This window comes from Mycolicibacterium sphagni (assembly GCF_002250655.1).
In the GTDB taxonomy this organism is placed as follows: Bacteria; Actinomycetota; Actinomycetes; order Mycobacteriales; family Mycobacteriaceae; genus Mycobacterium; species Mycobacterium sphagni.
In genome coordinates, this window is the sequence record NZ_NOZR01000031.1 from 1 (window position 1) to 56,993 (window position 56,993).

At 65.1% G+C, this 56,993-nt stretch carries 51 protein-coding genes, 2 tRNA genes and 1 pseudogene (1 of these 54 running past the window's edge); 24 read left to right on the forward strand and 30 right to left on the reverse strand.

Annotation, left to right across the window (positions count from 1 at the left end):
- Positions 1–126: 126 nt before the first annotated feature.
- The 6 genes from CG716_RS26040 to CG716_RS26065 all read right to left on the reverse strand — a co-directional run bounded on the left by CG716_RS26040 (position 127) and on the right by CG716_RS26065 (position 7,159).
- On the reverse strand, positions 127–462 hold the full coding sequence (locus CG716_RS26040) for a transglycosylase family protein (RefSeq protein ID WP_234818041.1): 336 nt from the start codon (positions 460–462) through the stop codon (positions 127–129).
- 840 nt (positions 463–1,302) lie between these two features.
- The gene (gene mobA / locus CG716_RS26045; protein WP_094484036.1) at positions 1,303–1,881 is read right to left on the reverse strand and encodes a molybdenum cofactor guanylyltransferase; all 579 of its coding nucleotides are present in this window, start codon (positions 1,879–1,881) and stop codon (positions 1,303–1,305) included.
- Between the two features lie 18 nt (positions 1,882–1,899).
- Positions 1,900–2,976 carry a 2-oxoacid:ferredoxin oxidoreductase subunit beta gene (locus CG716_RS26050; protein ID WP_094484037.1) on the reverse strand — a complete coding sequence of 359 codons (1,077 nt, stop codon included), beginning with the start codon at positions 2,974–2,976 and terminating at the stop codon, positions 1,900–1,902.
- Entirely contained in the window at positions 2,973–4,916 is a 1,944-nt protein-coding gene (locus tag CG716_RS26055; protein ID WP_094484038.1) for a 2-oxoacid:acceptor oxidoreductase subunit alpha, read from the reverse strand. Before CG716_RS26055 ends, CG716_RS26050 begins: the two co-directional genes overlap by 4 nt.
- A 283-nt stretch (positions 4,917–5,199) precedes the next feature.
- Positions 5,200–6,015 (reverse strand): PfkB family carbohydrate kinase, encoded by an 816-nt coding sequence (locus CG716_RS26060; protein ID WP_094484084.1) that lies wholly within the window; start codon positions 6,013–6,015, stop codon positions 5,200–5,202.
- 139 nt (positions 6,016–6,154) lie between these two features.
- The gene (locus tag CG716_RS26065) at positions 6,155–7,159 is read right to left on the reverse strand and encodes a LacI family DNA-binding transcriptional regulator (protein WP_094484039.1); all 1,005 of its coding nucleotides are present in this window, start codon (positions 7,157–7,159) and stop codon (positions 6,155–6,157) included.
- Between the two features lie 82 nt (positions 7,160–7,241).
- On the opposite strand from CG716_RS26065, the gene CG716_RS26070 reads away from it, so the two are divergent.
- Genes CG716_RS26070 through CG716_RS26090 form a run of 5 tightly spaced genes read left to right on the forward strand, consistent with a single transcriptional unit; the run spans position 7,242 to position 11,795 of the window.
- Entirely contained in the window at positions 7,242–8,402 is a 1,161-nt protein-coding gene (locus CG716_RS26070; RefSeq protein ID WP_094484040.1) for a phytanoyl-CoA dioxygenase family protein, read from the forward strand.
- The gene (locus CG716_RS26075) at positions 8,399–9,403 is read left to right on the forward strand and encodes a Gfo/Idh/MocA family protein (protein WP_094484041.1); all 1,005 of its coding nucleotides are present in this window, start codon (positions 8,399–8,401) and stop codon (positions 9,401–9,403) included. Before CG716_RS26070 ends, CG716_RS26075 begins: the two co-directional genes overlap by 4 nt.
- Positions 9,400–10,272, forward strand: coding sequence for a sugar phosphate isomerase/epimerase family protein (locus CG716_RS26080; protein ID WP_094484042.1), 873 nt, complete (start codon positions 9,400–9,402; stop codon positions 10,270–10,272). Before CG716_RS26075 ends, CG716_RS26080 begins: the two co-directional genes overlap by 4 nt.
- Positions 10,269–11,246, forward strand: coding sequence for a Gfo/Idh/MocA family protein (locus CG716_RS26085; protein ID WP_094484043.1), 978 nt, complete (start codon positions 10,269–10,271; stop codon positions 11,244–11,246). The genes CG716_RS26080 and CG716_RS26085 overlap by 4 nt, the downstream gene beginning before the upstream one ends.
- 33 nt (positions 11,247–11,279) lie before the next feature.
- Positions 11,280–11,795, forward strand: a complete 516-nt coding sequence (locus CG716_RS26090; protein WP_094484044.1) for a nitroreductase family deazaflavin-dependent oxidoreductase — start codon at positions 11,280–11,282, stop codon at positions 11,793–11,795.
- 1 nt (position 11,796) lies between these two features.
- Here CG716_RS26090 and CG716_RS26095 read toward each other — a convergent pair whose 3' ends face one another.
- The 3 genes from CG716_RS26095 to CG716_RS26105 are packed head-to-tail and all read right to left on the reverse strand — an operon-like array spanning position 11,797 to position 14,686.
- Positions 11,797–12,600, reverse strand: a complete 804-nt coding sequence (locus CG716_RS26095) for an ATP-binding cassette domain-containing protein (protein ID WP_275987953.1) — start codon at positions 12,598–12,600, stop codon at positions 11,797–11,799.
- 19 nt (positions 12,601–12,619) lie between these two features.
- Positions 12,620–13,678 carry an ABC transporter permease gene (locus CG716_RS26100; RefSeq protein WP_094484046.1) on the reverse strand — a complete coding sequence of 353 codons (1,059 nt, stop codon included), beginning with the start codon at positions 13,676–13,678 and terminating at the stop codon, positions 12,620–12,622.
- A gap of 18 nt (positions 13,679–13,696) precedes the next feature.
- The gene (locus CG716_RS26105) at positions 13,697–14,686 is read right to left on the reverse strand and encodes a substrate-binding domain-containing protein (RefSeq protein WP_094484047.1); all 990 of its coding nucleotides are present in this window, start codon (positions 14,684–14,686) and stop codon (positions 13,697–13,699) included.
- A 124-nt stretch (positions 14,687–14,810) separates the two neighbouring features.
- Here CG716_RS26105 and CG716_RS26110 point away from each other — a divergent pair.
- Positions 14,811–15,621, forward strand: a pseudogene (locus CG716_RS26110) (TIM barrel protein).
- On the opposite strand, the gene CG716_RS26115 reads toward CG716_RS26110, so the two are convergent.
- On the reverse strand, positions 15,591–16,322 hold the full coding sequence (locus tag CG716_RS26115; protein ID WP_094484085.1) for a GntR family transcriptional regulator: 732 nt from the start codon (positions 16,320–16,322) through the stop codon (positions 15,591–15,593). The pseudogene CG716_RS26110 and the gene CG716_RS26115 overlap by 31 nt on opposite strands.
- 154 nt (positions 16,323–16,476) lie before the next feature.
- Here CG716_RS26115 and iolC point away from each other — a divergent pair, with 154 nt between their 5' ends.
- The 9 genes from iolC to CG716_RS26160 are packed head-to-tail and all read left to right on the forward strand — an operon-like array spanning position 16,477 to position 25,628.
- On the forward strand, positions 16,477–17,481 hold the full coding sequence (iolC, locus tag CG716_RS26120) for a 5-dehydro-2-deoxygluconokinase (protein WP_094484049.1): 1,005 nt from the start codon (positions 16,477–16,479) through the stop codon (positions 17,479–17,481).
- A complete protein-coding gene (locus tag CG716_RS26125; protein ID WP_094484050.1) occupies positions 17,474–18,352 on the forward strand; it encodes a Cgl0159 family (beta/alpha)8-fold protein in 879 nt (292 codons plus the stop codon). The genes iolC and CG716_RS26125 overlap by 8 nt, the downstream gene beginning before the upstream one ends.
- Positions 18,352–19,233 (forward strand): 5-deoxy-glucuronate isomerase, encoded by an 882-nt coding sequence (gene iolB / locus CG716_RS26130; protein WP_094484051.1) that lies wholly within the window; start codon positions 18,352–18,354, stop codon positions 19,231–19,233. The genes CG716_RS26125 and iolB overlap by 1 nt, the downstream gene beginning before the upstream one ends.
- Positions 19,234–19,235: 2 nt before the next feature.
- Positions 19,236–21,185 (forward strand): 3D-(3,5/4)-trihydroxycyclohexane-1,2-dione acylhydrolase (decyclizing), encoded by a 1,950-nt coding sequence (gene iolD, locus CG716_RS26135; RefSeq protein ID WP_094484052.1) that lies wholly within the window; start codon positions 19,236–19,238, stop codon positions 21,183–21,185.
- Positions 21,186–21,196: 11 nt separating this feature from the next.
- The gene (locus tag CG716_RS26140; protein WP_094484053.1) at positions 21,197–22,099 is read left to right on the forward strand and encodes a sugar phosphate isomerase/epimerase family protein; all 903 of its coding nucleotides are present in this window, start codon (positions 21,197–21,199) and stop codon (positions 22,097–22,099) included.
- Positions 22,100–22,116: 17 nt separating this feature from the next.
- Positions 22,117–23,148, forward strand: a complete 1,032-nt coding sequence (locus tag CG716_RS26145; RefSeq protein ID WP_094484054.1) for a Gfo/Idh/MocA family protein — start codon at positions 22,117–22,119, stop codon at positions 23,146–23,148.
- Positions 23,148–24,041 carry a sugar phosphate isomerase/epimerase family protein gene (locus tag CG716_RS26150; RefSeq protein WP_094484055.1) on the forward strand — a complete coding sequence of 298 codons (894 nt, stop codon included), beginning with the start codon at positions 23,148–23,150 and terminating at the stop codon, positions 24,039–24,041. The genes CG716_RS26145 and CG716_RS26150 overlap by 1 nt, the downstream gene beginning before the upstream one ends.
- A 57-nt stretch (positions 24,042–24,098) precedes the next feature.
- A complete protein-coding gene (locus CG716_RS26155; protein WP_094484056.1) occupies positions 24,099–24,866 on the forward strand; it encodes an SDR family oxidoreductase in 768 nt (255 codons plus the stop codon).
- Between the two features lie 54 nt (positions 24,867–24,920).
- On the forward strand, positions 24,921–25,628 hold the full coding sequence (locus CG716_RS26160) for a dienelactone hydrolase family protein (protein WP_094484057.1): 708 nt from the start codon (positions 24,921–24,923) through the stop codon (positions 25,626–25,628).
- 102 nt (positions 25,629–25,730) lie between these two features.
- Here the strand turns inward: CG716_RS26160 and CG716_RS26165 are convergent, their stop codons facing one another.
- Entirely contained in the window at positions 25,731–27,905 is a 2,175-nt protein-coding gene (locus tag CG716_RS26165; RefSeq protein WP_094484058.1) for a glutamine synthetase III family protein, read from the reverse strand.
- Positions 27,906–28,140: 235 nt separating this feature from the next.
- On the opposite strand from CG716_RS26165, the gene CG716_RS26170 reads away from it, so the two are divergent.
- Positions 28,141–28,911 (forward strand): hypothetical protein, encoded by a 771-nt coding sequence (locus CG716_RS26170; RefSeq protein WP_094484059.1) that lies wholly within the window; start codon positions 28,141–28,143, stop codon positions 28,909–28,911.
- On the opposite strand, the gene CG716_RS26175 is transcribed toward CG716_RS26170, so the two are convergent.
- Positions 28,899–29,837 carry a LysR family transcriptional regulator gene (locus tag CG716_RS26175; RefSeq protein ID WP_094484086.1) on the reverse strand — a complete coding sequence of 313 codons (939 nt, stop codon included), beginning with the start codon at positions 29,835–29,837 and terminating at the stop codon, positions 28,899–28,901. The two genes, CG716_RS26170 and CG716_RS26175, sit on opposite strands and share 13 nt — an antisense overlap.
- Positions 29,838–29,938: 101 nt before the next feature.
- On the opposite strand from CG716_RS26175, the gene CG716_RS26180 reads away from it, so the two are divergent.
- Positions 29,939–32,275 (forward strand): FdhF/YdeP family oxidoreductase, encoded by a 2,337-nt coding sequence (locus CG716_RS26180; protein WP_094484060.1) that lies wholly within the window; start codon positions 29,939–29,941, stop codon positions 32,273–32,275.
- Entirely contained in the window at positions 32,263–33,090 is an 828-nt protein-coding gene (gene fdhD / locus CG716_RS26185; RefSeq protein WP_094484061.1) for a formate dehydrogenase accessory sulfurtransferase FdhD, read from the forward strand. Before CG716_RS26180 ends, fdhD begins: the two co-directional genes overlap by 13 nt.
- Here the strand turns inward: fdhD and CG716_RS26190 are convergent.
- The 4 genes from CG716_RS26190 to CG716_RS26205 form a co-directional block, all read right to left on the reverse strand.
- Positions 33,080–33,751, reverse strand: coding sequence for a 3-oxoacid CoA-transferase subunit B (locus tag CG716_RS26190; protein WP_094484087.1), 672 nt, complete (start codon positions 33,749–33,751; stop codon positions 33,080–33,082). The two genes, fdhD and CG716_RS26190, sit on opposite strands and share 11 nt — an antisense overlap.
- 62 nt (positions 33,752–33,813) lie before the next feature.
- Positions 33,814–34,503, reverse strand: a complete 690-nt coding sequence (locus CG716_RS26195; protein WP_094484088.1) for a 3-oxoacid CoA-transferase subunit A — start codon at positions 34,501–34,503, stop codon at positions 33,814–33,816.
- 16 nt (positions 34,504–34,519) lie between these two features.
- On the reverse strand, positions 34,520–36,058 hold the full coding sequence (locus CG716_RS26200) for an APC family permease (protein WP_165774309.1): 1,539 nt from the start codon (positions 36,056–36,058) through the stop codon (positions 34,520–34,522).
- 179 nt (positions 36,059–36,237) lie between these two features.
- A complete protein-coding gene (locus CG716_RS26205) occupies positions 36,238–37,056 on the reverse strand; it encodes an IclR family transcriptional regulator domain-containing protein (protein ID WP_094484063.1) in 819 nt (272 codons plus the stop codon).
- 270 nt (positions 37,057–37,326) lie between these two features.
- Between CG716_RS26205 and CG716_RS26210 the strand changes: the two genes are divergently transcribed.
- Both CG716_RS26210 and CG716_RS26215 read left to right on the forward strand, forming a co-directional pair.
- Positions 37,327–38,316: a VOC family protein gene (locus tag CG716_RS26210; RefSeq protein WP_323805830.1), complete on the forward strand. Its 990-nt coding sequence runs from the start codon at positions 37,327–37,329 to the stop codon at positions 38,314–38,316.
- Positions 38,313–39,074, forward strand: coding sequence for an SDR family oxidoreductase (locus CG716_RS26215; RefSeq protein WP_094484065.1), 762 nt, complete (start codon positions 38,313–38,315; stop codon positions 39,072–39,074). Before CG716_RS26210 ends, CG716_RS26215 begins: the two co-directional genes overlap by 4 nt.
- A gap of 3 nt (positions 39,075–39,077) precedes the next feature.
- Here CG716_RS26215 and CG716_RS26220 read toward each other — a convergent pair whose 3' ends face one another.
- The 5 genes from CG716_RS26220 to CG716_RS26240 are packed head-to-tail and all read right to left on the reverse strand — an operon-like array spanning position 39,078 to position 45,467.
- On the reverse strand, positions 39,078–40,109 hold the full coding sequence (locus CG716_RS26220) for a 3-hydroxyacyl-CoA dehydrogenase (RefSeq protein ID WP_308210403.1): 1,032 nt from the start codon (positions 40,107–40,109) through the stop codon (positions 39,078–39,080).
- Positions 40,045–41,583 carry an aminomethyl-transferring glycine dehydrogenase subunit GcvPB gene (gcvPB, locus tag CG716_RS26225; RefSeq protein ID WP_234818043.1) on the reverse strand — a complete coding sequence of 513 codons (1,539 nt, stop codon included), beginning with the start codon at positions 41,581–41,583 and terminating at the stop codon, positions 40,045–40,047. The genes CG716_RS26220 and gcvPB overlap by 65 nt, the downstream gene beginning before the upstream one ends.
- The gene (gene gcvPA, locus CG716_RS26230; protein WP_207760785.1) at positions 41,580–42,968 is read right to left on the reverse strand and encodes an aminomethyl-transferring glycine dehydrogenase subunit GcvPA; all 1,389 of its coding nucleotides are present in this window, start codon (positions 42,966–42,968) and stop codon (positions 41,580–41,582) included. Before gcvPA ends, gcvPB begins: the two co-directional genes overlap by 4 nt.
- Positions 42,969–42,987: 19 nt before the next feature.
- Complete coding sequence (locus tag CG716_RS26235; protein WP_094484067.1) at positions 42,988–44,100, reverse strand: ATP-NAD kinase family protein; 1,113 nt, start codon at positions 44,098–44,100, stop codon at positions 42,988–42,990.
- Positions 44,097–45,467, reverse strand: a complete 1,371-nt coding sequence (locus CG716_RS26240; RefSeq protein ID WP_207760786.1) for an aminotransferase — start codon at positions 45,465–45,467, stop codon at positions 44,097–44,099. The genes CG716_RS26235 and CG716_RS26240 overlap by 4 nt, the downstream gene beginning before the upstream one ends.
- 126 nt (positions 45,468–45,593) lie before the next feature.
- On the opposite strand from CG716_RS26240, the gene CG716_RS26245 reads away from it, so the two are divergent.
- Positions 45,594–47,069 (forward strand): NAD-dependent succinate-semialdehyde dehydrogenase, encoded by a 1,476-nt coding sequence (locus CG716_RS26245; RefSeq protein WP_094484091.1) that lies wholly within the window; start codon positions 45,594–45,596, stop codon positions 47,067–47,069.
- Positions 47,070–47,141: 72 nt separating this feature from the next.
- On the opposite strand, the gene CG716_RS26250 is transcribed toward CG716_RS26245, so the two are convergent.
- Both CG716_RS26250 and clpX read right to left on the reverse strand, forming a co-directional pair.
- Entirely contained in the window at positions 47,142–47,396 is a 255-nt protein-coding gene (locus tag CG716_RS26250) for a hypothetical protein (protein WP_094484069.1), read from the reverse strand.
- 54 nt (positions 47,397–47,450) lie between these two features.
- Positions 47,451–48,731: an ATP-dependent Clp protease ATP-binding subunit ClpX gene (gene clpX, locus CG716_RS26255; protein ID WP_094484070.1), complete on the reverse strand. Its 1,281-nt coding sequence runs from the start codon at positions 48,729–48,731 to the stop codon at positions 47,451–47,453.
- A gap of 287 nt (positions 48,732–49,018) precedes the next feature.
- Between clpX and mmuM the strand changes: the two genes are divergently transcribed.
- Positions 49,019–49,903 carry a homocysteine S-methyltransferase gene (gene mmuM / locus CG716_RS26260; RefSeq protein ID WP_234818045.1) on the forward strand — a complete coding sequence of 295 codons (885 nt, stop codon included), beginning with the start codon at positions 49,019–49,021 and terminating at the stop codon, positions 49,901–49,903.
- Here the strand turns inward: mmuM and CG716_RS26265 are convergent.
- From CG716_RS26265 to CG716_RS26280, 4 genes are all read right to left on the reverse strand, one after another.
- Positions 49,854–50,501 (reverse strand): ATP-dependent Clp protease proteolytic subunit, encoded by a 648-nt coding sequence (locus tag CG716_RS26265; RefSeq protein ID WP_094484072.1) that lies wholly within the window; start codon positions 50,499–50,501, stop codon positions 49,854–49,856. The two genes, mmuM and CG716_RS26265, sit on opposite strands and share 50 nt — an antisense overlap.
- A 4-nt stretch (positions 50,502–50,505) precedes the next feature.
- Positions 50,506–51,093, reverse strand: coding sequence for an ATP-dependent Clp protease proteolytic subunit (locus tag CG716_RS26270; protein ID WP_207760788.1), 588 nt, complete (start codon positions 51,091–51,093; stop codon positions 50,506–50,508).
- Positions 51,094–51,198: 105 nt separating this feature from the next.
- A complete protein-coding gene (gene tig / locus CG716_RS26275) occupies positions 51,199–52,632 on the reverse strand; it encodes a trigger factor (RefSeq protein WP_165774310.1) in 1,434 nt (477 codons plus the stop codon).
- 52 nt (positions 52,633–52,684) lie between these two features.
- Positions 52,685–52,758, reverse strand: a tRNA-Pro gene (locus CG716_RS26280).
- A 134-nt stretch (positions 52,759–52,892) separates the two neighbouring features.
- Between CG716_RS26280 and CG716_RS26285 the strand changes: the two genes are divergently transcribed.
- Positions 52,893–52,963: transfer RNA gene (locus tag CG716_RS26285), tRNA-Gly, on the forward strand.
- A 906-nt stretch (positions 52,964–53,869) separates the two neighbouring features.
- On the forward strand, positions 53,870–54,406 hold the full coding sequence (locus tag CG716_RS26295; protein ID WP_133067025.1) for a hypothetical protein: 537 nt from the start codon (positions 53,870–53,872) through the stop codon (positions 54,404–54,406).
- On the opposite strand, the gene CG716_RS26300 is transcribed toward CG716_RS26295, so the two are convergent.
- The 3 genes in view from CG716_RS26300 to CG716_RS26310 are tightly spaced (at most 46 nt apart) and all read right to left on the reverse strand, a layout consistent with a single transcriptional unit that may run on beyond the window.
- Complete coding sequence (locus tag CG716_RS26300; protein WP_094484093.1) at positions 54,403–54,759, reverse strand: DoxX family protein; 357 nt, start codon at positions 54,757–54,759, stop codon at positions 54,403–54,405. The two genes, CG716_RS26295 and CG716_RS26300, sit on opposite strands and share 4 nt — an antisense overlap.
- A gap of 46 nt (positions 54,760–54,805) precedes the next feature.
- Positions 54,806–56,593: an ABC transporter ATP-binding protein gene (locus CG716_RS26305; RefSeq protein WP_094484076.1), complete on the reverse strand. Its 1,788-nt coding sequence runs from the start codon at positions 56,591–56,593 to the stop codon at positions 54,806–54,808.
- Positions 56,593–56,993: the 3' portion of an MBOE_33420 family protein gene (locus tag CG716_RS26310; protein WP_094484094.1), read on the reverse strand. Its footprint extends 124 nt past the window's final position; the window shows 401 of its 525 coding nt (coding positions 125–525); its start codon lies off the right edge, out of view; the stop codon is at positions 56,593–56,595. Before CG716_RS26310 ends, CG716_RS26305 begins: the two co-directional genes overlap by 1 nt.

A 56,993-nucleotide genomic window follows, 5' to 3' on the forward strand; every position in this document is an offset into this window, starting at 1 on the left:
CCCCCCCCCCCCCCCCCCCCCCCCCCCCCCCCCCCCCCCCCCCCCCCCCCCCCCCCCCCCCCCCCCCCCCCCCCCGCGCCCCCCCCCCCCCCCCCCCCCCCCCCGCCACTCTGTTAAAGCGTTATCTCAGCCGCGGCGACCGCACACCGGCCACGCACCTCGGCCCTGGCTGTGCAGAACGTTCTCGGCCACACGGATCTGCTCATCGCGTGACGCCAGGTGTGGCGAGCCCTCGCCACCATTGGCACGCCAGGTGCCCATGGTGAACTGCAAGCCGCCGTAATAGCCGTTTCCGGTGTTGATCGCCCAGTTGCCTCCGGACTCGCACTGCGCGACCGCGTCCCAGTTCATGTCATCAGCTGAGGCGGTACCGGTGCCGACGACCAAGGGAGCCACTACTGCGGCGCCACCGATCGCGGCCATTCCAACGGAGCGTGCGAGCGTCTTTCGGAGTTTGTACAACAGTTTTCCTTTCGCCGTGCGCGCGCCGAATGTCATCCCGTAATCGGGGAAAGGGTTCCGCCTTGCCGGGGCCGCGGATTCGGGTCATGCCGTCTCGGTCAGGCACGACAGCGGGAGCCGGCCGGCATCACCGGCGCCGGCCGGTGATCCGCAGAAGGTCCGTCCCGGACCTCCCGGCCCCGCACACACGCAGGGTTCGAATTTGTGGAGTTATAGGTGGAGATGTTTGCTCCCAAAGGGAACGGGTAGGAACCTACGGAGCCGATCAAGTGAAGTCACATCAGCGACACGCTTATCTCGGTTCAATAACGGGATGGTTACGAGAGAAAACTATGAGTTGTCTATGCAGGTCAGACCGCTGTTTGACAGCCAGGCATTACATTGACTTGCACGTCAATTTTGTGATTTAAATCACGCACTATTTGTGGCCTGGGACACAGGTTTTTGATAACGCAAGAGACCGAATTTCGCGAGTTAGGCACATTCTCAACAGACAAACCAGCCTCAATCGCCCCACTGGTCCCGCAATCAGGTTGCCCGCGAACACTTTTGCGCATGACGCACGCATCATGGGCGAATCACTTCGGACCCCGCTCGGGTGGGTCTCACACTGTTCGCTCTGTCCCACGGACGGCCGCTTGACACGCTCGCCGCACCATTCTCAGCCTGCAACGCACCGAATCGAAATCCCTGCATGTCGCCACCAACCCCCGAATGCGGCCAGCGAAACATGTTGTAGCGCAGTGGATCTTGCGGTGCTCGACGCGTGAATTGGCCGCCACAGAGATCTCAGCTAAATCGGATTGCCTAATTCACTCGGAATTGCGCGCAAATGACGATTTAGCCGGCGATTTGCTGCTGAAGGTCGGCCGGAGAATTGACGTTCGCCAGCGCCGGCCCGGCCGGTACCACGATTCGCTGGGTGACGACGGTCTCGGCCAGCGCCCGCATGCTGCGTTCGCCCGCGGCGACCAAGGCATCGATGTGGTCGGCGAGGTCGGTGCGGTAGATGCCGGCGAGGTAGTGATCCCGGCCGTCCCAGGGCAACACGATGTCGACACCGTCGTGGCGGCTCAGCTCGTCGAGGACGTCGGTGCTCAGGAATGGCATGTCGACCGCACTGACGAACGCCCGCTGCAGGCCGGCCGCCGCGGCGGCCCGCAGCCCACGGCCGGTGGCCAGCAGCGGCCCCACGCCGCGAGCCTCGTCGCGCAAGACTTGAGCGCTCAGCGCCGGAAGCGCCTGCCCGGGAGCCGCGATCACGAACACGGGTGCACAGCGGGAACTGACGACATCGACGGTGTACTCCACCATCGTGACGCCGCCGTCGGGATGCGCGAGCGTGGCCTTGTCCCGGCCCATTCGGCGCGACGCCCCACCAGCCAGCACAACGGCGGCCAGCGGGGCGGGCGTGCTCACGATTCGGTCTAGGCTCGGCTAGTCAACGGTCCAGGTGTCGCGACCGCGCAGTAGCGACTGCAGCGCGTTCCGATCATGGGGCGTGGCTTCGCGTGCCATCCGGACCTGGTCGCGGGCGGCGTCGTCATAGGTGGGCCGGCTGACCTGGCGGAAGACACCCATCACGGTGTGCTCCAGGTTCTGCTCGGACAACCGCGACAGCGCGAAGGCGTAGGCCGAGTCGGCGATGGTCGCGTCGTGCACCACGATGTCGCTGGCCGCGACGTCGGCGGTCTTGGCGACATCCAACCCGAACCCGGTCTTGACCACGCAGTACTCGCCGTTTGCGCCGAACGTGACCGGCTCACCCTGGCGGACGTTGATGATCCGCTCCTCAGCGCCCTCCTTGCGGAGCAGGTCGAAGGAGCCGTCGTTGAAGATCGGGCAGTCCTGCATGATCTCGACCAGCGCGGCACCGCGGTGCTCGGCGGCAGCTTTGAGCACCTCCGAGAGACCCTTGCGGTCGGAGTCCAGCGCCCGGCCGACGAACGTCGCCTCGGCACCGAGAGCCAGCGACACCGGGTTGAACGGATAGTCCAGCGAGCCCATCGGGGTGGACTTGGTGACCTTGCCGACCTCAGAGGTCGGGGAGTACTGCCCCTTGGTCAGACCGTAGATCCGGTTGTTGAACAGCAGGATCGTGATGTTGACGTTGCGGCGAAGCGCGTGGATCAGGTGGTTGCCACCGATCGACAAGGCGTCGCCGTCACCGGTGACCACCCAGACCGAGAGGTCCGGGCGGGCCAACGCCAAGCCGGTGGCGATGGTCGGAGCCCGACCGTGGATCGAGTGGAAGCCGTAGGTCTCCAGGTAGTACGGGAAGCGACTCGAGCAACCGATGCCGCTGACGAACGCGATGTTCTCCCGGCGCAGCCCCAGATCCGGCAGGAAGTTGCGGATCGTGTTGAGGATGACGTAGTCACCGCAGCCCGGGCACCAGCGCACCTCCTGGTCGGTGGTGAAGTCCTTGGCTTTCTGCGGCTCGTCGGTGGTCGGCACCCATGCCGTCTTGGACACACCAGGTGCCAGCAGATCCGAGCCGATCAGGTCAGTCATCCATTCACTCCTGCGCCAACTGTGCCGGTACTCACGGTAGCTGCCGCAAGTCTGGCAAATTTCGCTTTGTCGCTTTCCTTTTCGGCCAACGTCCCGTCCAAGGCGGCATCGATGATGCCCTCCAGTTCATCGGCCAGGAACGCCATGCCCTCTACCTTGGTCACCGATTGCACGTCGACCAGGTACGTACCGCGTAGCAGCAGCGCCAGCTGGCCGAGGTTCATCTCGGGAAGGACCACCTTCGGGTACTTGCGCAGCACCTCACCGAGGTTGGCCGGCATCGGATTGAGGTGGCGCAGGTGAGCCTGGGCAACCTTGATGCCGTGGCGACGAGCCCGGCGGCACGCTTCGCCGATCGGACCGAACGAACTTCCCCAGCCCAGGATCAGCAGCTCGGCGTCACCGGTCGGATCATCCACCGTGATGTCGGGCACCGTGATTCCGGCGATCTTGGCCTGCCGCAACCGGACCATCAGGTCGTGGTTGGCCGGCTCGTAGGAGATGGCGCCGGAGCCATTGGCCGACTCCAGGCCGCCGATTCGGTGCTCCAGCCCGGGGGTGCCGGGGACCGCGAACTGGCGTGCCAGCGTCTCGGGGTCGCGGGCATAGGGCTGGAAATCCTCACCGGCCTTGGCGTAATTGGCCTCGATCGGCGCGAACGAGTCGATGTCCGGGATCCGCCACGGCTCCGAACCGTTGGCGATCGCACCGTCGGACAGCAGGATGACCGGCGTCCGGTAGGTCAGCGCGATGCGGGCGGCCTCGATAGCGACCTCGAAACAATCCGAGGGGGTGCTGGCTGCCAGCACCGCGACCGGCGATTCGCCGTTGCGGCCGAACATCACCTGCAGCAGGTCGGCCTGCTCGGTCTTCGTCGGCAGGCCGGTGGAGGGGCCGCCGCGCTGCACGTCGATCACCAGCAGCGGGAGCTCGGCCATCATGGCCAGGCCGATGGCTTCGGACTTCAGCGAGATACCCGGGCCCGAGGTGCTGGTGACGCCGAGCGCGCCGCCGTAGGACGCACCGATGGCCGCGCCGACACCGGCGATCTCGTCTTCGGCCTGGAAGGTCAGGATGTTGAAGTTCTTGTGCTTGGACAGCTCGTGCAGGATGTCCGATGCCGGCGTGATCGGGTAGGTGCCGAGCACCACCTGGGTGTCGGCGAGCTGGCCGGCGGCGATAACGCCGTAGGCCAGGGCGGTGTTGCCCGAGATCTGCCGGTATTCGCCCGGAGCCAGCTTGGCCGGGGAGATCTCGTAGGTGGTGCCGAATGCCTCGGTGGTTTCGCCGTAGTTCCAGCCGGCCCTGAGTGCCACGACATTCGCCTCGGCGACGTCGGGCTTGCGCGCGAACTTCTCGCGGATGAAGGTCTCGCTGGTCTCGATGGGCCGGCTGTACATCCACGACAGCAGTCCGAGGGCGAACATGTTCTTGGCACGCTGGCCGTCCTTCTTGGACGCACCGATCGCCTCGACGGCGCCGAGGGTCAGCGTGGTCATCGCGACGGCCTGCACGACGTAGTCGGACAGCTCGCCGCTGTCCAGCGGGTTGTTCTCGTAGCCGACCTTCGCGAGGTTGCGCTTGGTGAATTCGTCGGAGTTCGCGATCACCAGACCGCCGCGCGGCAGGTCGCGAATGTTGGCCTTCAGCGCTGCCGGGTTCATGGCGACCAGCACGTCGGGACGGTCACCCGCGGTGAGGATGTCGTAGTCGGCGATTTGGATCTGGAACGACGAGACACCGGGCAGCGTGCCCTGTGGTGCGCGGATCTCGGCAGGGTAGTTCGGTTGCGTCGCAAGGTCATTGCCGAACAGCGCGGCCTCGGACGTGAACCGGTCACCGGTCAGCTGCATGCCGTCACCGGAGTCACCGGCAAATCGGATGACGACCTTTTCCAGCTTCTGCCGGTTGCCCGTAGCACCGGTGCCGTTGGGACCCACGTCCCCGCCTTTCGTCGTGTCCCTCCGGGTGTGAATTCCGCGTCGCTGTCTCAGGTGGACGCGCCGACGAAATCAACAGCCCAGGAGTTGCTGTCACTCGCAGTACCGATTATTGCACTTTCTTAGGCAAGCCAGACCACGGCAGAGCGATGACACGCCGTGCAGCCTGCGCAGAAGTCACAGCTCACAGACATGATGCACAGCCCGATGAGACAAAACTGTGGTGTTCGTCACTGATCGAGAACGTCATTCTCTAAGAGATTCAGCTACTCGCGAGTAGCTCTCAGTTCCGGCGCGCCCCCAGGCGTTTCTGGAGTTCGGTGGCGACGAGTTCACTGGCTTCCTTGGCCGCGGCACGGGGATCGGCGCCGGCCGCGCGATTCGCCACGTAACAGGTGGTGAACATGTCGCCGGCGCCGGTGGTCTGCACACCCTCGACGCGCCAGGCGGCGGGTACCCGCTCGCACGTGTCGCCGGTATAGATGTCGCATCCTTCGGATCCGTAGGTCACCAGGATCTCGGGCACGCCGAGGCGGGCGGCGGTGCTCTGGTCGAAGGGCCCGTCGGCGACGATGACGGCCTCGTCTTCGGCCAGCTTCAGGATGCTGAGGTGTTCGAGCAGCTCCGGTGGATAGTGGCGATCCACCACGAGCGGCCCGACCCGGTCGGCGCGCACAAGGCCCTGCCCGTCATAGGCGACCCGGTGGCCGCGCTGCGCCAGGAGCGCCAGTGTCTGGGCCGGAAAGTCGGTGCGCAGTAGCGGCGCGAGGTGCACCCACGTGGTATTGGGATCGGCCGCGTCGACCTCGGCCTGTCCCCACACCGGACCGATCGAGTCCACCGACATCCGCCGGTGATCCACGTCGTCGTAGTCCAGCCGGAACCCGCTCGTACAGTCCGCGGTCAGGATCCGGATCATTGAGCCGAAGCGGTCGAGCAGCGCGTCGAACAACGGCCGGTCCTCAGCGGCGGCCAGCGCGACGATGCTGCCCGGTACACCGGTGGCCGCGATGGCCACACCGGAGAAGGACGCGCACCCGCCGGGGGTCTTCGGCCCGCCGTTGATGACGTCGACGGCCAGGTTGCCCAGCACGGTCACGCCGGCGGCGAGCTCGGCGTGCTGTTCTGGCACGGGTGTCTCCTCGGAGTGTTTGGACATCTGGGCCTGTGGCGCATTCATCGTCGCCGTCGGCGCGGAATGCTAGTCGGGAAATCCTCGAATCAACGACTCGACGAGTTCAGCTCGGCAAGTTGTACGGGGTGATCACCTGGATCGGCACCGGGCGTGCAGGCTCGCTGGGCAGCGCCCCGTGCTGTTGCAGGATCAGGCGCATGGCCAGCCGGGCATCGGCCCGAAGGTCGTTGTGCAGCACCGCCGAGATCCGGCCCTCACGCAGCAGCCGCCGGTTGTCGGCGTCCAGGTCGTGGGCAAGAAAAACTCTGCAGACGCGTCCTACTGCGTCGAACGCGGCCACTGTGGCGGTGTTGCCGCCACCAACCGAGTAGACGGCCTCTACGTCCGGATGCTGTTCGAGTGCGTCGTGCACCAGTCGCTCGTTGGTGGCGTCGATACCGTCACTGCCGCTGACCTCGACAATGCCGCGCCCAGATTTGCGCAGTGCGGTCCGAAATCCGACCTCACGCTCGGCTTCCCCACGAAATACGTTGCGGCTCAGCGTGATCAGCACGTCGGCGGCCGCCGCACCCAGCCATTGGTCCATCAGATACGCGGCGGTGACGCCGGCTCCGTGGTTGTCGATGCCGACGTAGGCGCACCGCGAACTGGCCGGGATATCCGTCGTGTAGGTGACCACCGGGACACCGTTGGCCACCAGCCGGTCTACGGCCTCGGCGACTGCGGGCTCGTCCTGCGCCTTGAGCACCACGCCGTGACTGCCCTTGATCCGCGCGAGGATCTCGACCATCTGCTCCGTCGACCCGGACTCCCACAGATGAAATCTCGCGCGCAGCATGGCCGGTGCGAACGCGGGCAACTCCGCCTCGACAGCGGTGCGGAATGCGTCGGAGAACCGCTGCGGGGTCTGCATCACCACATCGAGTAGATAGCGACGGCCGTTGAGCCGCAACTGTGCTCGCTGTTTTTCCAGATCCGCGATCGCCTGCATCACCTCGGCGCGGGTGGCCTCACGCACTCCCGGGCGGTCGTTGAGCACCCGGTCGACGGTGGCCTCGGACAGCCCGGACTGCTGGGCGATCTCGCGGACCTTGAATCGGTGCGCCATGGCTCGCAACACTACCGCGTGATGGGTTTTTGATGGATTTCTGGTGTTGATCGCGGCCTCAGTCACAGCCAGACTTGCTGGCATGGTCGACGTGAGCGCATGGGTGCAGCCGTGGTTGGACGAGGCGGCATTCCAGCTCGGCGAACTGCGGTCGCTGACTGACCGGGACACCGACCTCGGTGCGTATCCGCATGCCGCCGAGGTCCGGCACAACGTCCTGGTCTACTCCGCGGCCGAGATGGCGCGCGCCGACCGGCGGGCGCTGCAGGCCGAACTGATAACCGCGCTGGCCGACGGGCCCGGCGTCGTGGTGTTCGCGGGCGCATTTCCCGATGCCGTCGTCGATGCGGCCAGTGCCGCGTTCGGCGACCTCATCGGCGCCCAGCGGCAGGCCGGCGGTGCGGCCGGCGACCACTTCAGCGCGGCCGGCGCCAACGACCGGGTATGGAACGCCGCCCAGAAGCTCGCGCTGCACTCCCCCGCGGTCTATGCCGACTACTACGCCAACGACCTGCTGGCCCTGGTCTGCCAGGCCTGGCTGGGCCCGCGCTATCAGGTGACCTCTCAGGTCAATGTCGTCAATCCCGTTGGCGCGGCGCAAATTCCGCACCGCGACTACCACCTCGGCTTCGTCGACCCCGGCCAGCTCGCCGACTACCCGACTCATGTGCACCGGTTGTCGGCAACGCTGACCCTGCAGGGCGCGGTGGCGCACACCGACATGCCGCTCGAGAGCGGGCCGACGATGCTGCTGCCCTACTCGCAGCTCTTCGAGGGCGGCTATGTGGCGTTCAACCGGCCGGAGTTCATCGACTACTTCGCGGGTCGCCGGGTGCAGATCCCGCTGAGCAAGGGTGACGCGGTGTTCTTCAACCCCGCGCTCTACCACGGCGCAGGGTCGAATACCTCTGTCGATGTGCGGCGGATGGCCAACCTGCTGCAGATCTCGTCACCGTTCGGCCGCGCGATGGAAGCACTCGACCGCACCGCGATGGTGCGTGCGGTGTATCCGGCGCTGCGCGCCATGAAGGCTGCGGGTCGCCCGGTGGCCGAACTGCTCAACGTGGTGGTGGCCACGGCCGAGGGCTACCCCTTTCCCACCAATCTCGACCGCGACCAGCCGATCGGGAGTCTGGCTCCGCCCAGCCAGGTCGATGTGGTGTTGGCCGCCTTGGCCGACGACCTGACCTCAGACGAACTCGATGTCGCCCTGGGCGACCAGAACGAACGGAGAATTCCATGACCACACTCGGTGTCATCGGCCTGGGCCGAATCGGTGCCTTCCATACCGAAACGCTGAGCAGTCTGCCGGGCCTGGACGGCTTGGTGATCACCGATGAGCGTCCCGATGTGGTTGCGCAGGTCGCGTCGAAATACGGTGTCCGGTCGGTGGAATCGGTTGAGGCACTGTTGTCGTCCGGTATCGACGGCGTCGTGGTGGCTGCAGCCACTCCGGCTCACGCCGAACTGACGCTGGCCGCGGTCGAACGCGGACTGCCGACGTTCTGCGAGAAGCCGGTGGCCTCCACCGCTGTCGAGAGCGCCAAGGTCGCCGACGCCATCGCGCTGGCCGGTGTGCCGGTGCAGATCGGGTATCAGCGCCGGTTCGACGCCGCGTTCGCCGCCGCCAAGGCTGCTGTCGACGGCGGTTCGCTGGGCGCGCTGCACACCATCCGCAGCACCACGATGGATCCTGCTCCCCCGCCGATGGATTACATCGCCGGCTCCGGTGGCATCTTCCGTGACTGCGCGGTCCATGATTTCGACATCGTCCGCTGGATCACCGGGCAGGAGGCCGTCGAGGTCTACGCCACCGGCACCGTGCAGGGCGACCCGTCGTTCACCGAATACGGTGACGTCGACACCGCCGCCGTGGTGGTCCGGTTCGACGGCGGCGCCCTCGGAGTCATCTCCAATGCGCGCTACAACGCCCGCGGCTACGACTGCCGCCTGGAGGTGCACGGGTTCAACGACTCCGTGGTGGCCGGCTGGGATGAGGGTGTTCCGATGCGAAACACCGACCCCCGCAACGACTTTCCGACCGGACAGCCGCACCATTTCTTCATGGACCGCTTTACCGAGGCGTTCCGCGCCGAGCTCAGCGGTTTCGTCGACGTCGTCAAGGGCGCACCGGTACACGGTGCAACCGTGGCCGATGCCGTCGAGGTCGCCTGGATCGCCGAAGCCGCCACCGAGTCGCTGCGCCGCGGCGCACCGGTTCGCATCGAGGAGGTACGTCAGTGAAAATCGCCGGAGCCCCCATCTCGTGGGGCGTGTGTGAAGTGCCGGGCTGGGGCTATCAGCTCGATCCCGAGCGGGTGCTCTCGGAGATGGGTCACGCGGGACTGTCGGCCACCGAACTCGGACCGGAGGGCTTCCTGCCCGCCGATCCGACCGAGCTCATCGCACTACTCGGCGCACACGGCCTGAGCTGTGTCGGCAGCTTCGCGCCGGTGGTGCTGCACGACGCCGCCCACGATCCGGTGCCCGACGTGGCAGCAGTGCTGGAATCTCTTGTGGCGTCGGGTGCGTCGATGCTGGTTCTGGCCGCAGCCACCGGCGCAGACGGGTACGACACGCGCCCAGACCTCGACGACGCGCAGTGGTCGACATTGCTGAACAACCTGGATCGACTGGCGGCCAACGCCGCAGATCACGGCATCACCGCGGTACTGCATCCACACGTGGGAACGATTGTCGAGAAGGGCCCGGAGGTGGAGCGGGTGCTGGCCGGGTCGTCGATCTCGCTGTGCTTGGACACCGGCCATCTGCTGATCGGCGGGACCGATCCGCTGGAGCTGGCCCGCGCGGTACCCGGCCGGATCGCGCACACCCACCTCAAGGATGTCGACGCGGAACTCGCCGGGCGCGTGCAGTCCGGCGAGCTCACCTACACCGAAGCCGTCGCGCAGGGCATGTACACCACCCTCGGAACCGGTGACGTCGATATCGCCGGTATTGTTGCGACATTGCGGGACAACGGTTTCGACGGCTGGTTCGTGGTCGAGCAGGACACCATCCTCGACGGCGAGCCGCATGGTCAGGGACCGTTGCGCGACGTGCTGGCCAGTGTCGCCTATCTTCAGCGCGTGGTGGGCGGCGTGCCGGCATGAGCCTGCGGATCGGCGTGCTCGGGGCGTCCCGGATCGCCGAACACGCCATCGTCGGGCCGGCCCACGAACTGGGCCATCGACTGGTGGTCGTGGCCGCCCGAGATCCTCAGCGGGCCAAGGAGTTTGCTGACACCCACGGGGTTGAGCGGGTTGCCACCGGGTACGCCGATGTGATCGACGATCCCGAGGTCGACGTCGTCTACAACCCACTGGCCAACGCACTGCATGCGCCGTGGAATCTCGCGGCGATCACCGTCGGGAAACCAGTGCTGACCGAAAAGCCGTTCGCGCGCAACCGATCCGAGGCCCAAACCGTCGCCGACGCCGCGGGCCGAGCCGGCGTGAGTGTCCTCGAGGGTTTCCACTACCTGTTCCATCCGGTTAACCAACGGATCTTCGAACTGGCCGCCGACGGCGCGCTCGGCGAGATCCACACTGTCGAGGTGCGGATGGCGATGCCGGCACCCGACGCCGGAGACCCGCGCTGGTCGCTGGAACTGGCCGGTGGGGCGCTGATGGACCTTGGTTGCTACGGCCTGCACATCATGCGACAGCTGGGTGCGCGAACACTGGGCCGGCCGGAGATCACCGCCGCACACGCCTCGCAGCGGAACCCCGGCGTCGACGAGTGGTGCGACGTCGAGCTGAGCTTCCCGTCCGGGGCCACCGGGCTGTCCACCAACAGCATGATTGCCGACGACTTTTCGTTCACCATCAAAGTGGTCGGCACCGAGGGTGACGCCATGGTGCACGACTTCATTCGACCGCACATCGACGACAGGATCACCATCCGCACCCCGGCAGGGACGTCGGTGGAGAACCTGGGCACCCGGTCGTCGTACAGCTATCAGCTCGAGGCGTTCGCCGCGCACGTGCTGAACGGCGCCGTGCTGCCTATCGGCCTCGATGACGCCGTACAGAACATGCGCTTCGTGGACACCGCCTACCGCGCGGCAGGGTTGCCCCCACGCTGAATCGTGCTCCACGGCGCGCGATCATCGGGCACGATGGCAGACATGCCGCAAGCCTTTCCCGAGGCCCACTGGGGACGAGAAGACATCTCTCCCCTGTTCAAGCCTGCGTACGCATTCGCCTCGACGGCACTGGGTTCGCGCGTCATCAAGGCGCTTGTCCCGCTCGATCGCCGCGTACTGCGAGCAACCAACGGTAAATCCACCTTGTTCGGGCCCACCTCGATGCCCGAGCTGCTGTTGACCACCACGGGCTGCAAATCAGGCCAGCCGCGGATCTCGGCGCTGAGCTATCTGCGGGATGGCGAGGCACTCATCGTCCTCGGGAGCAATTTCGGCGAGCAGCGCCATCCGGCGTGGAGTGCGAACCTGCTCGCCAATCCGGAGGCCGTCGTCGCGATCAACGGTATCGACGTCCCGGTGACAGCCACCCTGGTGACCGGGCCTGACCGCGACCGCGGATTGCAGCGCTTTCTGGCCTATCCGATGTACCAGTCGTACCGCACCCGCACCGACCGGGAGTTGCGGCTGTTCGCACTCACACCCCGATAGGTCAGCGACCCAGCTCGTGGGTGAGCGCCTCGAGCTCGTCGCCACCGGCCATCTCCTGGGTCAGATGCTCCAGAGTGATGTCGTCGTAGGTGCAGTCGAGCTTCTGGCGGCCGCGGTTGAGGAGCACGAAGTGGTCGCCGACCATGTGCGCGTGATGCGGGTTGTGCGTGATGAACACGACACCGAACCCGGCTTCTTTGGCGGCGGTGATGTACTTGAGCACCACGCCGGACTGCTTGACGCCGAGCGCGGCGGTCGGCTCGTCGAGGATCAGCACCCGCGCACCGAAGAACACCGCGCGGGCGATCGCCACACACTGACGCTGACCGCCCGATAGCGAGCCGATCGGCACGTCGACGTCGGGAAGATCGATGCCCATCTTCGACAACTCGGTGAGGGTGGTGGCCCGCATCGCGTCGGCGTCCAGCGACCAGGGGAAGCGCTTCTTACGAATCTCCTGTCCTAGGAAGAAGTTTCGCCACACCGGCATCAGGGGGACGACGGCGAGGTTCTGGTACACCGTGGCGATGCCCTTGCCCAAAGCCTCGGCGGGTGAGCCGAACCTCGTCGGTTCACCGTCGACCAAGAGCTCACCGTCGGTCTGCTGATGCAGCCCCGCGATGATTTTGATCAACGTGGACTTACCCGCACCGTTGTCGCCGAGGATGCCGGTCACCTCACCCGCGTGTACCCGCAGCGAGATTCCTTTGAGCGCGGTGATGTTGCCGTAGCTCTTGCCGACGTCCTTCAGTTCGACGAGAGGCACCTTGCCGCCGGATGGCGCTTCTTCAGTGGGACGATCCATGGTTGCGGTCACTTCTCTTTCACCTCTTGGCGGCGTAGTTACGGAAAGCGTTGTTGGCGATCACCGCGAACAGCAGCATCGCGCCCAGGAAGAACTTGAACCAGTCCGGGTTCCAGCCCGCGTAGACGATGCCCTGATTGGTCATGCCGAAGATGAACGCTCCGATCGCGGCGCCCACAGCGGTGCCGTAACCACCGGTCAGCAGGCAGCCACCGATAACCGCGGCGATGATGTAGAAGAACTCGTTGCCGATGCCCTGGCCGGACTGAACCGTGTTGAACGCGAACAGCAGATGCATGCCGACGAACCAGGCACAGAAGCCGACGAACATGAACAGGCCGATCTTGACCTTGGTGACCGGCACACCGACCGCGCGGGCACTGTCCGCGTCACCGCCGACCGCGAAGATCCAGTTACCGATCTTGGTCTTGAACAGCACCCAAGTGGCCACCGCGGTGAACACCAACCACCACACGACGGTGATCCGGATGCTCACGCCGAACAGGGTGAACGACGAGGCGAACACCTTTTGCGCCGAATCCCAACCCTGCATGTCGTTCACGCTCTGGGTGGCGACCTGACCCGAAACCAGCTTGGTCACAGCCAGATTGATGCCGGCGAGCATGAAGAAGGTACTCAACGTGATCAGGAACGACGGGATCTTGGTTTTCATCACCAGGAAGCCGTTGAAGAAGCCGACGGCCAGAGCCAGGATCAGCGCCAGGCCGGCGCCGGCCCACAGATTGAGGTGCAGGTTGTAGGACAACATCGAGGCGGCCAGCGAGCTGAACGTCACCGCGACACCCGTCGACAGGTCGAACTCGCCGCCGATCATCAACACCGCGACGCCACAGGCCATGATCCCGATGGTCGAACTGGCGTACAGAACGGTGGCCAACGAGGAGGCTTCCCGGAAGGGGACGGCCACGACCAGGAAGAAAACGAAGATACCGACAGCTCCGATACCTGCACCCATCTCGGGACGAATCAGCAGGCGTTGCAGCCTGTTTCGTTCCTTGACGCGTTCGTCGCGAACTACTTTGTGGTCAGCGACCTCAAGATCTGCTTGCGTAGTCATGTCGATTCCCCAGGATCGCTATCGGGTTCCGCCCTTGGCCAATTCGGCCACGGCGTCGATGTTGGACTTGTCGATGAAGGACGGGCCGGTCAGCGTCGCCTGTCCGCCGCCGATCAGGTTCTTGTTGTTCAGGTACAGCCACAGCCCGTCGATCGCGAGGTAGCCCTGGAGGAAGGGCTGCTGGTCGACGGCCCATTGCACATCGCCCTTCTGGATCGCGTCGACGAGTGCGGCGTTGGTGTCAAAGGTGACGACCTTTGCGTTGCTGTTCGCGCTCTTCTTCGACTGCACCGCGGTCAGCGCGATCGGTGCGCCCAGCGCGACGACCGTGTCAATCGACGGATCCTGCTGCAGCTTGGCGGTGATGGTCGCATCGACCGAGGGCATGTCTTTGCTGTTGACGTTCAGCAATTCGGTCGAGCCCTTGAAGCCCTGCGTGACGCCGGCGCAACGGGATTCCAGGGCGACCTGGCCCTGCTCCTGGATCACGCAGAGGATCTTCTTGGCGCCATCGGCGTTCAGGCGCTCACCGGCAGCGATGCCCGCCAGCTTCTCGTCCTGGCCGAAGTACTCCAGCACGCCCATGGACTTCCAATTGTCGTAGCCGGAGTTGAATGCCACCACGGGGATGCCCTTTGCCTCGGCAGCCTTGATCGCGGGAGCCAAGGCGTCGGGCTTGGCGAGGGTGACGGCGATGCCCTTGACCCCGCTGTCGATGGCGCTCTGGACGAGGTTGGCCTGGTTGGGCGCCTCGGGGTCGTTGGAATAGCGAAGCTCGATGTTGTCCTTCTTGGCCGCGGTCTCGGCGCCCTTGCGGATCAGGTCCCAGAACGAGTCGCCGGGCACCTCGTGGGTGATCATCGCGACGGTCATCCGCGGCGTGTCGACGGTGCCTCCGCCGGAGCCGCCGCCGACGTCCCGGGGCTTGCCCCCGGTGGCCGAACAGGCAGCCAGCCCGATCACGAGCGACCCCGCTGCTGCCGCGGCCGCTAGCCGATTGAACTTCATGGCGACTCCTGTTCGCTCCACGTAGCGCACGACACGCTGTTATCTCGATGTAATACGGCTCACAGCAGAATGTCAAGACTTTGTTCTGACATTAGGACTGCACGTCAAATGTTAGGGTGCTGCGGTGAGCGACTTTCAGTTGTCGGTATGCGCTGAGATGGTGTTCCGTGACCTGCCGATTCTCGAGCGAGTACGCCGCATCGACGAGCTGGGCTTCGCGGTCGAGATCTGGAGCTGGCACGACAAGGACCTGGCGGCACTGGCCGGCACCGGAGCGCGGTTCTCGTCGATGACGGGCTACCTGCACGGTGACCTGATTGATCCAGCGAGCGCTGACGACGTGGTGCACACTGCCGAGTTGAGCATCAAAGCCGCTGAGGCACTGGGTATTCCGCGGTTGAACCTGCACACCGCCGAACTCATCGACGGCCAGGCTGCCCGACCTCGGCAAGCCGCAACCGAACAGATGCGGGAGACGGCGCAGCGCACGCTTGAGCGGATCGGCGAACTCGGCGCCGCGGCCGGTCTGACGTTCTGCGTGGAGAACCTGAACACGATCGTCGACCACCCCGGCGTTCCGCTGGCCCGCGCCGAGGACACCCTGGCACTCGTCGAGGCGGTGGGGCATCCGAACGTCAAGATGATGCTCGACCTCTACCACGCTCAGATCGGCGAGGGTAACCTTGTCGAGCTGGTCCGCCGTTGCGGCGACGCCATCGGCGAGATCCAGGTGGCCGACGTTCCCGGCCGCTGCGAACCCGGCACCGGAGAGATCTACTACCCCGCTATCGCGAAGGCGCTGCGCGACATGGCCTACACCGGACCGATCGGCCTGGAGGCGTGGGCCGCCGGCGACAGTACCGTTGCCCTGGACGCCTTCCGCGCCGCGTTCTCCTAGACCACGTCAGCGGTCGACGAGCGTGGTGTCGAAGTAATACCGCGAGGCCCGATAGCAATGGGTTCCGAACTCGACCGCACGGCCGGAATCGTCGAACGCCGTGCGGTCCATGGTCAGCAGCGGGGCGCCGGGCTTCTCATCGAGCAGCCGCGCTTCGCTTCGGCTCGCAGCCTTGGCGCCGATCCGCTGGCTGGCCAGCCGGATGTGCACTCCACGGGTACGCAACGACGAATACAGGCCGTTTCGCTCGAGTTCCTCCGCGTCCGGCGCGATCTCGACCGGGAGGTAGTTGGTCATCAGGGCCAGCGGCTCGCCGTTGGCGCAGCGCAGGCGCTTGATGCAGGCGACCTCGTGGTCTGCGGAGAGGCTCAGTTCCCTGGCGACATTCTCGTCGGCCGGTCCGACGTGGAATTCGAGCAGCTGGGTGGTCGGGTCCTGACCGGCCCGGGCCAAGTCGTCGAACAGGCTGGTGAGTTCGACACGCCGGTGCACCGGGTTCTGGACGACCTGAGTGCCCACACCGCGCTTGCGAACCAGCAGTCCCTTATCGACGAGCTCCTGGATCGCGCGCCGTGTGGTGGGCCGCGACAAAGTGAGCCGCTTGGCAAGTGCGAGCTCGTTTTCGAATCGGTCACCGGGCGCAAGTTCGCCACTGCGGATCGCCGCCTCAATCGCCTGGGAGAGCTGATAGTAGAGAGGAACAGGGCTTGACCTGTCCAGTTCAACCGCCAACGGCACATCGACTCCGATCTCGAACTCGAAATCCCAACAGTAGCTGAAGTCTAACACCTAATGAGCAAAAGATAGAATGTCAGGACAAAGTATTGACAGACCGGTGTGGCGGGAGGCACAGTCGTAGCAAGTCCCCCATCGAGCCCTGAAGAGAGCTGACGTGACTACAGACCCATCCTTCGATGTACTCGCCATCGGGCGCAGCGGCGTGGACATCTATCCGCTTCAGGTCGGTGTCGGCCTGGAGCAGGTGGAGTCGTTCGGCAAGTTCCTGGGCGGAAGCGCGGCCAATGTCGCAGTCGCGGCCGCGAGGCTAGGCAACCGCACCGCACTGATCTCCGGAGTCGGCGCCGATCCGTTCGGCCGCTACGTCCGCGCGGAGCTGAGCCGGCTGAACGTCGACAACCGTTACATCAACACTTACCCGCAATACCCGACGCCCGTGACGTTCTGCGAGATCTTCCCGCCCGACGATTTTCCGCTGTACTTCTACCGCAAGCCCAGCGCCCCCGATCTGCAGATCGCTGCCGTCGAGCTCGACCTTGCCGCGATCCGCGACGCCCGGCTGTACTGGTCGACGGTCACCGGTCTATCCGAAGAACCAAGCCGCAGCGCGCATTTCGCCGCCTGGGAGGCCCGGTCGGGGGCGAGCGAAGCGACGGGGAAACAACACAGCCGGCAGCCCCTGACGGTGCTGGATCTCGACTACCGCCCGATGTTCTGGGACTCCCCAGCCGCGGCGGCCGCACAGGTTCAGCGCGCGCTGTCCTATGTCACTGTCGCAGTGGGCAACCGGGAAGAATGTGAGATCGCCGTCGGAGAGACCAACCCGCACAAGGCCGCTGACGCGCTGCTCGATCTGGGTGTGCAGCTGGCGATCGTCAAACAAGGGCCGCGCGGGGTGCTGGGCAAGACCCGTAGTGCCTCGGTGACAGTGCCGCCGATCGACATCGACGTGATCAACGGGCTCGGTGCCGGCGACAGCTTCGGCGGCAGCCTGTGCCACGGCCTGCTGCACGGGTGGCCGCTGGAGAAGACCTTGCGTTACGCCAACGCCGCCGGCGCGATCGTCGCCTCGCGGCTGGAGTGCTCGACGGCCATGCCGACCGCCGACGAGGTCGCCGAGCTGGCCGAGCAGATCGCCGTGGAGGCCGTCAATGTCTAGCCCCTGCAAGGACTACGCCGATATCACCGAGCTGCGCGCCGCCGATCCCGCAGCGATCGCACAGGCGTGGCAGAACCGCACCACCCGCTCGGCCGTGCGCGGCAACGGGCGCTTGATGATCGTCGCCGCCGACCACCCCGCCCGGGGTGCGCTGGCGGTCGGATCGCGGCCCACCGCGATGAACAGCCGGACCGACCTGTTGGACCGGCTGCGCACCGCGTTGGCCGACCCCGGGGTCGACGGAGTGCTGGCCACCTCGGACATCCTCGATGACCTGTTGCTGCTCGGCGCGATCGAAGACAAGGTGGTGTTCTCCTCGTTCAACCGCGGTGGTCTGGCCGGTGCGGAGTTCGAGTTCGATGACCGGATGACGGGCGCCACCGCGGCCTCGACCGCCGCGGCGAAGATGAACGGCGGAAAGATGTTGTGCCGCATCGCACTCGACGATCCCGGAACCGTAGCGACGATGGCCGCCTGCGCGCAAGCCGTCGACGAGTTGGCCGCCCACGGCCTGATCGCCATGGTCGAGCCGTTCATGTCCGCCCGGGTCAACGGCAAGGTCCGCAACGACCTGAGCCCCGACGCCGTGATCAAGTCCATCCACATCAGCCAGGGGCTGGGGTCCACCTCGGCCTACACCTGGATGAAACTGCCCGTGGTCCCCGAAATGGACAGAGTGATGGAGGCGACCACGCTGCCGACCCTGCTGCTCGGTGGTGACCCCACCGATCCCGACGAAGCATTCGCCAGTTGGGAGAAGGCCTTGGCACTGCCCGCCGTTCGCGGGTTGATCGTAGGGCGCACCCTGCTCTACCCGGCTGACGACGACGTGAGTTCGGCGGTAGCGACCGCGGTTGCGATGGTGCGCTGATGTACAGCAAGTACTACATCCCGGCGCGCGGCGCGCAGCTGCCGTTCACCGTCGACGTCACGCCGGAGTCGGCCGGCTGGAGCGAGTCGAGTCTGCAGGTCTTGGAACTAGGTGAGCACTCGACCCAGAGCATCGAGCTGCACACCGGCAGCACCGAGGTGATGATCCTGCCGCTGGTCGGGGGCGGCAGGATCGAAGCGCGCGACCAGTCCTTCGAATTGGCTCATCGCTCTTCGGTGTTCGACGGTCCCGCCGACATGGTCTACATCGGCATCGACCAGACCTACACGCTCTCGGGTGAGGGCCGTTTCGCGATCTGCGGCGCTCGAGCCACACGCGCGTTCCCAAATCGACGAGTGGCCGCGGCCGATGTCGCGGTGGAACTGCGCGGTGCGGGTAACTGCAGCCGCCAGGTGCACAACTTCGGCACCGCAACGACATTCGAGGCCGACTCGCTGATCGCCTGCGAGGTGATCACGCCCGGCGGCAACTGGTCGAGCTACCCCGCGCACAAGCACGAGGAGAACACCGACGTCGAAACCCAGCTGGAGGAGATCTACTACTTCGAGATCGCCGACAGCCCAGCCGGCACAGCGGGGTTCGGGTATCACCGGGTCTACGGGACCCCGCAACGCCCGATCGAGGTGCTCGAAGAGGTCCGCTCCGGTGACGTGGTACTGGTCCCGCACGGCTATCACGGACCCTCGATCGCCGCGCCCGGCCACCACATGTACTACCTCAACGTGATGGCGGGCTCCGGTCCGAACCGGGCGTGGCTGATCTGTGACGACCCCAATCACACCTGGCTGCGCGGCAGTTGGGAGCACCAGGAGATCGATCCCCGGCTGCCGCTGGGCAGCCCGTCTGTCGAAGGAGCCTGACCGTGGTATCCACCGCACCCAAGGGCGACCAGAAGCTCCCCGATGCCGAGGCCACCGTTCGACTCACCGTGGCACAGGCCACCATTCGGTTCCTGGCCAACCAGCACGTCGAGCGCGACGGACTGCGCAGCAAGTTCTTCGCAGGGTGCTTCGGCATCTTCGGCCACGGCAACGTGGCCGGCATCGGGCAGGCGCTGCTACAGGACGAGATCGAATCCCTGAAAGCCGGCCGCGAGCCTGGCCTCAAGTACGTACTGGGCCGCAACGAGCAGGCCATGGTGCACACCGCCGTCGCATATTCCCGGCAGAAGGACCGGCTGGCGGCCTGGGCCGTCACCGCCAGCGTCGGCCCCGGTTCCACCAACATGCTGACTGGCGCCGCGCTGGCCACGATCAACCGGCTGCCGGTGCTGCTGCTGCCCGCCGACACCTTCGCCACCCGGGTCAGCTCCCCGGTGCTGCAGGAGCTCGAACTGCCGTCCTCCGGGGATGTGACGGTCAACGACGCGTTCAAGCCGTTGTCCCGCTACTTCGATCGGGTGTGGCGTCCCGAGCAACTTCCCGCCGCGCTGCTGGGTGCGATGCGCGTGCTGACCGACCCGGTCGAAACCGGTGCGGCGACGGTCTCCATCCCCCAGGACGTCCAGGCGCAAGCTCACGACTGGCCCGAATCGCTGTTCGCCGAACGGACCTGGCACGTCGCCCGCCCGCTGCCCGAGCGTTCGGTCATTGCCCGGGCCGCGGGGCTCATCGCCGCGGCCACCAAACCGCTGATCATCGCCGGCGGCGGGGTGCACTACTCCGGGGCCGAAGACGCCTTGGCCGCGTTGTGCGAGCAGACCGGTATTCCGGTCGCCGAAAGCCAGGCCGGTAAGGGATCGCTGCGTTTCGACCATCCGCAGTCGGTCGGAGCTGTGGGCTCTACGGGCACCACCGCCGCCAACGCGCTGGCCGCTGAAGCCGATGTGGTGATCGGGATCGGCACCCGCTACAGCGACTTCACGTCCGCGTCGCGGACCGCCTTCAACAACCGCGCCGTGCGGTTCGTCAACATCAACGTGGCATCGCTTGACTCCGTCAAACAGGGGGGTGTCAGCGTGGTGTCCGACGCGCGGGAGGCCATCCAGGCACTCGCCCCAGCGCTCGACGGCTACACCGTAAGCGACGAATACCGTTCCCGCGTAACAGAACTGGCCCAGGACTGGGAGCAGACCGTGTCCTCGGTGTACGCCTGTGAAGGGGGCGTACAGCTCAACCAGAATCAGGTCATCGGCCTGGTCAACACCCTCTCGGATCCACGCGATGTGGTGGTGTGCGCCGCCGGATCGATGCCGGGTGATCTGCACAAGTTGTGGCGCACCCGTGACCGCAAGGGTTACCACGTCGAATACGGATACTCGTGCATGGGCTATGAGATCGCCGGCGGTATCGGCGTGCGGATGGCCGATCCCGACCGCGACGTGTTCATCATGGTCGGTGACGGCTCCTACCTGATGATGGCCACCGAGCTCGTGACCGCCGTCCAAGAAGGTGTCAAGGTCATCCCGATTCTGGTGCAGAACCACGGATTCGCTTCTATCGGCGGGCTTTCGGAGTCGCTGGGTTCGCAGCGGTTCGGCACCTCCTACCGCTACCGCAGCGACGACGGCCGGCTCGACGGCGACAAGCTGCCGGTCGACCTGGCCGCCAACGCCGCCAGCCTGGGTGCCGACGTCATCACGGTGTCCACGGCCGCCGAGTTTGCCGATGCGGTCAAGGTCGCCAAGGCCACGGACACGGTCACAGTTATTCACGTAGAGACCGATCCCTTGATCTTCGCGCCGGACAGCCAGTCCTGGTGGGACGTCCCGGTCAGCGAGGTCTCCAGCCTGGAGTCCACTCAGACCGCCCACCAACGGTATGCGGAGTGGAAGAAAATCCAACGCCCCCTTATCAACCCGTCCGATCGCTAAGAGGAAACACCGTGAGCACCATTCTCGTTGGATCTGCCCCCGACTCCTGGGGTGTGTGGTTCCCAGAAGATCAGCAGCAGACGCCGTATACGCGCTTTCTCGACGAGGTCGCAGCGGCCGGGTATCAGTGGATCGAACTGGGCCCGTTCGGTTACCTGCCGACCGATCCCAAGCAGCTCGCCGACGAGCTTGCGGCCCGCAATCTGAAGCTTTCGGCGGGCACAGTTTTCGAGCACCTGCACCAGGACGATTCCTGGGAAGCGGTGTGGAAGCAGATCGAGGATGTGGCGAAACTGACTGCCGCCGTGGGCGGCAAGCACGTCGTGGTGATCCCGGAGATGTGGCGTGACCCGTCGTCGGGTGCGGTGCTGGAGGACCGGACCCTGACCGCCGAGCAGTGGCGCAAGAAGACCCAGGGCATGAACGAACTAGGCAAAGCGATGTTCGAGCAGTACGGGGTGCGTGCGCAGTACCACCCGCACGCCGACAGCCACGTCGACACCGAGGAGAACGTCTACCGTTTCCTGGACAGCACTGACGGCGAGTCCGTCAACCTGTGCCTGGACACTGGCCACATCTCCTACTGCGGCGGCGACAACATCGCCATCATTCGCCGCGCGCCCGAGCGCATCGGCTACCTGCACCTCAAGCAGGTAGACCCCGAGGTGCGGGCCAAGGTCGAAGCTGAGGACCTGCCGTTCGGCGAGGCCGTCAAGCTCGGCGCGATGACCGAACCGCCGTGCGGAATCCCCGACATGCCACCGCTTCTCACCGAGATCGAGAAGCTCGGCATCGACGTGTTCGCAATCGTCGAACAGGACATGTACCCCTGCGCGGTCGACGCCCCGCTGCCCATCGCCAAGCGCACCCAGAAGTACCTGGGGTCGTGTGGTGTGCCGTCCGTCCGCTTCTAGATAAGGAGACCAGTTCTATGTCTGACCTTCGTGTAGCCGTTCTCGGCGTCGGCATCATGGGCGCCGACCACGTTGCCCGCATCCAGAACAAGATCTCCGGGGCCCGGGTGGCCGTGGTCAACGATTACATCACCGAGAAGGCCGATCAGCTCGCCGCGAGAATTCCCGGTTGTCGTGCCATCGCCGACCCCCTCGATGCGATCGCCGACGCGCAAGTCGATGCCGTCGTCCTCGCCACTCCTGGACCGACACACGAGAAGCAGCTGCTCGCCTGCCTGGAACACACCAAGCCGGTGCTGTGCGAGAAGCCAATGACCACCGACGTGGACACCTCACTTGAGGTGGTCCGCCGCGAGGCCGACCTGTCCACCCGCCTCATCCAGGTGGGCTTCATGCGACGCTTCGACCACGAGTACGCCCAACTCAAAGCACTGATCGATAGCGGCGACCTGGGCACCCCACTGGTCCTGCACTGCGCACACCGCAACCCGTCGGTACCCGCCAGTTTCGATTCGGCGATGATCGTCAAGGACTCGCTGGTGCATGAGGTCGACGTGGCACGGTTCCTGTTCGGCGAGGAGATCACCTCCATTCAGATCATCAAGCCGGCCGCGAATCCGCTTGCGCCACATGGGTTGGCTGATCCGCAGATCGCGATCATGCGCACTGCCTCAGGTAAGCACGTTGACGTCGAGTTGTTTGTCACCACCGGTGTCGCGTACGAGGTTCGCACCGAAGTGGTGGCCGAGCGGGGCAGTGCGATGATCGGCCTGGACATTGGGCTGATCCGCAAGAGTTCCCCCGGCACCTGGGGTGGGCAGATCACCCCGGGCTTTCGGGAGCGTTTCGGACAGGCCTACGACACGGAGTTCCAGCGCTGGGTGAACGCCGTGCACAAAGGCCGGTCGACCGGTGATTTCACTGACGGGCCGACCGCATGGGACGGCTACGCCGCGGCGGCGGTGTGCGCAGCCGGAGTCGAGTCACTCAACAGTGGCAACCCGGTCGAGGTCACCATGGTTGACCGGCGCTCGGTTCCGGGCGCCTGATGAAGATCGCGCTGGATCCCACCCCGTTCCACCACGACTACGAGCTTCTCGAATTCCCCCGGCTGGTCGCCGATCTAGGCTACGAGTATCTGCAGTTGACCCCGCACCGGGATTTCATCCCGTTCTTCAACCACCCGCGCGCCGATGACGAGTTGGTGGCCAAGTTCCGCAAGGCGTGCGGTGACGCGGGTGTCGGGATCGCTTCGGTGCTGCCGGTGTTGCGGTGGTCGGCCCCCGACGAGGACGCTCGCGAAGCGGCGGTACGCAACTGGAAGCGCGTCATCCAGATCACCGTGGACCTCGGCGTGAACGTGATCAACACCGAATTCTCCGGGCGCCCCGAAAAGGCCGAGGAATCCGAGCGGTCGTTCTTCCGGTCCATAGAAGAACTGCTGCCGATCATCGAGCGGGAGGGCCTGGACGTCCGGATCGACCCGCACCCCGATGATTTCGTCGAGGACGGGATGGAGGCGTTGCGCATCATCCGTGGGGTCAACTCCCCCAACATCGGCATGGTTTTTGTGGCCTGCCACGCCTTTCACATGCGGGGCACGATGGGGTCAGACATGCTCGACATCATGCGAGCCGCCGGCAACAAGCTGCGGCTGGTGCACGTCGCCGACACCATGGACCACCACCGCAGCCACGGACTGCGCTATATCACCAATCCGCCCGGCAATCCGGTCCGCGTGCATCAACACCTCAAGATCGGCGATGGCGATATAAATTGGGACGAGTTCTTCTCCGGGCTGGCCGAGATCGGCTTCTACGACCGGCCCGACACTGTGATGGTGTCGTCAGTGTTCGCCGAAGACGAGAACGCCCATGAGGTTTCGCGTTACCAGCTGGTGACCATGACCGACTACGTCAAGAAATATCGCCGCGGCGGGTAACACCGCGGCACCTCTTCGCTTTGTTGCCGCCGAGAACCCAGACACCGAGGAGCAGATATGGCCGATACCCGCGGCAAAGCCATCGGCGGCAGCATCGCACTTGTCACGGGGGCAAACCGTGGCCTTGGGCGGGCGTTCACCCAAGCACTACTCGACCGAGGCGCCGCCAAGGTCTATGCCGCTGCCCGCAACCCTGGCAGCGTCGAGTTCGACGATTCGCGAGTGGTCCCGATCGCCCTCGACATCACCGACGGAGATGCCGTCCGCGCCGCGGCCGAGGCCTGCGCGGACGTCTCTGTGTTGATCAACAACGCCGGTGCCATGCTGCAGTCGCCGTTCCTGACGGCCGAGGATCCAGACGCCGCCCGCGTCGAAATGGAGACCAACTATTTCGGCACGCTGGCAATGGCCCGCGCATTCGCCCCGGTCCTCGCGACGCAGAGGGACCGCAGCGCGCTGGTGAACATGCTCTCGGTGGTCAGCTTCTTCGTCTCACCGTTCAACGCGTCCTACGGCGCCTCCAAAGCCGCAGAGTGGGCATTGACCAACGCGCTGCGCATCGAACTGCACAGCCAGGGCACGCATGTCGTCGGCGTGCATGCCGGCTTCATCGACACCGACATGGCCGCGGTGATCGACACTCCGAAAATCGCACCCGAGGATGTGGCCACCCAGACGATGGACGCCATCGAAAGCGGTACACCCGAAGTCCTCGCGGACGAGCGAACGCGTGCGACAAAGAATTCGGTGCCCACCGATCAGACGTCCATCTACCCCGACATTCAGAGGGCCTGGGACGCCGGCGACAACCCCTGGCGGAGTTGATGACCGACACGGTGTAAAGCGTCTCCCGGGGTTCGGTCGTGCCAAGATGCATCCATGGAGACCAGCTTCCCCGCCCCCGCCGGCCCGCTCCCGGCGTACCAAGCACGGCCTACCGGGGCGGGGCCGTGGCCCGGCGTCGTGATCGTGCATGACGCGATGGGCATGACGCGCGACGCCAAACGCATCACCGACCGCTTCGCCGGCAACGGCTACCTCGCGATCGCGCCGGCGCTCTATCACCGCGGCAATCGGCTGCTCTGCGTGGTGCGCACCTTGCAGGCGTTCCGCAATGGTGAAGGGACCGCCGTCGACGATCTGATCGCCGCCCGCGATCACCTGGCCGCCGATCCCCAATGCACCGGAAAGATCGGCATCGTCGGGTTCTGTATGGGCGGCGGCTTCTGCCTGGTGCTCGGGCCGAGTGGGGCTTTCGACGCCTCGGCCCCGAACTACGGCGAGTGGCCCAAAGACATTTCGAAGATCGCGAACTCGTGCCCGACCGTCGCCAGCTACGGCGCCAAAGACAGGATGATCAAGGGGGCGGCCGCCCAGCTGGAAGGCATCCTCGCCGAAAACGATGTGCCACGAGACATCAAGGAATACCCGAATGTCGGCCATTCCTTCATGAACGAATTTCCCACCCCCGGACCGTTGAAGGTCATCGAGCGGGTGGCCGGATTGGCCTACTCAGAGCCCGAAGCGGAGGACGCCTGGCAGCGCATCCTGGCGTTCTTCGGCGAACACCTCAGGGATGCCGGGTAGTCCCGAAGATCGTCACCGGCAGGTGCCTCCTCCGGGGACCACGCCAAAACTCATCGTCGAGACTGCAGTTGTCGGTCAACAACTGCAGTCTCGACGCGAGCATCAGAGGATGTAGAGCATCTCCTGGTAGGTCGGCAGCGGCCACAGGTCGTCGGCGACAATGCTTTCCAGCGTGTCGGCGGCCGAACGCACCGCATCCATCAAGGGCAGCAGGCTCGCCGCGTGCTCGGCCTCTTCCTTGCCGGAATCGCCGCCGTGCGCACCCAGTCCTGCCTTGAGCGCTGCCAGTGCCCCGGTCAACTCGGAAATCGGCGTGGACACCATCTCGAGCAACGTCGTGTCCGCAGCGACCCCGGCCGTCTTCAGCGCCGCGACGTTCTGGGCCAGCTCGGTCTGGTACCTGATGGCCGCCGGCAGGATCACCGTCGACCCGATCTCCAGGGTCAACTTGGCTTCCACGTTGATGGTCAGTGCATACGTCTCGTAGCGGACCTCTTCGCGGCTGTGCAGCTCGCGCGAGTTGAAGACGCCGTACTTCTCGAAGACCTCGATGGCCTCCGGCGTCACCAGCTGCGGGATGGAATCGAGCGTCGTCTTGAGGTTCGGCAGACCACGCTCGGCCGCCTCGATCTGCCAGTTCTCCGAGTAGCCGTCACCGTTGAAGACGACAGCGCCGTGCTCGGTGATGATCTCGGTGAGCAGCTTCTGCACGGCCTGGTCGAAGTCCTCACCGGCGCCGACGGCAGTCTCCAGCGCAGTGGCCATGTAGTCGAGCGAGTCGGCCATGATCGTGTTGAGAATGATCATCGGCACGTTGATCGTCTGCCCCGAGCCCGGCGCGCGGAACTCGAAACGGTTGCCGGTGAACGCGAAGGGGCTGGTGCGGTTGCGGTCGCCCGGATCCGTCGGTAGCTCAGGCAGCGTGTCAACACCGATGATCATGGTGCCCTTGCCCTTTGACGACGTTGCAGCGCCCTTGGCGATCTGGTCGAACACATCGGCCAGCTGATCGCCGAGGAAGATCGAGATGATGGCCGGCGGCGCCTCGTTGGCGCCGAGCCGGTGGTCATTGGTGGCCGACGCCACAGAGACCCGCAACAGGCCCGAGAACTTGTGCACGGCACGGATGACCGCGGCACAGAACACCAGGAACTGTGCGTTCTCATGCGGGGTGTCGCCAGGCACCAACAGGCTGCCGAACTGCGCGTTGCCGAGCGAGAAGTTGACGTGCTTGCCCGAACCGTTGACGCCGGCGAACGGCTTCTCGTGGAACAGGCACTCCATCCCGTGCTTCTTGGCGATCGTCTTGAACGTGGTCATCAGCAGCTGCTGGTGATCGGCGGCGATATTGGCCCGCTCGAACATCGGCGCGATCTCGAACTGCCCCGGCGCGACCTCGTTGTGCCGGGTCTTGGCCGGGATACCGAGCTTGAACAACTCGCGCTCGGTGTCCATCATGAAACCGAGCACTCGGTCCGGGATGGCGCCGAAGTAGTGGTCGTCGAACTCCTGGCCCTTGGGCGGCTTCGCCCCGAAAAGCGTGCGACCGGCGTTGATCAGATCCGGGCGGGCCAGAAAGAAGTGGCGATCAACCAGGAAGTACTCCTGCTCGGGTCCGCAGAACGAGACGATGTGGTCGAAGTCCTTGTGGCCGAACAGCTTCAGGATGCGCTCGGCTTGGGCGCCCATGGCCTGCTGGCTGCGCAGCAGCGGGGTCTTGTAGTCCAGCGCCTCACCGGTCATCGAGACGAACACCGTCGGGATGCACAGCGTGTTGCCGTTGGGGTTCTCCAGGATGTACGCAGGGCTGGTGACGTCCCAGCCGGTGTAGCCGCGCGCCTCGAACGTGCTGCGCAGGCCGCCCGACGGGAAGCTGGACGCGTCGGGCTCGCCCTGGATCAGGGTCTTGCCGGCGAACTCGGCGAGCGTGGTCCCGTCGCCGACCGGATCGAGGAAGCTATCGTGCTTCTCGGCGGTCAGGCCGGTCATCGGGTAGAAGACGTGCGCGTAGTGGGTGGCACCTCGCGACAGCGCCCAGTCCTTCATCACCGAGGCGACGGAGTCGGCGATGGCCGGATCCAGCTTCGCGCCCTTCTCGATGGTCGCGACGACCGATTTGTAGACCGACTTCGGCAACCGCAACCGCATCTCCGCAAGCGTGAAGACGTTCGATCCGAAGATCTCGCCCGGTGCCTCGCCTGGGTCGAAGCTGATAGGGGGAGGCTCGTAGGCCTCGACATTGATGATCGCCTGGAGACGGGCTACGTTTCCGCTCAACTGAATTTTCCTCTACATCCAAGACGCCCGCGTCTGCTCGCGGATGTGTGACCGGCCAACACTAGGAAGCTCCGGTTCCGAACTTGTTACGTCGGCGTCAACGCCAGATAGCGCAAATGACAGAGCGTGGCCGCGATAATTCTCATTTGCCATTACCAAAAATTCTGGCTATGCCAGCAAAGACCGTATAGCGTGAAAGCAGCTGAGATCGGGGCTCAGCAAGCTTGGGGACGCCTTGTACGAATCGCGAATATTCGCGCCATTTCTCGCCGCCGCGCTGATCGCGGGGACGGGGGCTTACGCGACGCCAGGCCAGGTTCCTGCCACCACCACCATCCGCATCACACTGGCCGCCGCCAGCGCTCAGTCGGCAGCAACCACCGCACCGTGGACCGGCGAAGACCTAGAGGCTGCTTTCCTGGCCAGGGTCAACGCCAGCTATCCCGGTCTGGTGGATGTCATTCGCGATTCCGTGGCGGTGTACACCGATCTCGCCGCGGGCCAGTCGCTGACCGAAGTACTGGCCGAGTTCGGCCCGCGTTTCGATGCCATTGACAGCGACGGCGAGGGCGTCGGCTTCCTGACGACGCTCACCCAGACCCGCGAGCTGCTGTTGATCGCTCCGACGGTCGTCGACGGCTCGCTCACCATCTCCGCGGCCGTACCCGGCGCTTTCGCACAGCTATTCACCGCCTTCACCGCAGGTTTCACCAACGTCGTCGCTGCGGCAGGAACGCCGAATATGCCGGCCGCAGTGCGGGCCGCCCGCAACCAGGTCGTGTCGGCATTCAACGCGGGCCTCAATGCCATCGCCCCAGTGGTCCAACAGGTATCGGAAGAAATCAGCGCCGCCCTGGCCAGCCTGCCGATCGAGGCCATCACTCCACCGGCATCGGTTCGTCCCGCCTCCGCCACAGCGGCGGAGACTGCGGGCAATGCACGGGTCGCCACCTCGGCACGGGCGGTCAGCAAGCCCCTCGCGCGCAAACACGTTCACGTGCAATAGGACTCATTCCAGAAGCGGTCGACCCGGGCCGCGATATCGATGTCACCGGCCACCGCAACGAGCGCGGCCGCCACGATGGACGTCGGGGCACGATCAAGCACCACCAGCCCGATCGCCGGGCTCGGCCCGTGTTTGACCATCGGTCGCGCCGCGAAAGCCTCGGGCACACCCAGTTGCGGCAACCAGGCGGTGCTCGCGATGGTGGCCCGCCGCGAGTGCGCCAGGTGTGCATACAGCGCGTCGACCGAATCCGCTTCCACCGCAGGGCGGTAATGGATGCCCTCGGCAGCCATGTTGGCGTCCAGAATGCGCCGATTACGCATCGTGGACGTCAGCACGCACAGCTGCAGTGCAGCCGCCTCCGCCCACGTCACCTCCGGCTTGCCCATCAGCTCGCTGTCAGCGGACGCCACCAGCACGTACTGCTCCCGGTACAGCTCGACACTCCGGGTGCCCGGCAGTGCCTCGTCGTCCAGGTACGTCAACCCGGCGTCGATCTCGAAATCGGCCAGCCGCCGAGCGATCTCGCGTGACGACAGCGCCTCGATGCGCACTGAGGCTGCCGGATTGCGGGACAGGAACTCCGCGGTGATGAACGGACTGGCCGGAACCGCCGTCGGAATGGCACCCAGCCGGGCGGTGACCGTCAGCCGCCCCTGCATACGTTCGAGGTCGGCGAGCATCTCGTCGCGCTCGGCGATGATGCGCTGGGCCCATGCCACGACCCGCTGCCCCTCCTCGGTGAACCCCTCGAAGCGACGACCGCGCTGCACGATGACGATGCCCAGATCGCGCTCCAGCTTGCGGATCGCCACCGATAGCGTCGGCTGACTGATGTGACAGCGGGCGGCGGCCCGCCCGAAGTGGCGTTCAGCGGCCAGCGCCAACAGGTAGTCCAGATGCTGCAGCAGCACGTCGTTGGCCATCGATTTGACGATAGACGTCATCTATCACTGCATGTCAAATACCGATTACCGACCCCTGGCATCTGGTGCCAGTGCCCGTTTCCGAGGATTAGATTGGGGGAGTGGCCGGTGCCAGGGATATCGATGCGAACTACGACGAACGAGACGTCGAGGTCACCGGCGCCAAAGACAAGGCCGCCGGGGTCAAGGCCGTCATGGTCTCCATGCAACGCGGCCTCGAGCAGATGGGGCCGGTCCGTACCGTGGCGACCCTGGCCCGGATCAACCAGCGCCACGGCTTCGACTGCCCGGGTTGCGCATGGCCCGAGGAACACGGTGGCCGCAAGCTGGCAGAGTTCTGCGAAAACGGCGCCAAAGCGGTGGCCGAGGAGGCCACCAAACGGCGCGTCACGCCCGAGTTCTTCGCTCGTCACACCGTGGCCGAGCTGGCCGCCAAACCCGAGTACTGGTTATCCCAGCAGGGCCGGCTCACCCACCCGATGGTGCTGCGACCCGGCGAGCAGCACTACCGGCCGATCGACTGGGATGGCGCCTACCAACTGATCGCCGACCACCTGCATGACCTCGCCTCCCCGCACGAGGCGGTGTTCTACACCTCCGGGCGCACCAGCAACGAAGCCGCGTTCCTCTACCAATTACTGGTCCGCAGCTTCGGAACCAACAACCTGCCGGACTGTTCCAACATGTGCCACGAGTCATCGGGCACCGCACTGACCGATTCCATCGGCGTCGGCAAGGGCTCGGTGACCGTCGATGACGTCGAGCACGCCGACGTCATCGTCATCGCCGGACAGAATCCGGGCACCAATCATCCGCGGATGCTGTCGGTGCTGGAGAAGGCGAAAGTCAACGGCGCGAAGATCATCGCCATCAACCCGCTCCCCGAGGCCGGCCTGATTCGGTTCAAGGATCCGCAGAAGGTGAACGGCGTGGTTGGGCACGGGGTGCCGATCGCCGACGAGTTCGTGCAGATCCGCATCGGCGGCGATCTGGCATTGTTCAAGGGGCTGGGCCGGCTGCTGGTGGAGGCCGAGGACCGCGCGCCCGGCAGCGTGATCGACCGGGAGTTCATCGCCGCGCACTGCCACGGATTCGGCGAGTACCTCGCCGACGCCCGCACCGTCGACTTGGACACCGTCACCGAGGCCACCGGGATCGCCCGACCGCAGCTGGACCGGGTCGCGGACATGCTTGCCACCTCTGAGCGCACCATCGTCTGCTGGGCGATGGGCATCACCCAGCACACCCATGCCGTGGCCACCATCGCCGAGATGACCAATCTGCTGTTGATGCGCGGCATGATCGGAAAGCCCGGCGCCGGAGTCTGCCCGGTGCGTGGCCATTCCAACGTCCAGGGCGACCGCACGATGGGGATCTGGGAGAAGGTCCCCGAGAAATTCCTGGCCGCGCTGGACGATCGGTTCGGCATCATCAGTCCCCGCAAGCACGGCTATGACACGGTCGACGCAATCCGGGCGATGCGTGACGGACGGGCCTCGGTATTCCTGGCCATGGGCGGCAATTTCGCTTCGGCCACGCCCGACACCCCGGTGACCGAGGCCGCACTGAAGACGTGTGCGCTGACCGTCCAGGTGTCCACGAAGCTCAACCGCAGCCATCTGATGCACGGCCGCACGGCACTGATCCTGCCCACTCTGGGCCGCACCGACCGCGACCTGGTGAACGGTCACAAACAGGTTATCTCCGTCGAGGATTCGATGTCGATGGTGCACCTGTCCCGCGGCGGGCTGACCCCGCCGAGTGACGAGGTCCGTAGCGAGGTCGCCATCATCTGCCAGCTGGCCCGCACGGTGCTCGGCGCCGATCACCCGGTGCCGTGGGAAACCTTCGCCGCCGACTACGACACCATTCGCGACGCGATCGCCGACGTCGTGCCGGGCTGCACTGACTACAACACCCGCGTGCGTCAGCCCGACGGCTTCCAATTGCCGCACCCACCAAGAGATTCCCGCGAATTTCCCACTATCACCGGCAAGGCCAACTTCGCGGTGAACCCGTTGAATTGGGTGCCGGTGCCAGTGGGGCGCCTGGTGCTGCAGACGTTGCGCAGCCACGACCAGTACAACACCACCATCTACGGCCTCGACGACCGTTACCGCGGCGTCAAGGGTGGTCGCCGAGTGGTCTTCGTCAACCCAGCCGACATCGAGACGCTCGGCCTGGCCGAGGGCGACCGCGTCGACTTGGTCTCGGAATTCACCGGCAGCACGGGTGAGTTGCAGGAGCGCCGCGCCAAGGACTTCCTCGTGGTGCCCTACTCCACCCCGGTCGGCAATGCCGCCGCCTACTACCCGGAGACCAATCCTCTGGTGCCGCTGGATCACGTTGCCGCCAAGTCGAATACGCCAGTCTCGAAGGCCGTGGTGATCCGGCTGGAACGCGGCGCAAAGGAAGGCGGCACAGCATGGGGCGGGTGACTTCGCGGCGACGGGCCAGCCATCTGTTCGACGGCAATGCCACCGTACGCCCGGAGACATTGGTGGTCGAGGAGCCGTTGGAGATCCGCGTCAACGGGACGCCGCTGAGCGTCACGATGCGCACGCCCGGTTCCGATGTCGAACTGGCACAAGGCTTTCTGCTGACCGAAGGGGTCATCGCCGACCGCGACGACGTGCTGACGGTGCGCTATTGCCGCGGCTCAGACGGGGCCGACGGCGGGAACACCTACAACGTTCTCGACGTCGCCTTGCGCCCCGGTGTCCCGATGCCCGAGGTGGACGTGACGCGGAACTTCTACACCACCTCGTCGTGCGGAGTATGCGGCAAGGCCTCGATCGACGCCGTCCGGCTGACCAGCAGGCACTCCCCCGGCGACGACCCGTCGACCGTTGCCGCCTCGGTGCTCACCGCGATGCCAGACCAGCTACGTTCGGCCCAAAAGGTTTTCGCCAGCACTGGCGGATTGCACGGCGCCGCACTGTTCGGTGTCGACGGCACCATGCTGGCCGTGCGCGAGGACGTCGGTCGGCACAACGCCGTCGACAAGGTGATCGGCTGGGCCTTGGAGTCCAATCACGTCCCGCTGAGCGGCACCGTGTTGTTGGTCAGCGGCCGCGTCTCCTTCGAACTGACCCAGAAAGCGGTCATGGCGGGTATCCCGGTACTGGCTGCGGTGTCGGCACCGTCGTCGCTCGCGGTTGACCTCGCCACCCAGTCAGGCCTGACTCTGGTGGCGTTCCTGCGCGGAGAATCGATGAATGTCTACAGCAGGGCCGACAGGGTCAAGCATTAGGCACGCCACGCGCATCGGCCGACGGATCGGCGACATTTGGTTCCGATTCCTCCACGCGTTTGAGTCGCACTTCCAGGCGCGCTTGAAGATCGGCGAATGTCACACCGTAGGTATCGATCACCTTGGGGCCATCTGACCCGACCGAGAATGTGCCGAAATCGGTGTAAACCCGGCTCACACATCGCAACCCGGTGAGCGGGAAGGTGCATCGTGGGACGAGTTTCGGTGCGCCGTCTCTGTCGAACAGCGTCATCACGACAAAGACGTCCTTTGCGCCAACCGCCAAGTCCATCGCACCGCCGACGGCAGGGATGGCATCGGGTGCGCCGGTATGCCAATTCGCCAGATCGCCACCACCCGAGACCTGAAATGCGCCCATGACACACACGTCAAGGTGTCCCCCGCGCATCATCGCAAAGGAGTCAGCGTGGTGGAAGTATGCCGCACCGGGCAATTCGGTGACAGGGACCTTGCCGGCGTTGGTCAGATCGGGATCGACGTCTTCCCCAGAAGCCGCGGGTCCCATACCCAACATGCCGTTCTCGGTGTGCAGTACCACGCCCATGTCAGGAGCAAGGTGGTCGGCAACCTTGGTGGGTAGCCCTATTCCAAGGTTCACGTAAGACCCGGCCGGGATGTCCTTGGCGACGGCTCTTGCCATTTCGTTGCCATCGCGCGGCCTCCGGTCGGCGTATTCGACAGTTCGACGCGCAGTCGAGTCGGTCACACTTCCTCCGAATGGGCGCTGCGAGCAGCGCGCTCGACGATGCGGTCGACGTAGATGCCCGGTGTGACCACTGCCTCGGGGTCGATTTCACCGACCTCGACGACCTTGGACACTTCGGCGATGGTGAGGTCCGCGGCAGTGGCCATCACCGGACCGAAATTGCGAGCTGTCTTGCGGTACAACAGGTTCCCAGCAAAGTCCCCGATGTGGGCACTGATCAGCGCTACGTCGCCGCGGATCGGGTACTCCAATACATACTCGCGCCCGTCGATCACGCGCACCTCCTTGCCTGCGGCCAGGGGCGTACCAACCCCCGTTGGGCAGAAGAACGCACCGATACCGGCGCCCGCGGCACGGATTCGCTCAGCAAGGTTTCCCTGCGGCACCAGCTCCAGATCCACCTTGCCGGAACGATACAACTCGTCGAACACATACGAGTCGCTCTGACGGGGGAATGAGCAGATCATCTTGCTGACTCTGCCCGCCGCGAGCAGCGCCGCCACACCGAGGTCACCGTTACCGGCGTTGTTGCTGACGATCGTCAGGTCGGTCGCGCCGTGGGCGATCAACGCGTCGACGAGGATAGTGGGCATACCCGCCATGCCGAACCCGCCGATGAGAACCGTTGCTCCATCTTTGATTCCGGCCAATGCATCGGATACGCCACAGACGACGGTTCGGGTCATCATCCGCGCCACGATGTCAGGACTTGGCCGCGCTCTCGGCATCGTCGCGTCCATCGACGAACACCACCTCGGTCATGCGGGCGCGATCTGGGTAGACCCGCCAGATCCAGGCGGCATACACGATGCCCGCGATCAGCCAGGCGAACGCGATATAGCCGGCGATGTTCAGCGGTGCCGGCAGGGGGGCGATGAACGGGAAGATCGCCGAGCCCACTCCGATCGCCGCCATCAGCGCGGGAATCATCACGACAAGCGCCAAGACTGGAACGACAACGTGCAGCAGCGGATTGAATCCTTGGGATCGGTTGCGCAGGAAGTACACCAGGCAGGCGAGCGCGACGAGTGCGTACAACAGGATCGCCACGCACGTCTCGATGGTGCCGAGAAAGCCGAACGCCTGTAGCGGGCCACCGTCGAGCAGGAGGCCGGTGCCGAGTGTGAGCACCACCGAGATGAGGAGAACGGTACGCAGCGCGAAGATCGGCGTTCCCGTGGCCGGGCTGGTACGGGCGAATGCCGAAGGCAGCAGCTTGATGCGGCCCATTGCAAACAGGTGCCGGATACCCGCGTTGGTCGCTCCATTGGCGCTGGCGATCGCGGAGTTCAGAATCGCGAAAAGCAGTACGTACCAGCCCATGTGCCACACCTCCTTGGTGATGCCGAACCAGGGGGCTCCGTCGTTGTAGGCGGTGAAGTCGGAAAACCGAGCCGGCCCGAAGTACACGGTCGCCGCATAGGTGCAGAAGATGATGAAGAGTCCGAGGATCAGCGGCGAGAGCAGCGACGCCCGCAGCACGCTGCGACGAGGCTCACGTGCCTCCTCAGCCAACGGCACGACGTTCTCGAAACCGACGAAGCCGTAGATCGCATAGATCATTCCGCCCACGATGCCGGACAACCCAACGAATCCTTCGACGGTGGCGTAATGCGGCGTGAACACCGAAAGTGTGTTGTTCGAGCCGGCTTTCACGATGAGCGTGATCGCGAGAGCCCCGAGGATGGCGAACTCGATGACGCCGAGCACGATCGATGCGTTGGTGGAGAGTTTGGCGCCGTTGCCGACAAGCCAGTAGATCAAAGCCATGCAGAGTAGTGCCGCGACGATCCACACCGGCTTCTCCGGCCACCCGAAGTCGTCGTGCAGGGTCGACGCGATGAAGCTCCCGAAAGGAAGGAACAGCGTGGAGGGGAACACGATCCAAACACTGAGGTAGAGCCACGCCACCATGGTGCCCACGGCCGGATGCAACCCGTTGGCGACGAAGGTGTAGAAGCCGCCCGCCGAGGGGAACCGAGCCGCCATCTGGCCGATACACGTGGCCACCAGCAGCAGGCCAACCAGCGCGAAGACCAGCGATAGGCTCAAAGATGCACCAGCGAACGAGGCTCCGACGATGACCGCCAGAGTGACGGACAACCCAGGCGCGGCCGATGCGAGCGCCTGGAAAAGCACCTCCGCGAAGCCGAGTTGACCCGCCTTCAGTGCCGAGGTCCCGTCTCCGCTGCCTGCAGTGCTGGCGTCAGGACCGTCCCGACGGATCTCTTCGAATGCCATCATCTCTCCCAACCATCGGAGTGTGCGCTTAACGAACGAATGCTCGCATACCGGCCATTCCTCCGCAAGAGATCGCCAAAATGCGCGCTCGCGCTGGTCCGGCGATGCCCAAAGACCGCGAGCACGCGTGAACGCGCATCACTGAAATGCCGACCGCGATGGGCCCATCCCGTTAGGGGTCAGTTCGGCGAATGCCGTAACTCCGTCTCGATATCCCGCGCCGCGGCCTGGACCTCCGGGACGAGCGCCTGCATTTCCTCGACAGACTTGCGACCAACATGTGTCGACAGGTTGATCGCCGCGCGAACCCGGCCGGAGCGATCGCGCACCGGAACCGCGACTGCCACCAGGCCCTCTTCGAGCTCCTGGTTCACCAGCGCGAACCCCTGCTTCCGGACCTTGTCGAGTTCACCCCGAAAGACGTCCTTGCTCGTGATCGTGCGCGGCAAGATCGGCTCGAGTTCGTGCGTGGCGAGATATGCCTCGAGTTGATCCTCGGGCAGATGGGCAAGCAGCACCCGGCCCATCGCGGTGACATAGGCGGGTCGCCGCGCTCCAACATTGACCGAGATCGTCATCATGGCGGGGCCGGGGACGCGGACCACGTAAACGATGTCACCGTCGTCCAGGATCGAACCCTCGCTCGCCTCAGAGGTGGCCGCGACGAGTTGTTCAAGGCGTGGGAGTGCGATGTCAGGAAAAGACAAGGCCGAAAGATAGGAATAGCCGAGTTCCAGGACCCGCGGGGTCAGCTCGAAGCGGTTCCCTTGCGCCCGAACGTATCCCAACTCACTGAGGGTCAGCAGGAAGCGGCGGACCGCGGCGCGGGTCAGACCGAGTTCAGCACTGATCTCAGAGACCGTCATTGCCGGCTGCTGCGGCCCGAAAACGCGAATGATGGCCAGCCCCCGCTCCAAGGACTGCACGAAGTCGCGCGAGCGGCCAGCCGATTCATCGAGGGTTTCCTCGGCGGGGGAGGCATCGGGAGCGGAATCCACGGCCAAATCCGACGCACTACGTTCTGACGCAGCTTGCACGTTGCGAAACTCCCCAGATCAACCTTGACCGACGACGCCACCGTTGGTTTTACAGCGGTCGGACGTGAGACTACGGCAGTTGCCGCCCGGTAGAGAATGCTTAGGGCAACCGCCGTGCGCGCTATGCGTTCGCCTGTACGTATTGCGGACGGTCAGGCGATGTGCAACTATTCAGCGCACCGCAGCTAGCCGGCGCCGGCCGACTCTCGCCCGCAGGAGGTAGCGCCTCATATGAGCAGCCCGATAATTCAACCTCGATCCCATCGAGCCGGGGTCAACAACGGCTTCGGCGCGCTTACGGGGTTGGACCATATCGGAATCGGAGTCTCCGACATGGATGCTTCGTTAGCGTTTTACAGCGAGCTCGGCTTCACCGACGTTGTTTTCGACGTGACCGCCGACCTGCCGGGATTATCAGGTGTCACGGGGTGGGACAGCACGTTGGCGCGCATCGTTTTTCTGCGCAGCGACAATCCGACGGTGCTCGGTCGCGCGGCGATCAAGTTGGTCAACACCATCAGCCGGCCGAACCCAGCCATGCCGGAGGGCATGGGGTGGGGCGAACCCGGCATCTGCGAAGTGTGCGTCCACGTCCACGGCCAGGCCGAGTTTCACGCCGAACTCGTCCGCGCAGGGCACGTAAATTTGATGGATCCCAACGAAGCTGATCTCGACCCCTACCAGACGCACTGCGGCTTGTCCTACGTCGCCGACCCCGACGGCGCGAAGATCGAACTCATCGAGTGGTCGACGCTCGAGGCGGGCTGGCCTGTTGTGGACGGACCGCAGGGGGTCAACCACGTCGCCTTCGGCGTGACCGACATCGAGACCACCCGGGACTTCTATCAGGCCTTGGGCTTCACCGGGCAACTGTTCGAGTCGGACGGCTACTTCGAGCCCATGCATCCCTGGTACGCGCCGCGGACCCCACCCAGCCAACGAATGATGTTGCTCACCAGTCCACTCGGCGGCAACCTCGAACCTGTCCAGCACACGCCCGAGTCGCCCGACATGCGCGGCGAGTGGGGCCATCTGGGCACCTACGAATTCGCCATCGGCTCAAGGTGTCTCGACCGGTCCCTGGACTACCTCGACCGCCAGGGCATCAAGCTGGTCGGCGATGCTGTCACCGTTGACCTCGGCGGCGGTGCGTCGTGGCGGTACGCGTACTTCGAAGATCCCAACGGCCTGTATGTCTACGTAACGGAGGTGCGAGCATGACGCGCGTAGTCGTCATCACCGGTTCGGCCAGCGGCATCGGACGCGGCATGGCAGAGCGCTTCGCCGAGGACGGCTGCCGCGTTGGCATCGCGGACATCAACGTCGAGGCCGCCGAACAAGTCGCAGACGAGTTGTCGACATCGTGCGAGGCAGTCGCCTATCCAGTCGACGTCAGCAAGGAGGACAGTGTCGCGTCGTGCATCGACGCGGTGCTGCAGCGCTGGGGGCGACTGGACGTGCTGTGCGCCAACGCGGGTATCTACCCTGCAGCACCTCTTGGGGAGATGACAGAAGCCGAGTGGGACCATGTCACCGGCATCAATCTCAAGGGCGTGTTCTTCTGCGTCAAGCACGCGATAGTGCCGATGAGACAACAGCGGTCGGGGCGCATCATCGTGACGGCGTCGGTGACCGGACCTGTGGTGGGCTATCCGGGCATGACCCACTATGCCGCCGCAAAAGCCGGAACGGTCGGCCTCGTCCGCACCGCCGCACTGGAACTCGCCAGCCAAGGCATCACGATCAACGCCGTGATGCCTGGCAACGTCCTGACACCCGGGTGGAAGGGACAGCCGCAGGAATACATCGACGCCGCGGTTGAATCCATTCCCCTCAAACGTCTTGGCCTGCCGAAGGATATCGCGAATGCAGCACACTTCTTCGCCGATGAGCGGTCCGACTACATTACGGGCCAGACACTGATCATCGACGGCGGGCAGACTCTGCCGGAGACTGCACAGGTGATGGACGGCTGGTAGCGGTCAGTTCTCGAAAGACGAGAACAGGTCAGCCCTTTCGCGGCGGGCGCGCTCCAATTCGGCCAGCGCGGCGTCACGCTGCAGCACCTGTTGGTCCCATTCGTCGGCGGGCAACCCGCGCTCGATCGACGTAGCTACGCGCTCGACGAGTTCCGGTGTCCACGGATCGTGTTGTCCCCGTTCGGCGCCCATGCGCTGGTAGGCCGGACCCATCACCTCGGCATGGCGCCGGATTCCGCCGCGCGTGTTGAGCTGCGCGGTGGCGAACGGCCCGATGACCGCCCACCGCCGACCAAGACCGTGGCTGACTACCCGGTCGAGATCTGGGGCGCTGATCACGCCGTCGCGCACCAAACAGTACGCCTCACGAAGCAACGCCCCCTGTAGTCGGTTGAAGACGAAACCCTCGGGCTCACCGTTGACGAGCACCGGCGTCATACCGATCTCCGCCAACACCTCCTGCGCCCGGTCGACGACAGCCTTGTCGGAAAAGGGCGCGGGCACGACCTCCGCGATGGGCAACAGGTAGGGAGGATTTCCTGGATGAACCACTAGACAGCGCGCACGACCGGGGAGGCCCTCGGCCCAGCGGGAGCACGCAATCATCGAGGTCGAGCTGGCCAGGATAGCCGTCGCCGGGGTCAATGCATCGAGCTGCGTGAAGATCTCCCGCTTGACCGGCAGTGACTCGACAACGCATTCCTGCACCCAGTGACGACCGGAAACCGCTTCTGCGAGCGTCGCCGCGGGCTCGACCCTACTCGCGACCGTCGCCACGTCCTCGGTCAGCAAACCAGCAGCACTGAGTTCGCCGAGACGATCGGAAACCTTGGCAGGCAACTCATCCAGAGTTTCCGGCTTCACGTCGCAGACGGTAACGGTCCAACCAGCGCGCGCGAAGACAACCGCCCACGCTGTGCCGATACTGCCGGCACCGATGACCGCAGCCGACCTTGGCGACGATGCGCGCTCAGGCACCGGCGGAGCTCTTACGCAGATGTGCGCGCCACGTCGTGGCCCACCGGTCCGCATCATCCAGGCCGGACGGGTCAAGCTGGGCCACCACTTGACGGTGCGGGGCGGTCCGGACCGTCTCAGGATCCCGCCGTCCCTCTTCGAGCACCGCGGCCAGCACGTCGATCCAATAGTCGATGTCCTCGATCGACCAGCCCTCCCCCGCCTCCGGGGTGAACGGCTCTGGGACGATCCACGGCTCGTGGCTGAACCACATCTCGTCGATGCCGTAGTCCGCCATCCGGTTTGCAACATCGGCGACGGTGATACCGGTCTGCTCGGTGTAGTCGCCGAGGCTGTAGCGGGTCATCTCCATACGGTGGGCAACCAGGTGAGGAAAGGCCTTCGTGACACCGGGAATCGCCAGCAGGCGGGTCTCCATATAGTTGTTGGCCAGTACCGAGATGTCCGCCGCCTCACGGATGCCATCGCCGCCCATCGCGAGTACCCACGAATACGCCTTGACGACCTGGTTGAGATTTCCCAGGAACTCCCGGACGCGGCCGACACCTCCGGGGTTCTCACGTCTGACATACCCGTCATCGGTCCGGTCGATCAGTGGTCCCGGCAGGAACCGTTCGAGCTCGGCGCTGCATCCATAGGCGCCCACTGCCGGTCCACCACCACCCTTGGGTACACCGAACGTCTTGTGCAGCATGAACATACAGGCATCGAATCCGAGTTCACGCGCGCGCAACCTGCTCATGACGCCGTTGAAGTTGGCATGATCGTAGAAGCACAACCCGCCTGCTTCGTGCACCAGATCGACCCACTGCTTGATATGCGGGTTGTAAATGCCCATGTCGTCAGGATTGTTGACCATCAACGCGGCCGTGCGGTCACTCAGTACCGAACGCAGTGCCTCGACAGCGGGGTAACCCTCGTCTTCGAGAGGCAATGTGACGACATCGAATCCGGCAGCCGAGGCGGTGGCCGGGTTGCACGGATGCGCCTGCGCAGTGGTGATGATCTCGCGACGACGGCCCAGTTCGCCGCGATCGGCGAAGTAGGCCCGGGTGACCGCGGTATGCAGATACGCTGCTCCTGCCCCGCCGCCGGCCTGGAACACGAAACGGTCCATCCCGGACAGTTCACGCAGGGCAAGGTCCAATCGATGGACGATCTCCAGTAGCCCCTGCACGGTGCTGTCATCCTGATGCGGGTGCACGTCGGCCAGAGTCGCGAGCGCCGCGAATCGTTCGTTGACGCGGGGGTTGTATTTCATCGTGCATGTGCCGAACAGACTGATGCCGACCATGCCCATGGTCTCCTGCGACAAATGCAGATAGTGACGCAATACGTCGGGCTCGGCGATCTCAGGAAGTGCCGGTGGCACCGAACGCCGCAGTGCGGTAGGGACTTCAGGCGCGACTGCGTGTTCGATCGGCTGGGGCGGAACGACACCGCGACGGCCGGGCCCGCCCATTTCCATGATGAGCGGCTCGTCCCACACCGGAGCGTGGTAGTTGCGCAGCCTGGTGCTGATGTCGGTCATGCAAGTGCCTCCTTCAGGCCGGCTACCAACGCGTGGATGTCTTCCGCGGTGTGCACCTCGGTGACGCAATACAGTGCGGACTGGCCAAGTTCGGGAAAGTCGGTGGAGAGGTCCTTGCCACCGAAGATGTCGGCCGAACGCAGAGCCGCGTTGATCTCAGTGACAGTGCGGCCCGTATCGGAGAAGTCCACGACGAACTCCTTGAAGAATCCTCGCCAGCGCACCCGCACACCGGGAACCTGCGCGATCCGGTCGGCGGCCCACGCGCTGTTCGCACTGATCGTGGTACCGATCTCAGCGAATCCCTGCGGCCCCATCAGCGCCATGTAGACCGCATTGACCACGGCCCACAGATACACCGAGTTCCCAGTCCAGTCGTTGCCGTCTTCGCGTGACCCATAGGAAGTCTGGTGGAACAACGTCATTCCGAAGCTGCGCTCACCCGGTCGCCGCGTAGCCGCCAGGCTGGACTGCAGTGTCGGGTACTGGCGGGCGTAGCGTTCGTCGTCCCGGGTGGCGATGAACCCTCCAATTCCACCCCCTGCGTGCATGTGCACGCCAAGCGGCTGTGTGGTGCCGACAATGATGTCAGCGCCGTAGGTGGACGGCGCCGCCAGCAGCCCGAGCGAAATGGGGTCAACCCCGACGATCGTCTCAGCGCCGGCCGCTCGGGCGAGACCCGCGATCTCACCGGCGTCGGCCTCGAGCATGCCGAGGAAGTTGGGGTTCTCTATATAGACGGCAGCCGTCGCGGGCCCGATCGCCGCAGCGATTGCGTCCAAGTCGGCCCGCCCCGTAGCAGGGTCATAGCCGACAGTGCGCAAAGTCAACGACCGTTCCATCTCGGCAGGGCCGCACAGCGTGCGCAATACAGCCAACCGTTCGGGGTCCATCGGCCCGGCGACCACGACCTCCCCTCGCCCCGTCATCCGCGCGGCCATCCTGGCTGCGTAGCCGGCCGCGGCACCCCAGCTGTACACAGGCAGCCCGACGAACTCCATTCCCACCAACTCGCCCAGCTGGGACGCGTACTCAAACCACGCCTGGTTGCGGCCGACGTCCGATGACGGTGTGCCCCACACGTTGGTGAGAAACTCACTGCGGCCAGCGATCTCGTCGCACACCGCCGGGACATGGTGCTGCCACAGACCAGCGCCAAGAAAGTTGATGACGTCAGAGATGGACCGATTACGACTCAGCAGGCCACGCATCAGCCGATCAAGCGTGGCTTCGGAACGAATGCCGGGCGGCAGGCCAAGCGGTCGCGAGATCCGATGGTCCGGAGGAATCTGTTCGAACAGTTCCTCGACGTCATCGACACCGACGGCAGCAAGCATCAACGCGCGAGCTGTCGGTGTCGAGTTCGGCATGTAGGGATGGGCCATGACATTCCTTCCGCACTACTCAGGAGACGATCCGCAATACCGTGCTGTGACCGCGGGCGACGTGGACGCGCTGGTAGCCGCTGAGCGGTTGTTCGGCGCTCGAGTCGCCGACGTCCACGCGCAACACCGGCGGGGCCAGCGTCGCGATCTTGCCGCGCGCGGCCAGTACCACGACGTTGTCGTGCCCGACCGCTGCCAGGACAGCAGGAGTGAGTTGTTGGTTCCCGCGGCCGAGCAGGTAGCCCTGGCCCCCGACGACGCCGAGGATGAGGGTGGAATGCCGTTGCTCACGCAGGAGATCGATCAGTTCGGACTCACCGAGGTCAGCACCGATGAGGGCACGGTCGACAACGGCGTCGACACCCAGCGTTGTATGAGCGATTCCCAGTGCGGCCGATACCAACCCCACCGTGGTTCCCGGGCCGAGTAGATACAGTCGTCCACGTTCCATACCGCCCGCGATGTCGCTCGCGAGCCCGACCAACTCGGCGGTGTCATCGCGACGCCGCGCGACGGACTTGGCTGCCTGCAGGCTCCCTTCGACAGCGGGCACCTGCAGGGTGGCGAACAACTGTGTCGCTCCGTCGGCGCAGTCGACGACCTCGGCGGTGCGCAGCCCGATCAGGTCGGGATCGGCGAGGTAGCGTGCCGCGACGTCAGCCGCCGCCTCGGGAGACGTGGCGAATGCCGACGAATGCATCTTGACGCCCGACGGAACACCAAGTGTCGCAATCGAGTGTGCCCCCAGGGAGGCGGCCGCGTCGCGGAGCGTGCCATCGCCACCGACGAGCATCAGCAGATCGACCGAATGCTCGGCTAGAGCCGCCACCGCTTTCCGGGTATCAGCGGGGGTCGTGTCGCCGGCCGGGTGATGGACGACCTCGTGGGGTATGTCGAGTTCGTCCAGCACCGCGGCACCCATTTCCCCGCCCGCAGTCAGCACGTCGAAGCGTGGCGATCCCGCTCGGTCACGCAATCTGGACATCGCGCGGGCAGCGCGAAGGCAGGTCACCGGCTTGGCTCCGCGCGCCCGGGCCTTGGCGATCTCGTCGCCGTCCGTCCCGTGCAGACCCACTCTGCCGCCCATGCCGGCGATCGGGTTGATCACGATACCGAGCCGACGAGCCGTCATGACGCCAGATTAAGCGCTGCGGTCACGTCGTCGACTGCTTGCCGGGCACCTTCGACCATGCTGTCGATCTCTGCCTCGGTGACGACGAACGGTGGAGAGAATGCGATCGAATCAGCATTGGGCAGAGCGCGGCTGATGATGCCCAGTTCGCGCATCCGCGCAACCACCGGCGTCGAGAAGCTGCCGATGGGGTCGAACGGGGTCAGCGGGCTGGTGCTCGACGCGAACTCGACTGCGCCCAGCAGTCCGAAGCCGCGCACCTCGGCCACCATTGGATGTCCGGCGAAGACGGCGCGCAGTCTCCCGTTGAGGTAATCGCCCCGCGACTTGGCCTGCTGAGTCAATCCGTCCCGCTCGATGATGCTGAGATTCGCCAGCGCTGCGGCAGCGGCAAGAGGATGGGCCGAGTAAGTGTAGCCGTGCTGGAAGACGCCGTACGTGTCCGAGCCGGAACGCAGTACGTCCCAAACCTTCTCGGACACAATGCAGGCTGACAACGGCATGTATGCCGATGTGATTCCTTTTGCCACGGTCATCATGTCGGGCTCGATATCGAAGGTGTTCGAACCGAACGCATTTCCGGTGCGCCCGAATCCACACACCACCTCGTCGGCGATCAACAGCACGTCGTAACGACGCAAGACTTCCTGAATGGCGGGGAAATAGCCGGCCGGTGGGACGATCACACCACCGGCGGCCTGAATGGGCTCGGCGATGAACGCCGCCACGGTCTCGGGGCCCTCGGCCAGGATCGTCTGTTCCAGATCGTCGGCCAGCGCAGCGACGAACTCTTCGTCGCTCAAGCCACTTGCGTTCTCCCACAACCGGTGTGGTGCACGGACGTGTTTGACCATTGGCAACGGAAGATCGAAAGCCTTGTGCATTCCCGGCAATCCGCACAAGCTGGCTGACATCACGGTAACGCCGTGGTAGCCACGTGAACGGGCGATGATCTTCTTCTTCTGTGGCCGGCCGAGGACGTTGTTGTAGTACCAGACCATCTTGACCTGAGAGTCGTTAGCATCCGATCCACTGTTTCCGAAGAAGACCTTCGACATCGGACCGGGCGCCATGGTGACGAGCCGTTCGGCCAGCTCGGCAACGGGCTCGTTCCCCATGGAAGCGAAAGTGTGGTAGTAAGCCAGCTTTTCGGCTTGCCGTCGTAGCACCTCGGCCATCTCGATGTTGCCGTACCCGATATTGACGCACCAAAGACCAGCCATCGCGTCGAGATACGAGCGCCCTTGCGTGTCGACGATCGTCGACCCGCTGCCGGTCACCATCGTCAACGGGCCGGTTTTCTCATGCGTCCGCGTGTTGGTGAACGGGTGAAAGAAGAACTTCCGGTCGATGTCCTCGATCGCCATTGACAACCCTCTCACTGATCGCTCGGCTCATATCGGTCGACAGCACACGAAGCGAGACCCCGAGACTCTAGCATTTTCGAACGCTTAGCGTACAGTTGGGCGCATTACGGCCAATTGGGAGGTGTCATGCGTTCGAGGTTCGATCCGTCCAGACTCCACGACCCTGCGTTACTCCGAACCGACCTCTTCATCGGTGGCGAGTGGATGCCGGGCGAGGCGGACCGGCGCACCGGGGTGACCGACCCGGCAACGGGCGCGGTGATCGCAGACGTCACGCAAGCCGAGGCGTCCGACATTCGTCACGCGATCGAGGCGGCCCACATCGCTTCGGCCGCATGGGCCGGGACCACCGCACTCGACCGCGCGCGCATCCTTCGTCGCTGGTATGAGCTCATCGTCGAGAATGCCGACGACCTGGCAGCAATACTCACCGCCGAGCAGGGCAAGCCGCTAGCTGAGGCGCGAGGCGAAATTCTCTACGGCGCAGGCTTTGTCGAGTGGTTCGCCGAGGAGAGCAAGCGGCTCTACGGCGAAGTCATCCCCACCAACAACAGCGCCCGCCGGCTGATGACCATCCGCCAACCGATCGGTGTCGCCGCCGCGATCACACCCTGGAATTTCCCGTCGGCGATGATCCTGCGAAAAGCCGGCCCTGCCTTGGCCGCCGGATGTCCGATTATCGTCAAACCGGCTGAGGAGACCCCGTTGTCAGCCACCGCCCTGGCCGAACTGGCCAGTCGCGCAGGGGTGCCCGCCGGAGTGCTGTCGGTGGTGCTCGGCGATCCTGAGATGATCGGAGACCTGCTCACCTCAGATCCCAGGGTGCGAGCGCTGAGCTTCACCGGCTCGACTGCCGTCGGAAAGTTGCTGATGAGCAAGAGCTCTCGGACGGTCAAGAAGATCGCACTTGAACTCGGGGGAAACGCGCCGCTGATCGTGTTCGACGACGCGGATCTCGACACCGCCGTCGCCGGTGCGATGGCGTCCAAGTTCCGCAACTCCGGTCAGACGTGTGTCTGCGCGAATCGATTGTTCGTGCAGAGCGGGATCCACGACGCCTTCGTAACTCGCCTGCAATCGGCGATCGACGACTTGGTGGTTGGCAACGGCTTCGACGAAACGTCCATGCAGGGGCCGCTGATCTCTGAGTCCGCCGTAGAAAAGGTTCAGCGACATGTCGACGAAGCGGTCGACGGCGGCGCCACCGTCGTGACTGGCGGCGCACGACATTCGATCGGAGGGACGTTCTTCGAGCCGACGTTGCTCACCGGAGTCACCAACGACATGCTGGTCGCCAGGGAAGAGACGTTCGGTCCCTTGGCTGCCGTCATCCCCTTCGAAGACGAGGCAGACGCGGTGCGGATGGCCAACGACACCGAATTCGGTTTGGCGGCCTATTTCTTCACCCGCGACCTCGGCCGTGCCTGGCGTGTCGGCGAAGCACTCGAGTTCGGCGTCGTCGGTGTGAACACCGGCTTGATCTCCTACGAAGGAGCTCCGTTCGGCGGGGTCAAGCAATCTGGCCTAGGCAGAGAGGGGTCTCGGCACGGGCTGGACGAGTTCACCGAGCTCAAGTATCTCTGCATCGACGTCGACGGCTGAGCCGCACCTCGACCCCGGGCTTGGACAGAATCCGGACCGGCGGTTCCTTATCACCCGTTGAGCGGCCGAATGTCAGTGGTTGTTGCCTGGGATCGCGGTTGGCGCCGGCGTCGCCTTCACCGTCGGCGAGAAGCTGTTTGGGCCGCCGACTGTAGCCTTTTCCGTCGGCGACGGCGTCGCCACACTGGTGCTGGCGGGCGTCGTGGTCGTGGTCGTCGTGCTCGTCGGCGCTTCTTTTTCGCTATTGCTGCACGCGGTCGAAAGACCGATCACTCCGGCAGTCAGCGCGATGGCAGCCACAACGGACCGGGGGCGAATTCTGTTCATTTACGGATCCTCTCGTATGAGACCTAGCCCGCACCGCCCCGGCCGGAGCGGATACTAGGCGGATTTGTCGCGACGCTCGGGGCGAGCGGGCTTGCGCGGGACGATCGTCGGCAGGACGTTGTCCTGGACGGTCTCCCTGGTCACCACGACCTTGGCGACGTCGTCGCGGCTGGGGATGTCATACATCACCGGCAGCAGGACTTCTTCCATGATCGCGCGCAGACCGCGGGCACCGGTGCCGCGGTGGATGGCCTGGTCGGCGATGGCGTCCAGAGCTTCTTCGTCGAACTCCAACTCCACGCCGTCCATCTCGAACAGCCGGGTGTACTGCTTGACCAGAGCGTTCTTCGGCTTGGACAGGATCTGAACCAGCGATTCCTTGTCCAGGTTGGTCACCGAGGCCACCACCGGCAGACGGCCGATGAACTCGGGGATCAGACCGAACTTGATCAGATCTTCGGGCATCACCTCGGCGAAGTGGTCCTGGGTGTCGATCTCGGCCTTGGACTTCACCTCGGCGCCGAACCCCAGGCCGCGCTTGCCCACGCGGTCGGAGACGATCTTCTCCAGCCCGGCGAACGCACCCGCCACGATGAACAGCACGTTCGTGGTGTCGATCTGGATGAACTCCTGATGCGGGTGCTTGCGGCCGCCCTGCGGCGGGACCGACGCCTGGGTGCCTTCGAGGATCTTCAGCAGCGCCTGCTGCACGCCTTCACCAGAGACGTCGCGCGTGATCGACGGGTTCTCGCTCTTGCGGGCGATCTTGTCGACCTCGTCGATGTAGATGATGCCGGTCTCGGCGCGCTTCACGTCGTAGTCGGCGGCCTGGATCAGCTTGAGCAGAATGTTCTCGACGTCCTCGCCGACGTACCCGGCTTCGGTCAGGGCGGTGGCATCCGCGATGGCGAACGGAACGTTGAGCATCTTGGCCAGCGTCTGCGCCAGGTAGGTCTTACCGCAGCCGGTCGGGCCGAGCATCAAGATGTTGGACTTGGCCAGCTCCACCGGCTCCGAGCGCGAGTCGCGGTGCTTCTCCTGCGCCTGGATTCGCTTGTAGTGGTTGTAGACCGCGACGGCCAAGGTGCGCTTGGCGGTGTCCTGACCGATGACGTAGCTCTCCAGGAACTCCCGGATCTCGGCAGGCTTGGGGAGTTCATCGAGTTTGACGTCGTCGGCGTCTGCCAACTCCTCTTCGATGATCTCGTTGCACAGGTCGATGCACTCGTCGCAGATGTAGACGCCCGGACCCGCGATGAGCTTCTTCACCTGCTTCTGACTCTTACCGCAGAACGAGCACTTCAGCAGGTCACCGCCGTCTCCGATACGCGCCATGGTGGTGGGGTCCTACTTTCTTCGCCGGATCTTCGATATTGCCAATACGTTCAGCGCTGGGCTCTATCCCGACGCTACCCGCTTGCTCTGCCACGGTGCGACAGATAAAGGCGAATCGCGTCAGTGGTATTCGTGCGTGTGGTGAACATATCTCCTGATGCGCCCCACGTCGCCTCGGAACGCCAGCTGTGTTTTTGGCGTGTCGCCGTCGTGACCGAACCGAGAGGCGTGAGCTGCGCCGAACGTAGAGTTGGGTCGTGGTGTTCGCCGTTCCCCACGATACCGTGCTGATTTCCGATGGCGGCCTGGCCACTGAGCTGGAAGCCCGCGGACACGACCTCTCGGACGACCTGTGGTCGGCCCGGTTGCTCGTCGACTCCCCCGACGAGATCGTGGCCGTTCACGAGGCTTTTTATCGGGCCGGCGCTGACATCGCGACCTCCGCCAGCTACCAGGCGTCCTTCGACGGTTTCGCGGCACGCGGAATCGCTCGCAGCGAAGCCGAGCATCTACTCATCCGCAGTGTCGAATTGGCGCGGACGGCCCGCGACAACGTCGGCGCCGGTGGCTGGGTTGCGGCGTCGGTGGGGCCCTACGGCGCGGCGCTGGCCAACGGCGAGGAGTACCGGGGCCGCTACGGGCTCAGCGTGGCCCAGCTGGCCGCCTGGCATCGCCGGCGGCTGGAGGTGCTGGTCGGCGCGCAGCCCGACGTGCTGGCACTGGAGACCGTGCCCGATGTGGACGAGGCCGAGGCGCTGGTGGGCCTGGTGCGCGAGTTGGGCATGCCGGCGTGGCTGAGCTACACCATCGCCGGCGGGCACACCCGCGCCGGGCAGAGCTTGGCCGACGCGTTCGCGGTGGCCGCCGGCATCCCGGAGATCGTCGCCGTCGGCGTCAACTGCAGCGCACCGGCCGACGTGCTCGGTGCCGTCGAGGTGGCGCGACAAGTCAGTGGCAAGCCCGTGATCGTCTACCCGAACAGCGGCGAGGAATGGGACGGTCTGCGGCGCACCTGGGTGGGCGCCGGCCAATTCGACGCGAACGCCGCGACCCAGTGGGCCGCGGCGGGCGCGAACATCATTGGTGGATGCTGCCGGGTGGGCCCGGCAGACATCGCTGAAATCAGGCGTTCTGGGCCGAGAGCTTCCGGTACTCCAGCACGGTATCGATGATCCCGTACTCCTTGGCCGCCTCAGCGGTGAGGATCTTGTCCCGGTCGGTGTCCTTGCGGACGACGGCGGGATCCTTGCCGGTGTGGCGGGCCAGCGTCTCCTCCATGAGGGTCCGCATCCGCTCGATCTCGGCGGCCTGGATCTCCAGGTCGGAGAATTGACCCTGGATGACGCCACCCAGCGACGGCTGATGAATGAGGATGCGGGCGTTCGGCAGCGCCAGACGCTTGCCCGGCGTACCGGCGGCCAGCAGCACCGCAGCGGCCGAGGCGGCCTGACCGAGGCACACCGTCTGGATGTCGGCACGCACGTACTGCATGGTGTCGTAGATCGCCATCAGCGAGGTGAACGAGCCACCCGGTGAGTTGATGTACATGGTGATGTCGCGGTCAGGATCCAGCGACTCCAGCACCAGCAGCTGCGCCATGATGTCGTTGGCCGAGGCGTCGTCCACCTGCACGCCGAGGAAGATGATGCGTTCCTCGAACAGCTTGTTGTAGGGGTTGGACTCCTTCACGCCCCAGCTGGAGTGCTCGACGAACGAGGGCAGGATGTAGCGCGCCTGCGGTGCGAGCCGCGGATCAGGGCCATCAGGCATGTGATTAAGCATTGGACACTCCGTTGAAGTGGGCGCGGGTGATGATGTGGTCAACGAAGCCGTACTCCAGGGCTTCCTGAGCGGTGAACCAGCGGTCGCGGTCGGAGTCGGCTTCGATGCGCTCGATCGTCTGGCCGGTGAACTCGGCGTTGAGCCGGAACATTTCCTTCTTGATGAGCGCGAACTGCTCGGCCTGGATGGCGATGTCGGCCGCACCGCCGGTGATGCCACCGAGCGGCTGGTGCATCAGGATGCGGGCGTGCGGCAGCGCGTAGCGCTTGCCCTTGGCCCCGGCGGCGAGCAGGAACTCGCCCATCGAGGCGGCCATGCCCATGGCGTAGGTCGCGACATCGCACGGCACGAGCACCATGGTGTCGAAGATGGCCATGCCGGCGCTGATGGAGCCGCCGGGCGAGTTGATGTACAGCGAGATGTCTTTGGTCGGGTCCTCGGCGGCGAGCAGCAGGATCTGCGCGCACAGCCGGTTGGCGATGTCGTCATCAACCTGGGAGCCCAGGAAGATGATGCGCTCGGCGAGCAACCGCTCATATACCGAGTCGGAGAGATTCAGCCCTGGCATGCCTGAACGCATATCAGTCACGACTTGATACCTGCTTTCTACGGACTTCGTTCTACCCGACCCTAACCAACGCAGCGCGCAGCGCACTCCCTGGAGAGTGCGCTTTCGCTGTCGGCTTTATTCGGCCTTGTCGGCCTGCTGCTCAGAGGCCTCGTCGGCCGTTTCGCCCTCGTCGACCGTGTCGCCTTCGTCGGCCGTGTCGCCTTCGACCTCGTCGCCCTCAGCGTCGGCCGGCGGGCCGAAGAACTCGGCAGTGTCGACGACGTTGCCGTCGGTGTCGGTGACGGTGGCGGCCTCGACCACGGCGGCCACAGTGAGCCCGCGGCGCACGTCGGCGAACATAGCCGGCAGCTGGTTGTTCTGCTGCAAGACCTGAAGCAGCTGCGCGGGCTCGATTCCGTACTGACGCGACATCAGGACCAACCGCTCGGTGAGGTCGTTCTGGCCGACCTGGATGTCGAGATCGTCGGCGATGGCGTCCATCAGCAGCTGGGTCTTGACGGCCTTCTCGGCGGCTTCGCGAGTCTCGGCGTCGAACTTCTCCCGCGAGCTGCCCTCGGCCTCGAGCTGCTCGGCCAATTTGGCTTCGTCGTGGTCGAGCCCGTGGATCGCGTTGTGCACGGTCTGGTCGACCTGCGCCTGCACGATCGCCTCGGGCAGCGGCACCTCGGTAGTCTCCAGCAGAAGCTCGAGAGCGTTGTCACGGATCTGCTCGGCCTGGTGAATGCGCTTGACCCGCTTCACCTGCTCGACGAGGTTCTCCCGCAGCTCCTCAATGGTGTCGAATTCGCTTGCCAGTTGGGCGAATTCGTCGTCTGCCTCGGGGAGCTCGCGCTCCTTGATGGACTTGACGGTGACGGTCACCTCGGCGTCCTCACCTGCGTGCTCGCCGGCGGCCAGCTTGGTGGTGAAGACCTTCGACTCGCCCTCGGCCAGTCCGACGATCGCGTCATCGAGGCCGTCGATGAGCTGTCCGGAGCCGACCTCGTGGGAGAGGCCTTCGGTGGCGGCGTCGGGCAGGTCTTCGCCGCCGACGGTGGCCGACAGGTCGATGGAGACGAAGTCACCGGTCTGGGCGGGACGCTCGACGCCCTTGAGGGTGCCGAAGCGGGCACGCAGCGACTCGAGCTCGGCCTCGACCTCGTCGTCGTTGACCTCGATGGGCTCGACGGAGATCTTCAGGGCGCTCAGGTCGGGCAGCTCGATCTCGGGACGCACGTCGACCTCGGCGGTGAAGACCAGCTCTTCGCCGTCCTCGATCTTGGTGACCTCGATCTCGGGCTGGCCCAGCGGGCTCACCTCGGTGGCGGTGACTGCCTCGCTGTAGCGGCTCGGCAGCGCGTCATTGACAACCTGCTGCAGCACGGCGCCGCGGCCGATACGGGCCTCGAGCAGCTTGGCCGGGGCCTTACCGGGCCGGAAGCCGGGCAGGCGGACCTGCTTGGCGAGCTCCTTGTAGGCGCGGTCGAAGTCCGGCTGCAATTCCGTGAAGGGCACCTCCACGTTGATGCGAACCCGAGTCGGGCTCAACTTCTCGACGGTGCTCTTCACTGCTGTACTCCTCGGGTCGATCATCGGTCGTGTGGGACGTTCGTTGGGCGTGTCGGGGTGACAGGATTTGAACCTGCGGCCTTCCGCTCCCAAAGCGGATGCGCTACCAAGCTGCGCTACACCCCGGTGCTGTATTTCTCGCGCCCGAATCCTACGGCCCAATGCCTGTTCAGCGGCAATCGACCTCGATGATGCGCTCTCAGGTGGGCCGATTGGATTTGATCAGGTCGGCGCCGGTACATTTGGGTCCGCGCAAGCACGCGGGCGTAGCTCAATGGTAGAGCCTCAGTCTTCCAAACTGATTACGCGGGTTCGATTCCCGTCGCCCGCTCTCGCAGAACCGTCCCCCTGGGGCGGTTTTTGCTGTTCTATCCACTGCCGGCCGGCCTTGGCGGCGCGGGATAACGCCCCGCATTCACCGAGGTACGACGCCACCGCGCCGACGGCGGGCAGCATCGCCACGTACCGGAACGGGGCGCGCGGGTGCGGCCGCTTGGCGAGTTCATCGCCGATCGCGTCGAAGACACCGATCAGCGTCCACAGTGCTTTCGCAATGCCCACGGGGCTGAACGGGATCGTCACCGGGGAGTGCCGGTCGGCCTCGTGGACCACCACCGACAGATCCCGCCCACACAACACCGAGGCGAGCATCCGGACCTGACGCCGTTGATCGGTGACCCCGAGTTCACGGGCCACCGCACACAGCACGATCGCCTGGCTGGCGAATCCGAGCAGATCCTGGATCGGCAGTCGCCGTCCCACGACGCCCAGCACGCCGGGAAACGCCACCGCAAGGGTGTTCAGTGCGCCGACCCGCCACACCCACCAATGGACCCTGTCGTCGACGTCCAGGTCGTCCCACGCGAGCGTCCCGGGGATGTCGGCGGCGTTGAGCACCCGGGAGACGGCGTTCGGCGGGGATTGCCGCTTGAGGCCGAAAGGGTCTGTTCCCCAGAGGATGTCGAGCAGCGGGTTGATGACCGCGACGGCCTGCGCCAGTGCGTCTTCGACGTCGGGGTCGGTGAGCGTGACGTCGGGGGTCGGCAACAGTTTCACCGTCCCATGATGTCCGATTCTTTGAGCTCTCAAACAGCCGAAATTATCGCGTGCGAATGTCATGATCGATTGGCGTTCACGTGGCCGACGACCAAAGGTAATGATGCGCCGAGGATTCCAGAGCACAGCTGTTCGTCAGTACGCCGCGTGTGCGGCCGCCGGCATCGTCACGCTCGGTCTGATGGCGGCACCACCCTCCCCCAGCGCTGCGCTGCCCCGCATCGAAGTTCACGCGGTCCAGCTCACGGCCGTCACCGCGCCGGCGACCCCCACATCGGTGGTTCGGACGGCAGCCGCGGGCCAAACCACCGACGACACCACATCGACAACGCCCCCAAACTTCCTCGCGTTCGCGGCTCAGGTCCTCGCGTACCTCGACAGTCTCGGCTTCGGGCCGGGCCCCGGTCTTGCCGCGATCGGCCTCAGCGGCTTCGTCGTGGCTTTCGCCGCAACCGCGTACGCCTGGAACGCCTTCGCCAACACCGTCAATCCGGGACTGAGTGCCCTCCGCATCCCGCGGGTGCCGAAGTTCCCGGTCTGTTTCGCCGGTCAGACCTGCGCCAGCGCCGCCTCGGCGCAAGCCAGGCCGATGACCGCGGCCAGCACTGTCACCACACCGGCCGGCCGGGGGATGGCGAAGGTAAGCAGTACCAAGAAGCCGACCTCATCCGCGGCGTCGGCTGCCGGTAAGGGCGGCAGCAAGCGCGGCAGAAACTAGCCGCTCCTGCGGGCCGCAGGCGCTTTCGCGGTCAACGTGGCGAATATCGCGGCGTTGACCGCCGCCGCGACGGTCGCGACACTCAGATCCCGCGCCTTGGCGTGCAGGCCCACCGCAAGCGTGAAGTAGATCGTGAGCATGGCCGTGGTGAGCCGTGCCAGCCCCGGCGACCACCGCGCCGACAGCAGACCGACCGCGGCGGCAGCCTTGATGGGTGTGAAGATCCATCGATACTTCGGCGGGAAATCGATCGCATCGAGTACCTGCGTCACGAACGGCAGCGGAATGGCGTCGCCGACGGCGCTCGCTGCCAGGTAAGCCGCCGACACGTCATAGGTGCGCAAGGATGCCATGGCCTCCACTATGGCCGATCTCGAGCACTATGGCCGATCTCGAGCACTATGGCCGATCTCGGGCCGCTCGACCCTCGAACTGCAGACGGCACAGCTGCGCATACGTTCCGCCCCGGCCCAACAGGTCGCCGTGGCTGCCCTCTTCTGACACCACGCCGTCCTCGATGACGACGATCTTGTCGGCACTGCGCAGTGTGCTGAGGCGATGGGCGATGGTGACCACAGTGCGGCCTTCCATCAACCGTTCGAGGGCCTCGATCACGAGGTGTTCGGATTCCGCGTCCAGCGCTGCGGTCGGCTCGTCGAGGACGAGGATGGGGTTGTCCCGGATCAGCGCCCGAGCAATCCCGATCCGCTGACGTTGCCCACCGGACAGTGTCGACCCGCGATCGCCGACCACGGTGTCGTAGCCGTCGGGCATGCGGCTGATGAACTCGTGCGCGTTGGCGAGTTCGGCGGCGCGGATGATCTCGGGCTCCGTCGCGTCCGGCCGGCCGAACGCGATATTGCTTCTGATGGATCCGCGAAGCAGCACCGTGTCCTGGAGCACGAAGCCGATCTGGCTACGCAGGCCGCGCAGCCGGTAGTCGCGAACGTCGACGCCGTCGATGAAGATCTGTCCGGCGTCGGGGTCACGAAAACGCGGAATGAGGCTGACGACAGTCGATTTGCCGCTCCCGGTCGGCCCGACGATACCGACCATCTGGCCCGGGCTGATCGTGAACGTCACGTCCCGCAATACCGGGACGCCGGGCCGGTAGCCAAAAGCCACATGGGAGAATGTGATACCGCCGCGTAACGGCGGCGGTACCTTTGCGTCCGGCCGGTCGGCAATGACCTCGTCGGCCTGGAAGACAGCCTCGACGCGCTCCAGCGATACCGCCACTTGCGCAAAGGTATTGGCCATCTCGGCGAGGTCACGCACCGGTTGGAAAAACCTGGCCAAGTAGGCGAGGAAGATCGTCAGCGCGCCGATAGTCATGACACCGGCCATGATCAGCAGCGAGCCACGCCACAACACCAGGCCGGTGCACAGCGCCACCGCCAAGGCGATGACCGGCGAGATCACCGACGACCGGCGGCGGGCTTGGAGCCAGGCCGTCATCGTCCGCGTGGTGGCATTGCGAACCTGTTGTTCCTGGTGATCCTCGCGGCCGAAGGCCTGCACTACCTGGATCATCTGCAGCCCCTCCTGCAGCGTGGCCACCAGATCCGACTGCTGCATCCGCACTTCTTTGACCGCGTCCCGCACGGCCCTGTTGACGCGCAGCACGAAGATCGCCAGGAACGGCACGACCGTCAGCGCGATGAGCGTGAAATCCCAACGGCACAAGAACATGACGACGACGATCCCGAACACCGTCAGGGTGTTGGTGAAGATGTTGAGGGTGGACACCGAGGCGAATCCTTGGATCGTCTGGACGTCACTGGTGAGGGTGCTGACGATGGCCCCGATCCGGTTCGCATCGTAGTAGGCCAGCGAAAGTCGTTGCAGCTGTTGGTAGAGGCGCAGCCGCAAATCGTTTCCGATGCGCTGGCTCAGGCCTTCGGTGAGGTAGTTGCCCGCATACATCGCCGCGCCCGCCGTGACGGCGATGAGCACGGTCCCGATTCCGGCGGCCGCCGCGATATGCGCCTTGCTGCCCAACTGCGACAGAATCGCGTTGATCCAGAAGAACTGGCGGTGCGTGCCGATGACGTTGTCGATGACGATCTTGAGGGGCCAGGGCGCGGCCAGTGTCATCACGATCTGCACCAGCATCGTGGCCAGGATCAGTGCCATCGTCACCCGGTGCGGGCGCAACACGTCTCGTAGCAACGGCGGGACGATCATCACCCGTCCGCCTGAGGGGCCGGCGGTGGATCGATGGGTGACAGCGAGATCGGCAGCAAGTGGGTGCCCGGTCCTTCGCCGGGGCAGCCGGTGCCACCGATGACGAGGGTCCGCTCACCGAAGAAGCCGCCGTCGGGGTTCGGGATCCAGTAGTCCGAGCGAGTGGCCTGGACGGCACTTTTGGGGTCGGTGCGATCGCAGAAGTAGGGATACTCGCCGCTGGTCTCCCACCGGTCGATGTTCCACCGATATTCGTATGCCACGGGTGCGCCCGGATTGCGGGCGTGGTCGCCGGCATTGTCCATGGTCGCCACGCACCCGTTCACATCGCAGTGAGTGCTGAACGAGACGGGCACCGTGATCGGATTCATCGGGGTCGGCGCACCGTTGAACGTCTGCC

Excerpts from the sequence above, each read along its gene's own strand:
- CG716_RS26235 (WP_094484067.1), bottom strand. The coding sequence starts at position 44,100 with ATGACGGCTCGTCGGCTCGGTATCGTGATCAACCCGATCGCCGGCATG.
- CG716_RS26090 (WP_094484044.1), top strand. The coding sequence starts at position 11,280 with ATGGCAGACATGCCGCAAGCCTTTCCCGAGGCCCACTGGGGACGAGAA.
- CG716_RS26145 (WP_094484054.1), top strand. The coding sequence starts at position 22,117 with ATGTCTGACCTTCGTGTAGCCGTTCTCGGCGTCGGCATCATGGGCGCC.
- clpX (WP_094484070.1), bottom strand. The coding sequence starts at position 48,731 with ATGGCGCGTATCGGAGACGGCGGTGACCTGCTGAAGTGCTCGTTCTGC.
- CG716_RS26195 (WP_094484088.1), bottom strand. The coding sequence starts at position 34,503 with ATGACCCGAACCGTCGTCTGTGGCGTATCCGATGCATTGGCCGGAATC.
- CG716_RS26070 (WP_094484040.1), top strand. The coding sequence starts at position 7,242 with ATGGTCGACGTGAGCGCATGGGTGCAGCCGTGGTTGGACGAGGCGGCA.
- CG716_RS26190 (WP_094484087.1), bottom strand. The coding sequence starts at position 33,751 with ATGGCAAGAGCCGTCGCCAAGGACATCCCGGCCGGGTCTTACGTGAAC.
- CG716_RS26240 (WP_207760786.1), bottom strand. The coding sequence starts at position 45,467 with ATGGCGATCGAGGACATCGACCGGAAGTTCTTCTTTCACCCGTTCACC.
- CG716_RS26210 (WP_323805830.1), top strand. The coding sequence starts at position 37,327 with ATGAGCAGCCCGATAATTCAACCTCGATCCCATCGAGCCGGGGTCAAC.
- CG716_RS26215 (WP_094484065.1), top strand. The coding sequence starts at position 38,313 with ATGACGCGCGTAGTCGTCATCACCGGTTCGGCCAGCGGCATCGGACGC.
- CG716_RS26245 (WP_094484091.1), top strand. The coding sequence starts at position 45,594 with ATGCGTTCGAGGTTCGATCCGTCCAGACTCCACGACCCTGCGTTACTC.
- CG716_RS26095 (WP_275987953.1), bottom strand. The coding sequence starts at position 12,600 with ATGGATCGTCCCACTGAAGAAGCGCCATCCGGCGGCAAGGTGCCTCTC.
- CG716_RS26085 (WP_094484043.1), top strand. The coding sequence starts at position 10,269 with ATGAGCCTGCGGATCGGCGTGCTCGGGGCGTCCCGGATCGCCGAACAC.
- CG716_RS26075 (WP_094484041.1), top strand. The coding sequence starts at position 8,399 with ATGACCACACTCGGTGTCATCGGCCTGGGCCGAATCGGTGCCTTCCAT.
- CG716_RS26250 (WP_094484069.1), bottom strand. The coding sequence starts at position 47,396 with ATGAACAGAATTCGCCCCCGGTCCGTTGTGGCTGCCATCGCGCTGACT.
- CG716_RS26065 (WP_094484039.1), bottom strand. The coding sequence starts at position 7,159 with ATGGCGCACCGATTCAAGGTCCGCGAGATCGCCCAGCAGTCCGGGCTG.
- CG716_RS26270 (WP_207760788.1), bottom strand. The coding sequence starts at position 51,093 with ATGCGTTCAGGCATGCCAGGGCTGAATCTCTCCGACTCGGTATATGAG.
- CG716_RS26300 (WP_094484093.1), bottom strand. The coding sequence starts at position 54,759 with ATGGCATCCTTGCGCACCTATGACGTGTCGGCGGCTTACCTGGCAGCG.
- CG716_RS26220 (WP_308210403.1), bottom strand. The coding sequence starts at position 40,109 with ATGATGCGGACCGGTGGGCCACGACGTGGCGCGCACATCTGCGTAAGA.
- CG716_RS26295 (WP_133067025.1), top strand. The coding sequence starts at position 53,870 with ATGGCGGCACCACCCTCCCCCAGCGCTGCGCTGCCCCGCATCGAAGTT.
- CG716_RS26155 (WP_094484056.1), top strand. The coding sequence starts at position 24,099 with ATGGCCGATACCCGCGGCAAAGCCATCGGCGGCAGCATCGCACTTGTC.
- CG716_RS26305 (WP_094484076.1), bottom strand. The coding sequence starts at position 56,593 with ATGATCGTCCCGCCGTTGCTACGAGACGTGTTGCGCCCGCACCGGGTG.
- CG716_RS26200 (WP_165774309.1), bottom strand. The coding sequence starts at position 36,058 with ATGGCATTCGAAGAGATCCGTCGGGACGGTCCTGACGCCAGCACTGCA.
- CG716_RS26050 (WP_094484037.1), bottom strand. The coding sequence starts at position 2,976 with ATGACTGACCTGATCGGCTCGGATCTGCTGGCACCTGGTGTGTCCAAG.
- CG716_RS26150 (WP_094484055.1), top strand. The coding sequence starts at position 23,148 with ATGAAGATCGCGCTGGATCCCACCCCGTTCCACCACGACTACGAGCTT.
- CG716_RS26175 (WP_094484086.1), bottom strand. The coding sequence starts at position 29,837 with ATGGCCAACGACGTGCTGCTGCAGCATCTGGACTACCTGTTGGCGCTG.
- iolB (WP_094484051.1), top strand. The coding sequence starts at position 18,352 with ATGTACAGCAAGTACTACATCCCGGCGCGCGGCGCGCAGCTGCCGTTC.
- CG716_RS26105 (WP_094484047.1), bottom strand. The coding sequence starts at position 14,686 with ATGAAGTTCAATCGGCTAGCGGCCGCGGCAGCAGCGGGGTCGCTCGTG.
- gcvPB (WP_234818043.1), bottom strand. The coding sequence starts at position 41,583 with ATGACCGACATCAGCACCAGGCTGCGCAACTACCACGCTCCGGTGTGG.
- CG716_RS26125 (WP_094484050.1), top strand. The coding sequence starts at position 17,474 with ATGTCTAGCCCCTGCAAGGACTACGCCGATATCACCGAGCTGCGCGCC.
- CG716_RS26160 (WP_094484057.1), top strand. The coding sequence starts at position 24,921 with ATGGAGACCAGCTTCCCCGCCCCCGCCGGCCCGCTCCCGGCGTACCAA.
- CG716_RS26100 (WP_094484046.1), bottom strand. The coding sequence starts at position 13,678 with ATGACTACGCAAGCAGATCTTGAGGTCGCTGACCACAAAGTAGTTCGC.
- fdhD (WP_094484061.1), top strand. The coding sequence starts at position 32,263 with ATGGGGCGGGTGACTTCGCGGCGACGGGCCAGCCATCTGTTCGACGGC.
- CG716_RS26265 (WP_094484072.1), bottom strand. The coding sequence starts at position 50,501 with ATGCCTGATGGCCCTGATCCGCGGCTCGCACCGCAGGCGCGCTACATC.
- gcvPA (WP_207760785.1), bottom strand. The coding sequence starts at position 42,968 with ATGGCCCATCCCTACATGCCGAACTCGACACCGACAGCTCGCGCGTTG.